This is a genomic window from Pseudomonas sp. YuFO8 (genome assembly GCF_035065025.1).
Lineage (GTDB): Bacteria > Pseudomonadota > Gammaproteobacteria > Pseudomonadales > Pseudomonadaceae > Aquipseudomonas > Aquipseudomonas putida_AE.
Genome location: NZ_JAXDEQ010000049.1, coordinates 1 through 41,839 on the forward strand (window position 1 = coordinate 1; position 41,839 = coordinate 41,839).

Genomic DNA, 41,839 nt, shown 5'->3' on the forward strand with positions numbered 1-41,839 from the left:
CCAGATAAACATAGAGCAGCATGGTGCGATTGGCCTCGCGCACCACGATGTTGGTGGCGGCTTCGATCCCGGCGTTGCCGGCGGCCAACAGGAACTGGCGATCGTCGCTGCTGTTTTCCCTGGCGAACTTGTCGGCAATCGCCACCACGGCGTCCAGGGTCTCGGCTTTGTGGTCCTTGAGAAAAGCGATCACCGGCATCAGCGAGCAGTCGGTGTTGAACAGCTCCGGTGCATTGACCGAGGCCTGTTGCGCGGCATAGTTCAGCACGTTCTGGTTGCGCTGGATGCTGTTGAGCTTGGGGTTGCCCTCAAAGGTACCGGCGGTGATCTGCCGTACCGCGTTGACCAGCGAAGCGGTCGCCTGCACGCCCGGAGACTGTTGCAGCTCCCAGGCCAGGCGGTCGGCGAGGATCAGGGTCTGGTAGTTCAGGCAGCCTTCCGCCGGAGTCTTGATCATCACCGCGAACAGGTCGCTCGACAGCGCGTAATGCTGGGTGATGTAGGCGTTGTCGCGGTTGTAGCGCGAGTCGGCCCGCAGTTCTGGTGCCCCGCTGTCGAGGTCGCCGATTTTCAGTTGCAGGCTGACCACGAAACCGCCGATGCCCAGCAACACGGCGACCAGCACCGTGCCGGTGGCCCACTTGCGCGTGGTGAAACGGTCGAGCAGGTCCCACAACTTGCCGAAGCCACGATGTTCGGCGGCACGGGTGTCGATCTTCAGTGCCCGCTCCGCGGCCTTGCGCCCGACGCCGATATAGGACAGCGCCACCGGCATCAGTAGCAAGGAAGTAAAAATCAGCACCGCCACACCGATGCTGGCAGTGATCGCCAGGTCCTGGATCACCGGGATATCGATCAGCATCAACACGGCGAAGCCCACGGCATCGGCCAGCAACGCGGTGACACCAGCGATGAACAGACGGCGAAACGTATAGCGCGCGGCGATCAGCTTATGCGTGCCACGGGCAATGTCCTGCATGATGCCGTTCATCTTCTGCGCCGCGTGGGATACGCCGATGGCGAAGATCAGGAACGGCACCAGCACCGAATACGGGTCGATGGCATAACCCAACCAGGCAACGATGCCCAGTTGCCAGACCACCGCGATCAGCGAGCAGCCGACCACCAGCAAGGTACTGCGCACGCAACGGGTATAGGCGTAGATAATGATCAACGAAGTGAACACGGCCAGGCCGAAGAACATCATCACCTGGATCAGGCCATCGATCAGGTCGCCCATCAGCTTGGCGAAACCGATGACCCGGACCTTGTACGGGCCCTTGCCCTCAGCACCGGCCTTACGCGTCGCGCTGTCCCCGGCGAACTCGATCTTGTCGCGCAGCCGCTCTTCGAGCATCTGCGAAAAGGCGTGGTAGTTGATGCCCTGGCCGGTGGCCGAGGCCTTGTCCAGCAGGGGTACGACCAACATGCTCGACTTGTAGTCGCTGGCCACCAGGCTGCCGACGATGCCGGCACGCCCGATGTTCTGGCGCAGCTGTTCGATCTGCTCGGGTTTGCCTTCATAGGTATCGGGCATCACCGGGCCACCCTGGAAGCCTTCCTCGGTGACTTCGGTCCAGCGCACCGCAGGCGTCCACAGCGATTTCATCCAGGCGCGATCAACACCTTCGGTGAGAAACAGCTCGTCGTTGACCTGCTTGAGGACCGTCAGGTAGTTCGGGTCGAAGATATCGCCCTGGGTGTTTTCCACCACCACCCGCACCGAGTTGCCCAGGCCGCGCAGCGAAGCGCGGTTCTCGAGGAAATTCTGGATGTACGGCTGGCTCTGCGGGATCATTTTTTCGAAGCTGGGGCGCAGTTCCAGACGCGTGGCGGCCATGTAGCCCAGGACCACGGTGGCCAGGGCCATGAGCAGCATGAACAGCGGGCGATGGTTGAACACCAGCCGTTCGAGCAGATTGCCGGAGCGTCGATCGAAGTCGCGCAGATCGCGGATCACCGGCATGTTGTCTTGCTTGGTAGGGGCCATGTGTGAGTACTCGCTCTATTATTCTGGCTCTTGTTCTTCGAGAAGCGTGCGGGCACCACGGCTGCCGACCACGACCAGCGCACCCTCGCCAACCGCTGTCGCGCCAGCCACCGGGGACGGGGATTGCTGCGCCACCCACTGCAAGCGGACGCTGTCGTCCTTGGCCAGCAACATGTGACCGGCCTGGGTGAAAAACCGGTAGTGACCTTGAGCATCGACGGCGACGGCGGTGATGCTCACTTGCAATCCGCTTTCCAACGGGGTCCAGCTCAGCCCGCCGTCGGTGCTGCGCAATACGTTGCCGCGCAGGCCGTAGACCACCACTTCGCCAGGCTTGCCGACCACGCCGAAAAAGCTGCCTTGATACGGTGTTTGCAACGCAGCGAAACGCTGCTGCGAGCTATCCCACTTGAGCAGCAACCCCTGCTCTCCCGCGATGTACAAGGCATCGCCGGTCGAGTTGATCGCGTTCAAATGGAAGTTCTGCGGGTTGTCGGTGCGATCCTGAAAAGGCGTCCAGCTTTGGCCGCCATCCTCGGTACGCAGGATCAGGTTGAACACGCCGACCGCGTAACCGAGCTTGTCGTCGGCGAACCAGACGTCGAGCAAGGGTTTGTCGGCGCCCTCTTCCTCCAGCCGCTGACCTTCAGCGACCAGCAGCGGCCACTGTTCGTTGGCCGGCTCGGCATCGGCCAGCTTCGAGTAATGCTTGACCAGCAATGCGCCGATCTCACGACCGTCCAGTTGCTTTTTCCAGGTCACGCCAGCGTCACTGCTGTGCAGGATGACGCCATCGTTGCCCACGGCCCAGCCTTGTTCCCGGGAAGAAAAGTAAACGGCATTCAGGTCGCTGCTGACCGGAACGCTGGCCTGCGACCATTTCTTGCCGGCGTCGTCGGAATAAAGAATATGGCCGCGCTGGCCAACGGCGACCAGGCGCGGCCCCGCATTCGCAACGTCGAGCATGGGACTGCGGACCGCCAAGGCACTGAGCCTGGCGGGCAGGTCCAGCACATCGACATAGGCACTCGCCTGGGCACCCGTCTGCCACAGCGCCAACAGCATCACCAGCGCCTGCAACCTGCGCTTGTTCAATGAACCCATAGTGCGTCCTCCTGGCAAAACCGGGCCGTGCTGCACACGAGATGCAGCCGGCCTGCTGGTGTAACGCGCTTAGCGAATACCGTTACCGGCCAGTGCGTCCGGTGACCACTGCGCCTTGGTGAGGGGTGCGATGTACTTGATGCCGCCGTAGGCGCCGGACAAACCGTTGATGTTGTAGGTCCCGCCCACCAGGTCATAGATCACGTGTGGCGTAGTGTTGGGGGTGGTCACGTCGTAGCTTTGCGAGAGGAAGCTGAAAGAGCCACGGTACAGTTGGCCGCGCGCATCGTATTGATCGGAGGCCAGGGCCACCCAGCTGTCCTCGTCCAGATAGAAGCGACGCTTGGCATAGACGTGACGGGCACCGGCCTTGAGCGTGCCTTCCACCACCCACACACGATGCTTCTCCCAACGCACGAATTGCGGCGCCAGGTGGTTGGGTGTGGTCAAGGCTTTCGGGTCCTTGATGTAGCTCAGCGCGTAGGTGTTGTACGGCACGATCATTTCCTGCTTGCCCACCAGTTTCCAGTCATAGCGATCCAGCGCACCGTTGAAGACATACACGTCGTCATAGGTGCCCGAGCCTGCCGTGCCCGGGTTCGGTGTGTCATAGGCCAGGGTCGGCGCCAGCTTCACCCGGCGTTGCCCCGGCAGGTACTGCCAGGCACGACGTGCCTGGGCGAGCGGGTTGGCGGCGTCCTTGAGCATGATCGCCTCGCCCGCCCGGCGCGCGGGACCTGTGTAGAACAGACGGGTCTGGAAGTAGGTGTCCTTGCCATCGATGACCTTGCCCGGGTCTTCGAAGATCGGAAACGAGTTGACGATCTCGCCGCTGGTGGCAAGGATTTGCGCGCCTGAGGCATCGACGTTCCAGGAGTCATACTTGGTCGAATACGCCACCCCCTGATAGCGCAGCAGGTGGTTCCACATGGCTTCGGCACCTGACTGCGGAATCGGGAAAGGCACACCCGGCAGGACGTTCTCGATGGCGTTGCCACCCTCCAGGGACTTGGCGCCGGTGGCGTTCTTCAAGCTGTTGTCCAGTACGCTCTTTGGCAGGGCCACGCTGCGATGAGTCGGATAGACCTCGACGCGGAAGCTCGGAAAACGCGTGGCCAGTTCGACCGTGACGGCCGTCAGCTGGTTCTTGTACTGCGCGACATTCTTGCCATCGATCACCAGCAGCGGCTTCTCGCTGGCGTAAGGGTCGGGACGCAGGGTATCGCCCGATTTGAAACCTGCTGGCGCGGTCGTCAGGCCGCCGGTATAGGCCGGAATGGAGCCGTCGGCGTTGCCGGCTTTTTCGGCGCCCACGGCGGTGAGGTTGCTGCCCAGCTTGCTCGCGTCGGCGGCGGGCACGGCGGCCTGGACCAGGCCGGCGAAGGCCAGCGCGACGGAGGCGGTTAACAGATTGTGCATGCATTTCATGGTGTCGTTCTCCTGATTGCTTTTAAGCAATCGCGAATCAGAAAGTTGTCTTGAAGGTGGCCGTTACCATGCCGCGATCCTTGAGCTGAGCCGGTGTACCGCCAAAGGCGGTGGTTTGCCCGGGCGTGCAGTTGTACTGCCCGTTGGCACCCGGCGCAGCGCCGTCTCCCTGGCTGCCAGCGCTGCCTGGCGAACTGCAAGTGTCGAATGGACCGAAGTTGTCCACGTATTTCAGGTCGAAGCGATATTGGTTGTGCACGTCGAAGCCGACGCCGACCGAGTAGCTGCCGGAATCTTCGTTGCCCCCCAACTGGACGGCGGAATTGCCGTTGAGGCCGACGTTGTAGGTCATCGGCAGGTACATATCGATGCCCGGGAAGACCTGGTACCAGGTCGGGTTGAAGTTGACCCCAATGATGTAGTTGTCCTTGGTCACCTTGTCGGTGCCGCGGTACCAGTCCTCGCCCTTGAACAGCTGCTTGTTGTCGGTCACCTTCAGCCAGCGGCTGTAGCCGAGCTCGACCAGCAATGAAGAACTGTCCCACAGCGGTGTGTCGCCAAATGTGGTCAGGCCGTTGAGCACCGCATGCACGGTGTTGCCGCGGGCCACGCCGTCTTCGCCATCGAAGCCGCCAATGAAGCCTGGCCGGCCGGCAGCTGCCGCGGCCGGGCTGACGGTACCGGCGACGCTGGCCAGGGGCATGTTTTCCCGGTAGTTGAGGTCGAAGCCGACGCTGACGTCGCCGACGCTTTTCGACAGGCTGATGCCATAGATATCGATGTCGTCGACGTAGAACTGGTTGTAGCTGCCGATGTTGCCGGAGATCAGTTGGGCCGGGCCGACAGCGGTCGGCTGCAGCACCAGGTTGGGCAGGATGTCGGACGTGTTGCGGTAGTAGATGCCGAGCGTGCCGTCGAGCCATTCCGGGCTCCACTTGGCCATCAGGCCGAAGTCGCCGCGCTTGTCCGGTTCGAAGGTATGGCCATTGCTCAGGCGCAGGAACTGGTTGGCACCGATCGCGCCTGAGGCTCCAAAGAACGGATTCTGCCCACCGATCAGCGACAGGTTGTGCCCGCCGTTCTGGATGCCGTCGTTGAAGCCCAGGTAGGTACCGGACTCCGGCAGGCGCGAAGCGTCCCAATCGAGGAAGTACTGCGCGCCGAGGGTCAGTTCCGGGTTGACCGTGAAGCTGACTGACAACTGATTGCGCGGGATGAACAGTTCCTTGGCTTCGGTGCCGGGCACCGCCAGCGCCTTGGTAATGTCCAGGCCAGACTGGCCGTAGCTGTTGCCATGGGCAAAGGCCAGGACACTTTCGCCCCAGTACTGGGTGTGCTTGCCGAGCTTGGCGCTGAGGATCGAGTCTTCGCCGATTTCTGTGCTGCCGAAGACGAAGGCATCGAGGATCTCGGCCGATGGGCCGTTGTAGTAACGATCGACATAACCGCTGACGTGGCGCGAATCCGGCCGGCCATCGTTGAGCTGGTTGGTCGCCGCGTTGTCACTGCCGACATTGTCGTAGGCATGGTCGTACCAGCTGTTGGCGCTGATGCGAAAACCGGCTTTCTTCTGGTACGTCACGTCCAGTTCGGACAGCACATCCAGGCGCTGGGACACCGCACTGCCCGAGGAGAAGTTGCGGTTGCCGTCGTTGTTGTTCCATGAATTGGCCAACTTGCTGTTAGCACTTTCGACCCGCTGGGCGTAGTTGAACTTCAAGGTGTTATCGAAGCGCACGGTCCAGTCTTCGCTGCCGGTGTTCAATTCAAAAGCCTGTGCCGCCGGCAACATGGCGATGAACAGCGCCGAGGCCAGCAGCGTTGGCTCGAACACGCCAGCACCATGAGTCTTGATTACCCGCATCGGTTGTCTCTGTGGTTTTTGTTGTTGTTTTGCGTTCATGGAAATACACCTGGCTATTCAAAATTCGGGCATGACAGTGCCCACCACTCATAACCCCGTCAGGGGAGCGTTCAATTCATTCAACGAGATCCAGTCAATAGCGCCGGTGTCAGTACATCCGCGTTATTGAACGACCAGACTCAACTTCAGAGTCGTATCATCATCAACACCAACCCCAGCAAGAACACCGTTTCACCGACCATCAACAGGATGGGTTTGAACCCCACCGTGGCCAGTTCCTTCAACTGGATTTTCATCCCCAGCGCACTGATGGCCACGACCAGGCACCAGCTGGACAATTGATTGCCCAGGCCCTGCACCACCGGTGGCAACCAACCCAGGCTGGTCACCGTCGCCAGCACCACGAATGCCACGGCGAACCAGGGCAACAACGGTGGCCGCTCACCCGTGCCCTGCCCGCCCTGGACGCGGGTGATCAACACCGCGCAGACGATCACCGGCAGCAGCATGGCGATACGCATCAACTTGACCACCGTGGCGGTATCGCCGATGTCATGGGACATGCTGTACCCGGCACCGACCACCTGGGCGACGTCATGGATGGTGGCGCCGAGAAACACCCCGGCTTGCAGCGGGTCCAGGTCCAGTGCCCGGGCAATCAGCGGATAGACGATCATCGCCAGGGTCGACAGGCTGGACACGCCAATGACCGTGAACAGTGTCGCCCGTTCCTTGGCCTGGTGGCCCGGCAACGCCGCCGCCAGGGCCAGTGCCGCCGACGCGCCGCAGATCGCGGTGGCGCCGCCGGACAACAGGCCGAACAGTGCATTGAAGCCCAGGGCACGCGCCGCCAGCATCGACACCACGATGGTGACCACCACCGACACGACCACGATCAGCACCGGATGCCAGCCCAGCGCCACGATCTGCTCCAGCGAGATACGCAAGCCCAGCAAGGCCACGCCCACGCGCAGGATTTCCCGGGCGCTGAAGTCGATACCGGCTCTGCTCGGCCCCGCCGCCAGAAAGTTCATGGCCATGCCGAGCAAGAGTGCCAACAGCATCACCGGCGCGTGATACTGGTCAGCCAGGAAACGCGCGGCAATGGCGACCACGATGCTCGCCAGCACACCCGGTAGATACAGGCTGGTAACCGACTGCAATTGAAGGACCGCGGACCTGGCCATAAGCTAAACCTTGATACCCATTGTCGGCATCGCACACGCGCTTCCACGCTTGATACGCGCCGCCACATAAAAGAAAAACCCACCCAGTACCAGGGCGAGAATGTCGCTGACCAGCAGCACATGGGTCAGCGGCGAGTCCGCTCCGGCACCTGTCAAGGCGTCGCTGACCCAGCCGACGACAAAGGTGCCCAGTGCTACCGAAAACAGGTTGAGCAGCAGCATCGAGAAGCCCATGACCGTCGAACGCATGCGCACCGGGACCGCGCCCTGAATGGCAGTGGTCGCAGAACCGTAGAGCGACATCAGCATGAAGATGCCGACCGCCATTCCCACGTAGAACAGCGGTGAATCCACCGGTACCAGGCGATAAGCGATCATGAACGGCGCGCACACCAACATCAGCAACGCCAGCACACTGCCGTGGCCGCCCTTGAAACGAGGGGCTAGGCGGTCGCTCAGAATGCCGCCGGCCAAGGCGCCCAACGAGCCGAATACGATTTGCATCGCGCCCAGGGTCATGGCAATCGAGGCCGGGTCCAGTCCCCTCTCCCGGGTCATCCACAGTTGCGCGAATGAAATGCCCGGATAGGCCAGGTGGGCCAGCACGAACCCGGTCACGGTGTAGCGCACGACGCGGTTGCTGCGCAGTTCACTGAACACGGCGGCCATCTGTGCGGCGAGGAGTTCGCCCCGCTCCTGCACCGTGCAATGGCTGCGTTTGTCGCTCATCAGCATCAACGGCAAGCCAATGATCACCCCGGCGATGCCGAGGAAATGGAACGTGGTGCGCCAACCGTGGGCAGCGCCGAGCGTGCCCGCCAGCAGAAAGCTGCAGCCAATGCCCAACGGAATGCCGAGGTAAAACAGTCCCACCGCGGTGCCCCGGCGCTTTTCCGAGAACAGCTCCATCAACAGGGCCGTGGCGGCGGGCACCAGCGCAGCCTCTCCGGTGGCCACCAGAAAACGTGCCGCGACCATTTGCTCGAAGTTCTGGACGTAACCGGAGGCCACCGTACAGACGCTCCAGACCAGCATGCCCGCGCCAATCACCCGTGGTCGACTGTGACGATCGGCCAGGGCGCCGAGAAACACCGCCATCACGCCATAACTCAGCACCCACACCGCGCCGACCAGAAAACCGTACTGCGCATTGTTGATCGCCAGCTCACCGGTGATCTGCGGGGCGAAACCCAGCAGGATATTGCGGTCCACCTGGGCCAGCAGGTGGATCACCATCAGCGTCGCAAGGACGGCACAGGGACTCTTTTTCCAGAACATTCGTCAGTACCTTTGAGTTGTTTTTATGAAGGTAAGGCGCGATGCCACCCGTCCCAGGGGGACTAGCGCATGGTCCGCCGCTTCGGCCCAAGGGAAAGCGCGGTGATGCGATACGCGTCACCCACCCAGTTGCACAGCAGCGGACGGGTACTGTCCGGCTCGATGATGTCGATCACGCCAAAGCGCTCGGCCGTGCGCAGCGGTGAAGCCAGGGCCTGGTAATGGGCCTCCAGTTCCTTGCGCCGCACCAGCGGATCATCCGCTGCAGCGATTTCCTGCTTGTAGGCAGCGGCGACACCACCCTCGATCGGGATCGAACCCCACTGCGCCGACGGCCAGGCAAACCGGTGCGGCAATGCCGTGCCCGTGGGGCCATGCCAGGGGCTGACCATGGCACCGGCGAGCCCGACGCAGCGGCGCAGGACAATGGTGATGACCGGTACGCTCGCCTGTTCGATCGCATGCACGGCCTGCATGGCCGCAATCAACGTGCCCTGCATTTCCGCCTCCTGACCGGTCATGACGCCCGGCTGGTCCACCAGGTAGATCAGCGGCAGGTGAAAGGTGTCGCACAGATCGATGAAGCGGGTCTGCTTGAGCGCCGCCGCCCGGGTCAGCGCACCGCCGCCGACGCGCGGGTTGTTGCAGATGATCCCCACCGAATAGCCGTTGAGGCGGGCGAACGCAGTGATGGTCGACGCACCGAAATCCGGCGACATCTCGAACAGACTGTCCTTGTCGACCAGCGACTTGAGGATCTTGTGCGGGTTGAAGATCTTTCGCCGGTCATGGGGAATGGCGTCGTTGAGCCAGGCGTCACGGCGACCGGGCGCGTCGGTCGAGGCCACACGCGGCGGTTGCTCCCAGACATTGCCCGGCAGGTAGGACAGGAAACGCTTGGCCAGGTCCAGCGCCTCGGCATCGCTGTTGGCGGCCAGGTTGATCATGCCGCTGTGACGATGCACCTGGTCGTAACCACCGAGGTCATTCTTGTCGATATCGATGCCGAACGCCTGCTTCACCACCGGCGGGCCGGCCGCGAACACCTGGCTCTGGCCACGCACCATGATCGACAGGTGCGAGGCGGCAACCCGCAGCGCACCCAGGCCAGCACAGGCGCCATGGGCAATGCCGACCACCGGCACCGCGCCCAGCAGGTTGGTGATCGGCAACAAGGCATAGCCCGGGATCTTGGTGTGACCGAGCTTGTCGAGCAGCTTCACACTGCCGCCGGCGCTGTCGATCATGCGGATGATCGGCAACTTGTATTCCCAGGCGTAGCGATCGGCATAGATCCACTTTTCAGCGACCGCCGCCTCCGACGAACCACCACGAATGGTGAAATCATCGGCCGCCACCACGGTGCGCCGCCGCTCGATCTGGCCGACACCCACCACTGCCGTGCTCGGCGTGGCCGAGGCCATCTTGCCTTCCGGGGTGTACTTCACCGCACCTGCAAGAATGCCGAACTCCTCGAAGCTTTCGCCATCGAGCAGATGCCCGATGCGCTCACGGGCCGTGAGTTTGCCTTGGGCGTGGTGTTTCTCCACCGCTTCGGGGCCACCCAATGCGTAGGCGATTTCACGGCGAGCGCGGATGTCCGCAAGTTCCAGCGACCATTCAGGGGCAACAGGCGTGCTCATGATGATGTCCTCTGCAGGCGCGCGAGATAGTCATCGCGCAGAATGTTCTTCACCACCTTGCCGGCGTTGTTGCGCGGCAGGGCCTCGACGAATTCGATCAGGCGCGGCTTCTTGTAGCCGGCGATCAGGGCCGCGCAATGGCTGCCCAGGGTCTCGCTGTCGAGCGTGGCGCCTTCGCGCCGCACCACAAACGCGGCGATACGCTCGCCCCACTCCGGGTCGGGCAGGCCCAGGACCGCCACCTCGAGTACATGCGGATGGCTTTCCAGGGCATCCTCGACTTCCCGCGCATACACGTTGAAGCCACCGGAAATGATCATGTCCTTGTTGCGCCCGACGATATAAAGAAAGCCCTGGGCATCGAGGTAACCGAGATCACCGGAGTAGTACCAGCCATCTCGAATGGCTTCGGCTTCAAGATCCGGCCGGCGCCAGAAAGCCACTTCGCCGATGCCGTCGGTAGCGATGGCGATCTCGCCAATCTCGCCCACCGCCAGTTCTGCGCCGTGAATATCGCGCACGCTGATCTGCACATTGGCCGTCGGTTTGCCGCAGGAGCGCAGCACGCCGTCTTCGGCGTGTTCGTGCGGATACAGCACCGCCAGCGGCTGGACCGCCTCGGTCATTCCGTACTGCTGGCGCATCACCGGGCCGAAGCGCGCGATGGCGCGCTGGATCAGGTCGACCGAGGTCGGTGCCGTCCCGTAATGGATGCACTTGAGCGACGAGTGATCCGCTTCGGCGCCGCTGTCGAGGGCGTCGAGCAACCGGGTGAGCATGGTCGGCACGCACATCATCTGCGTGATCCGGTGCCGCTGGATCTGTTGCAGCGTGTCCAGTGGCTCGAACTTCTCGAGAATCACATTGCGCGCCCCGCGCAAGTAACAGGGCAACAGATGCACGCCGGCGGCATGGGTCAAGGGACCGACATGCAACATCGCATCCTCCACGCCCAGGCTGTATTCCATGGCGTAGAAATGGTTGGTCAGGCGTTCATACCAGCGCTTGACCGTGTAGGTGACGCCCTTGGGCTTGCCGGTGGTGCCCGAGGTATAGGCAATGCGCAGCAAGGCATCGGGAGACACCTGGACATTCGGCGCCTGCGCTGGCATCGAGGCGAGCAACTGGCGGTAATCCAGTACCTGCGGTGCCTGCCAATCGAGCGCTATCACCTGGCGCAAACCGGCGACGCGATCACGCACGCCTTCGCCGATCTCGCGAAATTCAGGCCCCACCACCAGCAGGCTGGCGCCGGCGTCGTCGAGGATCGCGATCTGCTCGGCCAAGGTGTGCCGGGCATTGAGCGCCACGTAAACCAGGCCGGCCTTCTCGACCGCGAAAACGCTCTCGATCGCCTCGGGCGAGTTGTTGAGCAGCACGGCGACGCGCTCCCCAACCTGCAGCCCAAGGGCAATCAAGGCATGGGCAAGACGGTTGCTGCCCGTCTCGACCTGGTCATAGGTCAGGCCGTTCTCGCCGAAGATCAGGGCGGTGCGGCCCCGGTGTTGCTTGGCTGCCCAACTGAGCATGAGTCCTGCGGTGCGTTTTTTTGTCATGATTTTTTGTCTTATTGTCGACAACCTGACACAGCACTCGGGAGTGTTGTGCCCCCGTGTGGATTATTCCAGGTGATTCAATGCGGCTTGATGGGAAGCGTTGATCAGCTCGACCATCATGTTCGCGGCAACCGAACTGCTGTTTTGCTTGAGCGCTTCGACCAGTTGGCGCCAATGGTTGGCGGAAGCCTGGCGACGCTCCGCTGAACGCAAGCCCAACCGCGTGTAGCGTGCGGTCTGGATACCCAGCGCCCCCATCAGTTCTGCCAGCTGCTTGTTGCCGCAGGACTGGAACAGCAGGGTGCTCAGGCGATAACTGCCTTGGGCATACTCGTCCAGGGCATCCGCTTGCGAGGCAATCAGTTCGAGCCGGGTAACGATGGCGTCCATTTGATTGACGATCGACCCATCCAGGTCGACCAGGTATTTGGCCAGCAAACCGGCCAGAACCGCGCGGATCTCGAACAGATTGTCGATCTCTTGCCTGCTCAATGAGGTCACATGCGCGCCGCGCTGCGGCACGATGGTCACCACGCCGACCTTCTCGAGAATGCGCAGGGCCTCGCGAATCGGACCGCGGCTGACCTGGAAGTGGTCGGCCAGTTCCTGTTCACGCACCGAATCGCCCGGCCCGTATTCACCTCGCAGAATCGCAAGCGTAATGCTTTCGGCAATCTGCTCCGGCATCGTCAGGACGCGCTGGCGACCCGCACGCATGATACCTATTGCACTACCGCCCTTGGCGGCCGACGCCGAACCTGCATTCATTGACATAGACTTCAATCGCACTCCATAAGCAAGACATCCTGGCCGTCTTTCACCACGTCGCCCTCGGCAACTAGAACGCTGACAACGCGCCCCGGCTCGACAGCCATCAATGGAATTTCCATTTTCATGGATTCCATGACGATGAGTATCTGATCTTCTTCAACGACATCGCCCACGCCGACATGGATCTGCCAGACCGTTCCGGCGACATCTGATTTAACCGCGATTGTACTCATTCTCGCCCCCTCCAAAACACTACTGATTTCTTTAATGACCGAGCCCTTGGCCGCCGCGCGCTACGCTTTTTGATGAAGGCCTGCGCAAACGCCCTGGATCACGATCAGCAAATTACATGATTGTCTGATTGTTGACAATCCTACGTATCGATGTTCATATCCGTCAAGGCAATTCGAACAACAAGAGGCCAGAAGGCATGTCGCTCACTCATAAAGAAGCACGAAGAATCCTGGAAATACTGGATCACACGAGGCATCTGGACTTTCTGGAAGTCCGCGTCGGTGACACCACCCTGACTGCCAGCAAGTCGGGAACGATCGAGCGGTCCCAGGCGCCTGCGCAAGGTGTAAAACCCGCAAAATCAGCGCAGCCGGCCACTGTGGCGGCCACCCGCGAACCCGAAATCGCCGCCGGTCAGATCGCCGTACGCGCCACCATGATGGGCACCTTCTATCGCAAACCCAGCCCTGACCAACCGTCCTTCGTCGAAGAGAACACGCTGGTGGAGGCAGGCACGCCGCTGTGCCTGGTCGAAGCCATGAAACTCTTCAACACCCTCGCGTCGCCGCTGAAAGGCCGCGTCGTGCGCATCGTCGCCCAGGACCTGCAGATGGTGCAGCGCGACCAGATTTTGATGATTCTTGAACCGGAGGCACGTTGATGAGCAGCATTCCCGTGGCAACCCGCGACATTCGCCGGGTCTTGATCGCCAACCGTGGCGAAATCGCGGTGCGCATCGTGCGCGCCTGCAAAACCCTGGGCATCGAATCGGTTGCCGCCGTCTCCGAAGCGGACCAGTACAGCCTGGCCGCGCGCCTGGCCGATGAGTACGTGGTCATCGGCCCCGCGCCGGCCGCGCAAAGCTACCTGTGCGCCGACCTGCTGGTGCGCACGGCACTGGAACAGCGCTGCGACGCCATCCACCCGGGTTACGGCTTCCTTTCCGAGCGCTCGCACTTCGCCCAGGCTTGCGAAGATGCCGGCATTGCGTTCATTGGTCCATCGGCCGAAATCATTGATTCGATGGGCGACAAGATCACCGCCGTCGGTCTGGCGGAAAAAGCCGAAGTACCGCGGGTGCCGGGCTCTGACGCCGTGGCCGATGCAGAAACTGCCCGCGCCATCGCCAGCGACATCGGCTACCCGGTGCTGTTCAAGGCCACCGCCGGGGGCGGCGGGCGCGGCATGCGCATCGTGCGCAGCGACGATGAGGCCGAAGCCGCCTTCCGTTCCGCTTCCTCGGAAGCACAAGCGGCCTTTGGCGATCCGACCTTGTATGTCGAGAAGTTCATCGAACTGGCGCGTCACATCGAAATCCAGATCATGGGCGACCGGCAAGGCAATGTTGTGCACCTGGGCGAGCGCGAATGCTCGACCCAACGCCGGCACCAGAAACTGATCGAGGAAGCACCCTCCCCCAGCCTCGCGCCGCACACCCGCGAACAAATGGGCGAGTGCGCCGTACGCCTGGCGCGCAATGTCGGTTATTTCGGTGCGGGCACCATCGAGTTCGTGGTCGATGACCGCGATGGCAAATTCTATTTCCTGGAAATGAACACCCGCATCCAGGTCGAGCATCCGGTGACGGAGATGATCACCGGCCTGGACCTGGTGGCCGAGCAGATTCGCATCGCCGCAGGCCTGCCGCTGTCGTTCAGCCAGGCCGACGTCAAGCTGGTCGGCCATGCCATCGAGTGCCGGATCAACGCCGAAGACCCGGACCGCCATTTCCTCCCAAGCCCGGGCCTGGTGAGCGAATGGCTGCCACCCAAGGGCCCGGGCGTACGGGTCGATACCCACTGCTACAGCGGCGCCACCGTGCCACCGTTCTATGACTCCCTGCTGGCCAAGCTGATCGTGCATGCACCGACCCGCAACGAGGCCATCGTGCTGATGCGCAAGGCGCTGGAGGACATGAAAGTCGTAGGCCTGTCGACCACCGCCCGCTTCCACCATGCCGTGCTCGATCACCCCGACTTCGTCGCGGGCCTGGTCACCACGCGCTGGGTCGAAGACGTCTTCGTACCTGCCCGCAAACAGGCTTTGAAACAAGCCAAGGAGCGCGCATGAGCATGACAACATTGGTCGATGTCAGCCTGAGCGACGGCCAGACCGCCGCCTGGGGCGGCGCCCTCGGCACGGCGATGCTGCTCGGCACCATGAGTTCACTGGGGCACGCCCGGCTGGCGGCGATCGAGGTATTGAGTCCCGCCGTGATCGCGCAATGTCTGGGCCGCGGTGAAAATCCGCTGCAACGCCTCACGGCACTGCGCGAACGCGCCAATGGCACGCCCCTGCGCGCCACGGTGAACCTGCTGCCCGCCCATGGCCGTATTGATGTGCTCGCTGGCGAAACGCTGGACGGCTGGCTGCGGGTGCTCGCCCGGTCCGGCATCAGCGAGGTGGTGTTGATCGATCCGCAGCTGGATTTCGAGCGCCTGGGCAACGCGGTGCAGTTGGCACTGGCGAACGGCCTGAGCGCCATCGCCGCCCTGCCCTATGTCGACGATCATCAACATGGCAACGCCCACTATTCGGCCTGCGCGGCGCGGCTGGCCCAGGCCGGTGCGCAGCGCATCATGCTGCGCGACGAAGCCGGCCTGCTGCATGTCGATCGCCTGCCCGGCTTGCTCGCGGCGCTGCGTAGCGGCGCTGATGGAACCCCTCTGGACCTGCACACCCGCTGCCACACCGGTCTCGGCCCGCAGGTGGCGCTGGAGGCGATTCGACTTGGCATCGACCGCCTCGATGCGGCGCTGCCCTGTGTCGCCAACGGTGCCTCGGTACCGTCACTGGCACGGTTGATCAGTTCGGCGGCGCTGCTGCAATTGCCGCTGCAAACCCCGGATCAGGATCGTCTGAAAGAAGCCCAGGCTCAGTTCGCTGCAGTGGCGGATCAGGAAGGCTTTGCCGAAAGTGTGCCCTGGGCCTTCGACCTGGCTCCATACGAGCACCAGTTGCCGGGCGAAATCGCCACTGAGGCCATGCAAGCGTTGCGTGAGCGCGGACGCCTGGCCGATCTGTTCGAGTTTGCCCGCGAGTGCACGCGCATTCGCCAGGAGCTGGGCCAGCCGCCGATGTTGCAACCTTTCGCCCGGGCCATTGCGCGACAGGCGCTCGAGCATCTGGACGGCGGCCCACGCTACGCCACGTTGCAGCCAACCTTGCGTCGCTGGCTGCAAGGCTGCTACGGCCCGATCGACACGTCGCTGAACAGCCTGCAACAACGCATCGGCGCGGTTGCACATTCTTGCCGTGCGAGCGCTGTGCCCGCCGGCGATGAGGCGCTGGCGGCACTGGTCTGCGGCTGCTCGGCGCTGCCGCCGCTGCACAGTCTTCACTACGAAGTGCGCACACCCGAGCAGGCCCTGACGCAGGGGCTGCTGCAACGCTGGCCCGACTACACCGTATTGAGTGTCACAGGCCCCGGCCTGTCCATCCATCTCGAACACAGCAAGGGGTGACATGTGCTGAACCAACTACGCGAAAAAGTGCACGCGGAATTTGTCCGCACCGGCAAACGGCGGCGCATCCAGCTGGTCGATGCCACCCTGCGCGATGCGCACCAGTGCCTGTGGGCCACGCGCATGCGCACCGAGCACATGCTGCCGATGGCCGAGCGCCTGGATGCCCTGGGTTTCGATGCGATAGAAGGCGTTGCCCTGGTGCAGTTCGACGCCAGCGTGCTGTTCCTCAACCAGAACCCGCTGGAGCGCCTGCGCCTGTTGTCCGAGCGCATCCGCCGTACGCCGTTGCGCGGCATCGTGCGCAGCAACATGCTGCGCAGCTTCTACCCGGAGCCGGACGACCTCAGCGAGCTGTACGTCGAGCGCCTGGTCGCCAACGGTGCCCGCGACATCGGTTTCCTCGACTCACTGCATTGCTGGGATAACCTGGTGCCGGCGATAGCCACCGCCAAGCGCCTCGGCGCCACCACCAACCTCGCCATGATCTACAACCTGGCCCCTGGCTACGACGCGCCGTTCTACGCCGCCAAGGCGCGCGAAGCCATCGAGCGCTTCGACATCGACGCCTTTACCTTCGGCGATGCCGGCGGCAGCATGACCGTGGAACAGGTGCGCAGCATCGTGCCGGCGATCAAGGCGATGATCGGTGATCGACCGCTCGAAGTGCTCACCCACTGCCTGAACGCGACCGGTTCGCTGGTGGCCATCGAAGCCGCGGTGCACGGCGCCGACCGTCTGCTGTGTTCGATCGATCCGCTGGCCCACGGCAATGCCGGGCCCTCGGCCCAGATGCTCGCTCGCAACCTGCGCGAGATCGGTTTCGAGGTCGACTTCGATGACCGCGCCGCTGACGAGATCGGCGAGTACCTCGCCGGTGTGGCCGAAGAGAACGGTTTTCCCCTGGGTATCCCGGCGGAATACGACCCGGCGCACTTCGTCACCCAATATGCCGGCGGCGCCATGTCGAATCTACAGTCGCAACTGCAGCTGGCGGGGATCGCCGACAAGCTGCCGGTGGTCCTCGAAGAGATCGCGCGCGTGCGCGTGGAACTGGGCTCGCCCGTGATGGCCACGCCCTTCCCCGCCATGATTGCCGCGCAAGCGGTGATGAACGTACTGAGCGGCGAGCGCTACAAGGTGGTACCCGACGAAGTGAAGAAGTACGTGTGCGGCTACTTCGGCGCACTGCCATTGCCGGTCGATCACGACGTCAAGGCTCTTGTGCTCGCCAACGGTTCCCGCGAGGTGGCGACCACACCGCCGGTGCTGTTGCCAAGGGTTCCCGAACTGCGTAGCCGCTACCCCGGCCTGTCGGACGATGAACTGCTGCTGCGCGCCATGTACGGCGACGAAAAAATCACCGGGCTGGTCCCTGTTATGGTCGACGATACCTTCAACGTGCGTCGTCCGCTGCATGAACTGATCGCCGGGCTGGCCAAACTCCCGGAGCAACGCCATGTGCATATCGCCATGGCCGGTTTCGAACTGCGTACTCACTGAGGCTGCCATGTCGACTCCCCTCTCTGCTCGGCCCCTGCCGCAACCCACCGCCGAAACGGCCGCCTATTGGGCGGCCGCCCGGGAACAGCGACTGGTGATCCAGCGCTGCGCTGGCTGCGGGACCTGCCAGTTTTACCCTCGGGCCTTCTGCATCAGCTGCCTGTGCGAGCGCCTCGACTGGATCAACGCCAGCGGCCATGGGCGCATCTACACCTGGACGGTCTGCCGGATCGCGCCCTCGCCGGCCTTCGAATCCCGGCTGCCTTATGTGGTTGCGCTGATCGACCTCGATGAAGGTGTGCGCGTAGTCGCCAACATCCTCGATGCCGACCTGACCCGCGTCGCCATCGGCGCCCGCGTCAGCGTCTGCTTCGAGCCCGTCAGCGAAACCTGCACGCTGCCCCAGTTCACTCTTTTGGATTAGCCGTCACCATGCAAATGATCACCGACCACTTCGACGCGGGCGCCAATCGCCACCCGGACAATGTCTGCCTGCAAGGCCCCGGCTTGAGCCTCACCTACGCCGAGGTCCAGGCCGATTCCCATGCCATCGGCCATGCCTTGACGCTGCTGGGCCTGAGCTGCGCGCATGTCGGCGTGCTGGCGCCCAATCACCCGCTGAGCTTTGTCGCCATGCTGGGCGCCTTGCGCGCCGGGAGCACCTTCATTCCCTTGAATGCCAGGGACTCGATCGACAGCCTGATCTGGTTCATGAGTTTCACCAAGCTCTCGGTACTGGTGCTGCACTCCCAGTACGCCGAGCATGCCGAGCGCATTCGCGCCGGCGTGCCCAGCCTGAAAACCCTGATTGGACTGGACGAGCCGATCGACGGGCTGAGCATCGCCTCCTGGTGCCGCGATCATGCCGGCCAAGAGTGCACAGTGCGCCAGGGGCTCGACGACATTGCCCTGATCAAGTCATCGGGCGGCACCACGGGGCGGCCGAAGGCGATCATGCAAAGCCATCGCGCGTTGCTCGCCTGCTACCGCATCGGCAACCAGTTCATGCCACCGGCAAAAAGCCCCGCGCACCTGGTCGTGGCCCCGCTGACCCATGCGGCAGGCGCCACCGCCATGGCCCTGTCGAGTTTCGGCACGCGCAATGTGATTGCAGCGTCCGCCGACCCCGGCGTGGTACTGGAAACCATTGAACGGGAACGCATCACCCACCTGTTCCTGCCGCCGACCCTGATTTACCGGCTGCTCTCGCACCCGGACGCCAGGACCCGCGACTGCTCCTCGCTCGAATACGTGATCTACGGCGCCGCGCCCATGTCCGTGGACAAGCTGCGCGAGGGTATCGCCCTATGGGGGCCGGTGTTCGTGCAGTTCTACGGTCAATCCGAAGTGCCAGGGGTGATCACCGTACTGACCCGCGAAGACCACCTGCGTGACGGCAAGCACCTGGGTTCGGCCGGCCGTCCCACCGGCGCCTGCGAAGTGGCCCTGATGGATGATGACGGGCGGATCGTCGAGACCGGCGAACGCGGCGAGATCGTCGCCCGTGGCGAACTGGTCGCCCCCGGCTACTACGACAACCCGCAAGCCAACGAAGAGGCACGCCGGTTCGGCTGGCACCACACCGGTGACATCGGCGTGTTCGACGAAGGCGGTTACCTGTACATCGTCGACCGCACCAAGGACATGATCATCTCCGGCGGGTTCAACCTCTACCCGAGCGAGATCGAGCAAGTGATCTGGGCGCACCCGGCGGTGATGGATTGCGCGGTGGTCGGCATTCCCGATGCCGACTGGGGCGAGAAAGTCATCGCGGTCATCGAACTCAAGGCGGGTGCCTGTGCAACCGCGCAGGAATTCATCGCCACCTGCCGGGAAAAACTCGGCAGCCTGAAGACCCCCAAGCACGTACTGTTCTGGGACAGCCTGCCGCGCAGCCCGGTTGGCAAGGTGTTGAAGAAAGACGTGCGTGCACAGCTCATCGCGCAGGAGCCTCGACCATGACGCTCGACGCATCCCGCCTGGCCGGCCGCTATGCCATCGTCGGTGTCGGCGAAGCCGGCCTCGGCAAGGCCCAGCCAGGCGACACCGCGCTGTCGCTGCAATGCCGCTCGGCCCGCGCGGCCCTGCTGGAGGCCGGGCTTACCCTGGCCGATGTCGATGGAGTATTCGCCCACTGGGACGACCGCGCCAATGCGCTGCTGGTGAGCGAATACCTGGGCATCACCCCGCGCTATGTCGACAGCACGGTGGTGGGCGGCGGCTCGCCGCTCACCCACTTGATCCACGCCATGGCCGCCATCGACGCCGGCCTGTGCTCGGTGGCACTGGTCACCTACGGCAGCACCCAGCGCCTGGATCACAGTCGTCAGCGTGGCGGCGTGGTCACCGACCCGCGCTCCCCGTCCGGCCAGTTCGTGGCGCCCTACGGCGTGCTCAGCCCGATCAGTTGGTATGCGATGCTCGCCCAGCAGTATCTGCATCGCTATCAGGCGAGCCCGGAGGACCTCGGCGAGGTGGCGATCAACGCGCGGCGCTGGGCGCACCTCAATCCCCAGGCCACGCTGCGCCAACCACTGACGATGGAGGAGTACCTGGCTTCGCCGCTGATCTCGGACCCGCTACGCAAGGCCGATATCTGCCTGGTCAACGACGGCGCCGGTGCGTTGATCCTGACCAAGGCCGAATACGCCCGCACCCTGGCCAGGCCGCCGGTGTTCATCCGCGGTTTCGCCGATACCTATCGAGGCCATGTCACGCCGATCAATACGTTCGACTGGCTCGACGATGGCGTTACCAGCGCCTGCGTCGAGCGTGCACTGTGCATGTCCGGCATCGCGCGCAGCGAATTGAGCATGGTGCAGATCTATGACGCCTTCACCATCAATGTGCTGGTCGGGCTCGAATCCATGGGTGTGTGCGAACCCGGCCAGGCTGGCGCGCTCCTGCGCAGCGGCATTGCCGCGCCCGGCGGAGCGTTGCCGGTGAATACCTCGGGCGGTGGCCTGGCGTTCAACCACTCCGGCCAGTTCGGCATGCAACTGATGATCGAATCCGTGCGCCAGCTGCGCGGCGAATGCGACGCACGCCAGGTCGCCAATGCCAGCAGCTGCCTGGTCCAGACCGGCGGACTCGTCATGTCGGCATTCATGTACATGGTGCTGGCGAACGAAGCCGGTGATTGAGGTCCTGCTGCCAATGCGTCGCGGCGAAATCGTCGGACGTGCCGTCATGGTTCCCAATGAGACTTCACGATGACCCGCGAACACACTTCACCCGAACAAGAGCTGCACTTCCGTCGCGCCACCGCCTTGAACATGGGCGGCGAAGCCAGGCTCCAGGCGCGCCGCGATGCCGGCGTGCTCAACGCCCGTGAGCGGCTGGAGGGTCTGCTCGACCCGCAGTCGTTCAGCGAGATCGGCATGCTGGCCCACTCCGCCCGCCCCGAGGATCGCGACAGCACCCCCGCCGACGGCAAGATCACCGGCTTTGGCCGCATCGACTCGCGCCGTGTCGCCGTGGTGTCCAACGACATGACGGTCAAAGGCGCGTCGTCCTCGTGGATCAATGCGCGCAAGATCGCCTACATGAAGGAATGCGCCACCCGCAACGGCATGCCGCTGATCTTCCTCGGCGAATCGTCGGGCCAGCGCATGCAGGATGCGATGGGTGCGGGCAGCATGGCCGGTGGCGGCCAGGATGCCCAGCAGTACTGCCGGCGGCGCGAGACGCCGTGGGTCAGCGCAGTGCTCGGGCCTTGCTTCGGTTCGGCGAGCTGGTATTCGTGCCTGGCGGATTTCACCGTGATGCGCAAAGGCGCAATGCTCGCTGTTTCCAGCCCAAAAGTCACCTCGGTGGCCATCGGCGAGAGTTCGGATACCGAAGAACTCGGTGGCTGGCGCATGCATGCCGAAATCACCGGGCTGGCCGACATGGTTGTGAACAATGACCAGGAAGCGCTGAGCGCCATCCGGCGCTTTCTCGGCTACTTGCCCTCTCATTCGAATGAGCTGCCGCCCGAGCTGCCCTGCACGCCCGAGGACCGCCCGGACTCGTCGGGGCCTGAACGCATCGTCCCGGCAGAACGCAGCAAGACCTACGACATGCGCAAGCTGCTCGCCACCCTGGTCGATCGCGCCAGCCTGTTTCCACTCAAGGATCGTTTCGGTCGCTCGGTCGTCACCGCCCTGGCTCGGCTCGAAGGTGCCAGCATCGGCATTGTCGCTTCCAACCCGTTATTCAAAGGCGGGGCTCTGGACGCCGATGCCTGCCGCAAGGCCACCGGCTTCATCGCCCTGTGCGACTCGTTCAATATCCCGCTGGTATTTCTGGTCGATACCCCCGGTTTCCTGGTGGGTATCGAAGGCGAGAAACGCAGCGCACCGGCGCACATCATGAACATGATTCACGCGGTGCAACTCTGTTCGGTGCCCAAGCTTTCGGTGATCGTGCGCAAGAGTTTCGGTCAGGCGTACCTGAATTTCGGCGGTGGCCGCAACAGCGACCAGTCGGCCGCCTGGTGCATGGCCGACGTCAGCTTCGTCGACCCCGGCGTTGCGGTCAGCGTGGTGCATGGCGTGACACGCGAGAGCGACCCGGAACGCTACGAGCGCCTGCATGCCGAGTTCGCAAAAGACACCTCGGCCTTTGCCCTGGCCGGCGCCATGGGCACCCACGAGGTGATTGCCCCGGGAGAAACCCGGCGCTTTCTGGTCGAGGCACTGGCGGCGCAACGGCGCGGCTTCAATAACGGTATAGGACGCCACGAAATGCGTACCTGGCCGACCTACTTTTGATCTCTCCTTCCAAGGATTCGCCATGAATGTTTTGATCGTGCATGCCCACCCCGAGCCAAAATCCTTTACCGCTGCGCTGCGCGACCAGGCGGTCGAAACCTTGCAAGCCCAAGGGCATGAGGTGCGGGTATCGGACCTGTACGCGATGAGCTGGAACCCGGTGGCCAGTGCCGAGGACTTCTGCATCAGGGAAAATCCCGAATACCTGGTCTACGCCCTCGAACAACGACGCAACAGCAAGGAGCAGACCCTCGCCGCCGATATCCAGCAGGAGCTGGACAAGCTGTTGTGGGCGGACCTGCTGATCCTCAACTTCCCGATCTACTGGTTCTCGACACCGGCCATTCTCAAGGGCTGGATTGACCGGGTGCTGGTGTCCGGCATCTGCTACGGCGGCAAGCGCTTCTATGATCAAGGCGGCCTGAGCGGCAAGAAAGGCCTGGTGACCGTGACCCTGGGCGGGCGTGAGCACATGTTCGGCGGCAACGCGATCCATGGCCCCCTGGAAGACATGTTGCGTCCGCTGTTGCGTGGGACCTTGGCCTATGTCGGGCTGGAGGTGCTACCACCTTTTGTCGGTTGGCATGTGCCGTACATCAGCGCTGAGGACCGACAGGCGTTTTTGCTCAGCTATCGCCAGCGCCTTGAAAACATCGATGCGGATGAGGCCATCGAGTACCCGCGCCTGAGTCAATTCGATGATCGGCTCTTTCCCCTGGGTCTGGGTGACACCCCGCTGTAGGAGCCAGCGAATTCATTGCGCAGTCAGGGTGTAGTGGTAGTGCACTGCGCCCGTCTGTGGATCTACCAGCCAGTAGTCGTCCTTGTCCTTTTTCAGCCGATAGCATTCCTTGTTGATCTTGGGTGAGGTGAAACAGATCACCCCATCCTTGACGGTCCAATGTTCCGTTTCGGGTGGATTGCCTGACATCTTGAATATCTCGGTGCCGTCGGCATTGAAGCTCAAGGAATACGGCAAGCCCGACTCCCCTACGTTGTTAAGTTTGTTGCCAATCAGGGTACTGCGAACCTGATCATCATCCAGCGCAACCGCCGAAGGCGAAACCGGTTTTATCGTATGGCTACCAGACGAAGCGCAACCGGACAAGACAAGGGCCAGGAATATACAACTCCAGTATTCTTTGCTCATGCCGCACCTCGCACATCAACCTTTATTGAACTGTAAACTTGTTGTTGGTTTTATTTTTCACGCTATCGACAAACCAGATCGTGACCCCGTCACTGAGTACTCTATTGCATTCCTTTCCATACTTCTGATAAGTGACGCAAATGACGTCTTCGGTAATCACCCAGGCGCCGGTTTGCATGGGCTCGCTGGAAATCTTGATGGTTGCGGTGCCGTCAGGATTCAATGTTTCAGAGAAAGGATATCCGGTGGACGTTACGCTGGAGTGCTTGCGACCTATTACCGTCGAATTTATCTCGCTTGCGTTTAACTGTTTCGCAGTCGGTGGGGCATCAGCATGCGCATCCATGGCAGCTTGATGACCAGAGGATGAGCAACCCGCCAGCAACAGTACAACTATTGAGCAGGCCATTATCTTATTCATCTCTTTCACCTCTGTTATGACGCAGCGGATCCAATCTATAAATAGTAGTCACGCAATACCCCGTGAATATAATCATTCACGATAAACTGGCATCAGTTCATCGCGGCCAGCTTGTTGCCGCCACTGTCCCACCCTCCCCCCAGCGCCTTGTAGATCGCCACGATCCCCCGGTACTGATCCACTTCACCCTGGGCCTGGGCATCCTGAGCATTCAAGCGCTCGCGCTCGGCATCGAGCAGCACCAGGTAATCCACCGACCCTTCCTTGTACTGGATCGCCGCCAGACTGGCCGCCGCGCGGCTCGACTCGCTCTGCTTGATCAACGACAACAACCGCTGCTGGCGTTTGCCATAGTCGCTGAAGGCGTTCTCCGACTCTTCCAGCGCCAGCAGCACTTGCTGTTCATACGTGGCCAGGGCGCCTTCGGCGTCGGCGTTGGCGCCGCGAATGCGGGCGCGCACGCTGCCCAGGTCAAAGGTGGCCCAGGTAATGCTCGGGCCCAGGCTCCAGGCGCGGGCGGCGCTGGAGCCGATCTGCGAACCGCGCCCGGCGGTGAAGCCAAGGAAGCCGCTGAGGCTGACACGGGGAAACAGGTCGGCAGTGGCCACGCCGACATCCGCCGTCGCCGACGCCAGCCTGCGTTCGGCCGCCAGCACATCGGGACGCCGCTGCAACAACTCGCCGGGATCACCGATCGGCAGCGCCTTGGCGATGGCCGGCAGGTCCGCCGGGCTCAAGGACACGCTCAGTTGCTCCGGGCGTTCACCGAGCAAGGTGGCGATGCGGTTTTTCTCCCGGACCTGCTCCGCTTGCAGCTGCGGTACGCTCGCCTCCACCGCGGCCAGGCGCGCGTCGGCGCGCACCACATCGAGTTCGTTGCCGACCCCGGCATCGCGCAGGCTCACGGTGACGCTGCGCGAATCGCTCTGGTTCTTCAAGTTGGCCAGGGCGATTTTCTCCCGCAGTTGAGCGCCACGCAGTTGACCGTAGGCATCCACCAGCTCGGCGATCATCGACACCCGCAGCTGGTAGAGATCCGCCGCGGCGGCGTCTTCCCGCGCATCGCTCGATTCGAGCTGACGCAGGATGCGCCCGAACAGGTCGACCTCCCAGGCCATGTCCAGCCCCAGGTCGTAGCGCTCCAGGTTGACCCGGTGCTCGGTCTGCCCTGGCACCTGCGCACGCCCTTGCTCACTGCTGACGCGGCTGGTGACCACGGGCAGATTGTCGTTGCTGACATCGTCACGAATAGCCCGGGCGGCTTTCCAGCGGGCAAACGCCACCCGCAGGTCGCGGTTGCCTTCCAGGGACTTGCTCACCAACTGGTTCAGCGTGGGGTCGTCGAACTGCTGCCACCACAGGCGCTCGAAACGCGCCTGATCGTAGTTGGCCGCCTTGGCATAAACGCTGACCGCTCGCGGGGTGTCGGGGGTCTTGTAGTCTGGCCCGACCGTGCACGCCGCCAGTGCCGTCACCAGGAGACTCGGCAAAAACAACTTCAGGGCTTTCATGGCTGCACCTCCAGGTTCAGTGCATTGGCGTGTTTGCGCGCTTGCTTGCGTTCGATGTAGCGGCGAATCAGGACAAAGAACACCGGCGTCAGCAGCAGGCCGAAGAAGGTCACCCCGAGCATTCCGGAGAACACCGCTACCCCCATGGCCCGGCGCATTTCCGAGCCGGCGCCGGTGGACGTCACCAGCGGCACCACGCCCATGATGAAGGCGAACGAGGTCATGAGGATCGGCCGCAGCCGCATGCGGCAGGCGTCGAGCACGGCGTCCAGCGGCGACAGGCCCTGGGCCTGTCGGTCCTTGGCGAACTCGACGATCAGGATCGCGTTCTTGCACGCCAGGCCCACCAGGACGATCAGGCCGATCTGGGTGAAGATGTTGTTGTCGCCCTTGGAAATGATCACCCCGGCAATCGCCGACAGCAGGGTCATCGGCACGATCAGGATCACCGCCAGCGGCAGGCTCCAGCTTTCATACAGTGCGGCCAGCACCAGGAACGCCAGCAGCACGCAGAGCGGGAACACCAGCAGCGCCGTGTTGCCGGACAGGATCTGTTGGTAGGTCAGGTCGGTCCACTCGTAGGTCATGCCGTTGGGCAGTTCTTCCTTGAGCAGTTTCTCGATGGCTTTCTGGGCCTGGCCGGAGCTGTAGCCGGGGGCTGCACTGCCATTGATCTCCGCAGTGACGAAACCGTTGTAGTGCGAGACCCGGTCCGGCCCCGACGTCGGGCTGACCTTGACGAAGGTCGCCAGCGGAACCATCTCGCCGCGATCGTTGCGCACCTTCAACTGGCCGATCTGCTCCGGCTCCTGGCGGAACTGTTGCTCGGCCTGCACATTGACCTGGTAGGTGCGGCCAAAACGGTTGAAGTCGTTGGCGTACAGCGAGCCCAGGTACACCTGCAAGGTGTCGAAAATGTCGTTGATCTTCACGCCGTGGGTCTTGGCCTTTTCCCGGTCGATGGCCGCTTCCACTTGCGGCACGTTGACCGTGTAGCTGGTGAACAGGTTGGCCAGTTCCGGAACGCTGCGGCTCTTGGCGATGATGTTCATGGTTTCTTTGTACAGCTCTTCGTAGCCGAGGTTGCCGCGGTCCTCGATCTGCAGGCGGAAACCGCCGATGGTGCCCAGGCCTTGGACGGGTGGTGGCGGGAACACGGCGATGTAGGCGTCCTGGATGTCGCCGAACTTGCCGTTGAGCGACGCGGAAATCGCCCCGGCGGACAAGCTCGGGTCTTTGCGCTCATCGAACGGGCGCAAGCCGATGAAGGCGATGCCGGCGTTCGGGCTGTTGGTGAAACCGTTGATCGACAGCCCGGGAAATGCCACGGCACTGTCGAACCCCGGCTCGTTCATCGCGATGGTGCTCATGCGGCGGATCACCGATTCGGTGCGATCCAGGCTCGCCGCGTCCGGCAGCTGGGCGAAGGTCACCAGGTACTTCTTGTCCTGGGTCGGCACGAATCCGGTCGGCGTGGTGCTGAAGCCCATATAGGTCATGCCGATCAGGCCGGCGTACACCAGCAAGGCGACGCTGCTGCCACGAATGATCTTGGCCACGGCAACCACGTAGCCATGGCTGGCCTTGTCGAAAAAGCGGTTGAAGGGTTTGAACAGCCAACCGCCGAGCAAGCGATCCAGCACTTTCGAGAAGCGGTCTTTCGGCGCGCCGTGGGCCTTGAGCAGCACCGCTGCCAGCGCTGGCGACAAGGTCAGGGAGTTGAAGGCCGAGATCACCGTGGAGATGGCGATGGTCAGGGCGAACTGTTTATAGAACTGCCCGGTGAGCCCGGAAATGAACGCCGCCGGCACAAACACCGCGCACAACACCAGCGCCGTGGCGATGATCGGGCCGGTCACCTCGCCCATGGCCTTCTTGGTGGCCTCGACCGGCTCCAGGCCCGATTCGATATTGCGCTCGACGTTCTCCACCACCACGATCGCATCATCCACCACGATGCCGATGGCCAGCACCAGGCCGAACAGCGACAGTGCATTGAGGGAGAAACCGAGCAGGTGCATCACGGCAAAGGTGCCGATCAGTGACACCGGCACCGCCACCAGCGGAATGATCGAGGCGCGCCAGGTCTGCAGGAACAGGATCACTACCAGCACCACCAGGATCAGCGCTTCGAACAGGGTGTGAACCACCGCTTCGATCGAACTGCGCACGAAGATGGTCGGGTCGTAGACGATCTCGTAGTCCATGCCTTGGGGGAAGTTTTTCTTCAGCTCGGCCATCTTCGCCCGCACCTGGTCGGAGATGTCGATGGCGTTGGACCCCGGGCGCTGGAAGATCGGCATGGCCACCGCTTCCTGGTTGTTGAGCAGCGCCCGCAGTGCGTACTGGTTGGATCCCAGCTCGACCCGGGCAATGTCCTTGAGACGGGTGATCTCGCCGTTCGGGCCACTGCGGATGATCACATTTTCGAACTCTTGCTCGGTGACCAGCCGGCCTTGGGAATTGATCGACATCTGGAAGTGGGTGGCATTCGGCGCCGGTGGCGAACCCAGTGCCCCGGCCGCGACCTGGCGGTTCTGCTCGCGCACCGCGTTGACCACGTCGGTGGCGGTCAGGTTGCGCGAGGCGGTCTTGTCCGGATCGAGCCAGATACGCAGGGAGTAGTCACCGATACCGAACATCTTCACATCGCCGATGCCGTCCAGGCGCGACAGCTCATCCTTGACGTTGAGGATCGCGTAGTTGGACAGGTACAGCATGTCGTAGCGCTTGTCCGACGACACCAGGTGCACCAGCAAGGTCAATTCCGGTGAGGCCTTGTCCACGGTGATACCGATGCGCGTCACTTCTTCCGGCAATTTCGGCTCGGTGCGGGTCACGCGGTTCTGCACCTGGACCTGGGCGTTATCCAGGTCGGTGCCCAGGGCGAAGGTCACGGTCAGCGTCAAACGCCCGTCCGCCGTGGACTGCGAGGACATGTACAGCATGTTCTCGACGCCGGTGATGGCTTGCTCCAACGGCGCCGCCACGGTTTCGCCGATGACCTTGGGGTTGGCCCCCGGGTAATTGGCGTGAACCACCACGGTCGGCGGCACCACTTCGGGGTATTCGCTGATCGGCAGCTGGAACAGCGAGATGGCGCCCGCGATCAGGATCAGCAGCGACAGCACCGCGGCGAAGATCGGCCGCGTGATGAAGAACTGTGAGAATTTCATGTCGGTGCTCCCTTATCCGCGAGGGCTGGCAGGCGCATCCGTTTTCACCAGGGCTGGTGATTTGACGGAGGCGGAGGATGGGCTTGCGGGTTGATTGCCTGCCTCAACGGCCTGGCGTTGGCGGGCCAGTGTCGCCACCGTTTCCGGGTCGGCCATGGGCGCGTCCTGCGGGGCGACCACGGCACCGGGACGGACCCGCTGCAGGCCGTTGATGACGATGCGGTCGTCCTTCTGCAATCCGCTGCGCACGATGCGCAGGCCTTCAAGCTTGGGGCCCAGGTCGACGCTGCGGTACACCGCCTTGTTGTCCTGATCGATGACCAGCACGAACCTCTTGCCAAGGTCGGTGCCCACTGCCTCGTCCTTGATCAGCAGGCCGGCATAGGCGGCGCTGCCCACCAGTTTCAGCCGGGCGTACAACCCGGGGGTGTATTGGCCGTCGGCGTTGTCGAACACCGCACGACCACGGATGGTCCCGGTCTTGGGATTGACCTGGTTGTCGACGAAGTTCATCTGCCCCAGGTGACTGTTGCCCTCTTCGTTCGAAAGGCCCATGTACACCGGCGTGCTCTGGCCGCGCTGGCCCTGGCGGGAGAGCTGGCCGTACTTGAGGAACAGGCGCTCGTCGGCATCGAAGTAGGCGTACACCTTGTCGGTGGAGACCACGCTGGTGAGCGGCGTGGTATCGGCGGTGACGATGTTGCCGGCGGTGATTTCCGCGCGGCTGACACGGCCGCTGATCGGCGCGGTGACGCGGGTGAAGCTCAGGTTCAGCCGGGCAAGGTCGAGCTGCGCCTGGATCGCATCGACACCGGCCTTGGCCTCTTGTGCGGTGGTGGTGCGGGTGTCGGCCAGTTCCGCGGAAATCGCATTGCTGCCGAGCAAGCGCTGCCCGCGCTGCGCTTCATTGGCGGTGCGCAGCAGCGTCGCCCGGGCTTGTTGCAACTGGGCCTGGAAACGCTCGACCTCGTGCTCGAAGGGCCGCGGATCGATCTGGAACAACAGGTCCCCCTTCTTCACCAACGCACCGTCGGTAAAGGCGACCCGTTCAATCTGCCCTGATACCCGTGGACGGACCTCGACGGTTTCCGGGGCTTCCAGTCGTGCGGTCACCTCGTCCCATTCGGTAATAGGCTGCTCGATCACCTTGGCCACCGTGACGTGCGGCGCCCCCGGTGCATTGGCGGCGACAGGCGCACGATCGCAAGCGGCAAGCATCGTGAGTGCCAATGCGGCAAGTGGATAACGCAGAGGTTTGAGGGACTGTTCCATGGAGTATCCGCCTTGAGCATTGTTTTTGATGATAGCCATCATGTATAAGGGCAAAAAAAAGAGATTTGGCCGTCACACATTTGCGCCAACAATATATGACGACTATCATAATTACTAGCCTCTCAGCGACGACTTGCCAAGGGCCATGCCCACCGGCCACAGGAGCACCCCATGAAAGTGACGAAAGACAAGGCTGCGGCCAACAAGGAAGCGATCCTCACGGCCGCCTCCCGGCTGTACCGCGAGAAAGGCATCGACGGGATCGGCATCGGCGAACTGTCCCGTTCGGTCGGGCTGACCCACGGCGGGTTCTACGGGCAGTTTCCAGGCGGCAAGGAGCAGCTGGCTTGCGAGGCCGTCAGCAGGACGTTCGAGACCAACATTCAACATTGGCAGGACGCCAAATCGATTCCGGAGCTGGTCAAGGGTTACCTGACCCAGAAGCACCTGGACAACTGGACCGAGGGCTGCCCGATTCCTGCCCTGGCGACCGATGTGGCGCGTACCGGCGGCGCGGTCAGCCAGTCCTTCACCAAGGGCATCGAGCGCTTGATCGAGATACTGATGCCATTGGTGGAGGGCGAAAACCCGGAGGAAAAACACCAGGAAGCGTTGCGGGTCATTGCCTCGATTGCCGGTGCCATGCTCGTTGCCAGGGCCTTGGATAAGCCGGAGCTGTCCCAGCAATTCCTGACCTCGGTGATCAATGCATGGCCAGGCTCCTTGTAGGAGCGAGCTCGCTCGCGATGGTCGCCAACGATAACGCGTGCTGCCTGAAAGGACGCGTTATCGTTGGCGACCATCGTCGGAACGCCGCCCGGAGCAAGCTCGCTCCTACAGGGGTCAGACCGTGGGTTGCACCGCCACCTTCTCTCGTCCCTTGAACGCCAGGGAAAAACAGAAAAAGATCGCCAGGGCAAACCCTGCCGGGAACAGCCAGATGCTTTTCCAGTCATGGCTACCCGCCGTCGCGGCGTAGTGGTCGGTCACCTGCCCCGCCACCCAGAAACCGATCAGCATGCCCAGGCCGTAGGTCGCCAGGGTGATCAAGCCCTGGGCGGAACTCCTGAAACGTTCCGAAGCCTTGGCGTCGGTGTAGATCTGTCCGGAAACGAAGAAGAAGTCATAGCAGATGCCGTGCAAGGCGATGCCGGTAAACAGCATGAAAGCCAGGTCGCCGTTGTTGCCATAGGCGAACAACAGGTAGCGCAAGGCCCAGGCCAGCATCCCCACCAGCAGCGCAAGCTTGATCCCGAAGCGATGAATGAACAGTGGCAGAAGCAGCATGAACAGTACTTCGGAGACTTGCCCGATGGCCATTTTTGCCGTGGGGTTGGTCACGCCAATTTCCGCCAGGAACGGGTTGGCGTTCTGGTAGTAGAACGCCAGCGGAATGCAGATCAGGATGGACGCGATGAAGAACACCAGATAACTGCGATCCTTGAGCAACCCCAGGGCATCCAGCCCGAGCATCTGCTTGAGGCCGCCGTTCGCTTCGCCTTTGAGCGGTGCGGTGCGCGGCAAGGTGAAGCTGTAGAGGCCCAGCAGCAGTGACGCAATCGCCGACATCAGGAAGGTGTTGCGCAACCCGCCTGACGAAATTGCCGCTTGTGAATCCCAGGCAAACACGAAGCTGATCACCACGCCGGCGACGATCCAGCCGATGGTGCCCCACACGCGGATGCGCGAGAACTCCAGCGCCGGGTCGCTCATCTGGCGGAACGCGACGGAATTGACCAGGGCCAGGGTCGGCATGTAGATCATCATGTAGGCCAGCACGAACGGATAGAAGGCGCTGAAGTCCGGTGCGCGATACAGCTGATACAGCAACACCGCGCCCACCAGGTGCAACACGGCGAGAATGCGCTCGGCATTGAAGAAGCGATCGGCAATCAGACCTATCACGAACGGCGCGATGATCGCCCCCCATGACTGGGTCGAGAACGCCATGCCGATCTGCCCGCCAGTGGCGCCCAGATTGCTGGCGAGAAAAGTGCCGAGGGTGACGAACCAGCCACCCCAAATAAAGAACTGCAGGAACATCATTGCGCTTAATCGCGCGGTCATCGTGGTCATGACAGTCACCGTCTTATTGTTGTTTTTGTGCGAGAGAAATGTGTTCAGGCGTCAGATAGCCCCAACAATCGTCGATTGAAAGCGGCGTCTGACGACACGCTGGCGAAATCGTCGAAAGCCTTTCGGGTCTTGCTGATCATGTGTCGCTCGATGAACGCCGCCCCTTCTGCGGCGCCCTGCGCAGAGTCCTTCAGGCAGCATTCCCACTCCAGCACGGCCCACCCGGCGAAGTCGTATTGGGTCAGTTTGCTGAAGATCGATTTGAAATCGATCTGGCCATCGCCCAATGAGCGGAAACGCCCCGGCCGCTCGACCCAACCCTGATAACCGCCGTAGACCCCGGAACGGGCATCGGGCCGGAACTCGGCGTCCTTGACGTGGAACATGCGGATGCGTTCGTGGTAGCGGTCGATGAAGCCCAGGTAGTCCATTTGCTGCAGCAGCAGGTGGCTGGGGTCATACAGGATCGCCGCGCGGGGATGGTGATCGACCGCCTCCAGGAAGCGCTCGAAAGAAGCGCCGTCGTGCAGGTCTTCGCCGGGGTGAATCTCGTAGCACAGGTCGACGCCGGCCTCTTCGAAACAATCGAGGATCGGCAACCAGCGCTTGGCCAGTTCGGCGAAACCCTGCTCGACCAGGCCACTCGGGCGCTGCGGCCATGGGTAGATGTAGGGCCAGAGCAACGCCCCGGAAAAGGTCGCGTGGGCCTTCAAGCCCAAGCGCTGACTGGCGCGTGCCGCCAGCTTCAATTGGTCGATGGCCCAGTCGGTGCGCGCCTGGGGTTGGCCGCGCAGATGTGCCGGTGCGAAGTCATCGAACAGCGTGTCGAACGCCGGATGCACCGCCACCAGTTGGCCTTGCAAATGGGTCGACAGCTCACTGATTTCGACGCCTGCCTGGGCGCAGACCGCTTTCAGTCCATCGCAGTAATCCTGATCTTCGGCGGCGCGCGCAAGGTCGATGAACTGCGTGCCCAGGGTCGGCAATTGAATGGCCTTGTAACCCTGGGAGGCCGCCCAGTGGGCGATGTTGGCCAGGGTATCGAAAGGTGCTTCGGCGGACATGAACTGCGCGAGGAAAATCCCCGGGCCACGCATGCCGGTTTGAGTAAGGTCGGTCATGGGAGTCTCCAGAGTCATGGGGTGCAGACCAGTTCGGTCCACTTGGCGTCGCCACGATGGTTGGCGATCACGGTCTCGATGAACGCCATGCCGCGCAGGCCGACGTCGATACCGGGCACCCCGGGAGCATCGTGCCCCGCGACATTGCCACGGATGGCGCGGGCAAAATCGCCGTAGAGATTGGCCATGGCTTCGAGATAGCCTTCGGGATGCCCGGCCGGCAAACGCATGCGCTCGCTGGCGGCTGCGCACAGCCACGGCTGGCCGACGCCGGAGCGCAGGATGCGCATGGGTTGATCGAGGGCACGGTGGATCAGGCTGGCAGGTTCTTCCTGCCGCCATTCCAGCCCGCCCTTGTCGCCATAAACGCGGATTTTGAGCGGGTTTTCTTCGCCGGCGCAGACCTGGCTGGCAATCAACACGCCGCTGGCGCCGCCGGCCATCTTGAACAGCATCGAGGCGTCATCGTCCAGCTGACGGCCAGCGATATGAACGCCCAACATTGCGCACAGGTGCTGGATCGGTTGATCCGCGACGAACTCGGCCAGGGAGAAGGCATGGGTGCCGATGTCACCAATGCAGCCGCCCAAACCGGACTGTTCAGGGCTGTCACGCCATTGCGCCTGCTTGTTGCCTTGCCCGGCCACATCCTGGCTGAGCCAGCCCTGGGGGTACTCGACAATGACCTTGCGCACCGCACCAATTACGCCGCTGCGCACCATGTCGCGCGCCTGCCAGACCATGGGGTAACCCAGGTACGTATGGGCCAGGCCGTATAGTTGGCCGCTGCGTTCGACCACGTCCTTGAGTGCGAGCAATTCGGCCAGGTTCAGCGCCGCGGGTTTTTCACTGAACACATGAAAACCCGCGCTCAGCGCCTGGCTGGCGATCGGCGCGTGCAAGTGGTTGGGGGTGACGATCACCAGCAGCTCCATGCGCTGCTCAGCGGGCAATCCACGCTCGGCCTCGAGCATCTGCTGCCAGTCGCTGTAGCAGCGCGAGGCCGGCAAGCCCAATGCTGCGCCAGTGTTCCGATTGTTCTGTGCATCGCGACTGAACGCGCCGCACACCAGTTCAAAACGGCCATCGAGGCCGGCGGCCTGGCGGTGGGCTTGAGCAATGAATGCGCCCTCGCCGCCCCCGACAAAGCCCATTCTTATTTTTGGTATTGCAGCGTTCATCGCAATGTTCTCTGTTGGAAGCGGCTTTTCAAACTTGAATCCCGACTATGATGTAACCGGTTACATCGTGGCGGAAATTTAGGCTCAGTTTCGTTGCCTGTCAAACCCCGGATTAGGATCCATTAACATTTCAGCCCAAGGCTAACTGCGTTAAGCTCGCCGCCCGCGCGGTTCGATAACGAGGTGATCTTGTCCAATATCCGTGAAGTAGCCCGGCTGGCCGGCGTCTCGGTGGCCACGGTGTCCAGAACCCTGAAATCGCCTGAGCGTGTGCTTCCCGAGACACGGGACAAGGTCAACGCGGCCGTGGAACAGGCCGGCTACAGGCCGAACCTGATGGCAGTGCAGTTTCGCTCGCGCCGCACCGGCAACCTGGTGATCCTGGTGCCCGCCATCGCCAACACTTTTTTTGCCCGGGTCATCAGCGGCGCGCAACAGGCGGCGCAGGCGGCCAACTATCGGCTGCTGCTGTGCGACACCCAGGGCCGCGAAGAGATCGAACGGGAATTCGCCGAGCTGGTGTACAACCATCAGGCTGACGGTGTGATCCAGTTGCGTGCCTTCGATCCGTTCGAGGCGCCCTTCCCCAACGTCGAGTTGCCGCCCATCGTCAACGCCTGCGAGGTGATTCAAGGCGGCCGTCATCCGACCATCAGCCTGGACAATCGCGCGGCCGCCAAGGCCATGACCGAACACCTGATCGAACTGGGCCACCGCCGGATCGGCCTGATCAAGGGCCCGAAAAGCAGCCCGCTGACCCGCGATCGTGTGGCTGGTTATCAGGATGCCTTGCGTCAGGCCGGCATCGATTGCGACCCGGCGCTGATCTGCCATGGAGATTTCAGCCTGAAGGCCGGTGATGACGGCGCAGCCGCCATGCTGGACCTGCCCGAGCGTCCCACTGCACTGTTCTGCGAAAACGATGAAATGGCCATCGGCGCGTTGAAACGCATCAAGCAACAGGGTTTAAGGGTACCCGAGGACATTTCGCTGGTAGGCTTTGACGACATTCCCTTTGCAAAGTACTGCGACCCACCGCTGACGACCATCGCGCAACCCGCCGAAGTCTTCGGCCAGAAAGCCGTCGAGATGTTGATTGCGCTGATCGAAAAGAAACCGCTGGTACAGCGGCATGTGGTGTTGCCGTTCGAACTGACGTTGCGCGGCAGCACGGCGGTGGTGCAACAGACAACTTAGAAGACCACTGGCACCGCTTTCGCCAGCAGGCCGCTCCCACAATGGATCTGTATCGTGCCTGTTTTTTGAATTCACTGAGGATCAAGTGTGGGAGCGAGCTTGCTCGCGATTGCGGTGGCTCAGTCGACATCCATGCTCAATGTGCCGGCCTCTTCGCGAGCAAGCTCGCTCCCACAGTGGATCTGCTTCGTGCCTGGTTTTTGAGTTCACTGTGGATCAGTGTGGGAGCGAGCTTGCTCGCGATGGCGGTGGGTCAGTCGACTTCCATGCTGAATGTACCGGCCTTATCGCGAGCAAGCTCGCATACAGTGGATTTGCTTTGTGCCTGGTTTTTGAGTTCACTGAGGATCAATGGAGGGGGCCTGCGGAGGCTTTGTTAAAGGCATTCCTGGGCAGCACGTTCAAGCCGCGATGGCCCGAACGTCGAGGCCAGCAACGTGCGTTCGTACAGGAACACCTTGCCGCCATTCGAGGCCTTGTAGGCTTCGAGCACATCGTCGGCGGCGACCTTGCTCGAAACGACGATTCGATAGCTGCGCTGGGTCTGCGAAATCGTTGCGCTCAGTGCGTCTTCCTGCAATTTCGGCAAGACACACTGGGCGTAGTCCGCCGGTGCCTTTTTCGTCTGCAGGGTCAGTGTCGGGTTATTGGGTGCAGAAGCACACCCGGACAGCAGCAAGGGGGCGATCAGCGCCAGTCGAGTCAGCATCTTCATCACAGGGTTCCGCAAGGCTTTTTTGATGCACGGCATGTTCCCTGTTTGCCGGCAGCAACAGAACTTGTGATGGATGATTGTGACTATCAGTGCAACGAATAGTCGCCGTCTTCACTCGGCGGATTTGACCACCGACCCGCGCTTGAATGCCTCCCGTCGTTCCTGGCGCTCCAGGGCATAGGCCGCGCTCGGCTCGCTGCTCAACTCATCACGGCGCAACAGTTCACCACAATGCTCGCACAACGGCCCGAGCCCCGCGGGCTGGCCGCAAGTCTGGTGGGTGTAGCGCACGGCCAGGCCCTCTTGCGGCGACTTACACCAGGTTTCGCCCCAGGCCCGCAACGCCAGCACCACAGAATAAAACGCCTGCCCCTTGGCCGTGAGGTGGTACTCGTAGCGCGGCGGCCGCTCGTTGTAGGCGCGGCGCTCGACCATGCCGTCCGCCTCCAGGCTTTTCAGGCGGGTCGCGACCATCTGCGGGGTGCCGCCGGTCTGCGCCTGGATCTCATCGTAGCGGTGATTGCGCATGAACAACTCGCGCAACACCAGCACGGTCCAGCGATCACCAACCACGTCTTCGGCCCGGGCAATCGGACACAGGGTTTCAGGGCTAGTCTTTTTTAACGCCATACGGGCTTGCCTCTTTCCAAGTAACTATGATTATCATATCTACACGATGCCACGGCAAGCCCATGGCAGCGATCCGTCCATTTCCTGGAGCATTGGTCATGTCCAACACCCCCTACCCGCTGGATCGAACCGCCTACCTGCTGGTCGATCCCTACAACGACTTCCTGTCCGAAGGCGGCAAGATCTTCCCGCTGCTCGAGCCGATCGCCCGGCAAGTCGGCCTGCTGGACAACCTGCGCACCCTCGACCGTACCGTCCGCGCCCTGGACATACCGGTATTCATCGTACCGCACCGGCGCTGGGAACAAGGCGACTACGAGAATTGGGATCACCCAAGCCCCACCCAATGCAAGATCCAGCACATGCACCACTTCGCTCGCGGCGAATGGGGCGGCGAATGGCATCCCGATTTCGCGCCCCAGCCTGGCGACGTCGTCATCCAGGAGCATTGGGGTTCGAGCGGCTTTGCCAACACCGACCTGGATTTTCGCCTCAAGCAGAAAGGCATCACCCACGTGATCATCGTCGGCCTGCTGGCCAACACCTGCATCGAGGCCACCGCCCGCTACGCCCAGGAACTGGGCTACCACGTCACCCTGGTGCGCGACGCCACCGCCGCTTTCAAGCCGGAAATGATGCACGCCGCCCATGAACTGAACGGTCCGACCTTCGCCCATTCGATTGTCACCACCGAGCAACTGATCGCCACCCTCAAGCCGTGAGCACACCATGAAACTGACTGGAAACCTGTTGATCGGCGCCAACGAAGTCGCCGCCAGCGCAGGGACGATGAAGGCGCTGAACCCCGCCAACAATCAGCTGATCGAGCCGGAATTCGCCTTCGGTGGCGCCGCCGAAGTGGACCTGGCGGCGAACCTCGCCGACGCCGCGTTCGACCACTACAGCCACACCTCGCTCGCCGAGCGATCGGCCTTGCTCGAACGCATCGCCGACAATCTGGACGCCGTCGCCCAGCCGCTGGCCGCAAGGGCCGCCCTGGAAACCGGCCTGCCCGAAGCCCAACTGCTGGGCGAAGTGGCCAAGGCCGCGACGCAGTTTCGGCAATTCGCCGAGGTGGTGCGCCGGGGACGCTTCCTCCAGGTGGCCATCGATCCGGCCCAGCCCGAGCGCCAGCCACGCCCGCGCATGGATCATCGCCTGCAGAAAATCGCCCTCGGCCCGGTGGCGGTGTTTGGCGCCAGCAACTTCCCCATCAGCTACTCGGTGGCCGGCGGCGACACCGCCGCGGCGCTGGCGGCGGGCGCGACGGTAGTCGTCAAATCCCACAACGCTCACCCTGGGGCCTCGGAAATCCAGGCCCGGGCCATCCGCAAGGCCGTGCAGGACAGCGGCTTGCCTGAAGGCGTGTTCTCGATGGTGCGCGGCGCCGGCAACGCGATCGGCGAAGCCCTGGTCGACCATCCGTTGATCAAGGCGATGACCTTCACCGGTTCCGAACAGGGCGGGATGGCCCTGTATCGCCGGGCGCAGCTACGCCCCGAGCCGATCCCGGTCTTCACCGAGATGGCCAGCGTCAACCCCACCTTCATCCTGCCCCAGGCACTGGCAGAGCGTGGCGCGCAGATCGGCGACGGTTTTATCGAGCGCATGCTGGTCAATGTCGGGCAAGCCTGTCTCAAGCCGGCGATCCTGATTGCCATCGCCGGGGCCGGTTTCGAGGCCATGCGTGACGCCATGATTAGCCGCGTGACGACGGCACCGGCGCGGCCAATGCTGACGCCGGGCATCCATGGGGCGTACTTGAGCGGGCTCGACAGGTTGCACGGTGCTGGCGCCAGGCTGGCTGCCGAAGGCCTAGCCGCCAACGTGGCGCTGGACGGCCAGTCGGCCTTGCTAGAGGTCGACGGCCAACGCTTTCTCAGCGAAACAACCCTTACCGAGGAAGTGTTCGGGCCGGCAGCCCTGCTGGTGAAGGTCGAGGATGAGGCGCAAATGCTTGCGGTCGCCCGTGCACTTCGCGGACAGCTCAGTGCTGCCATGCACATGGAAGCCGAGGACTTGGCGCTGGCCCGTCGTTTGCTGCCGATCCTGGAGCGGCGCACCGGGCGGATCGTCGTCAACGCCTTTGCCCATCCGCAAGAGGTGTCTTTCGCCAGTGTGCACGGCGGGCTGTTTCCGGCGTCGTCGGACAGCCGCTTCACTTCGGTGGGCATGAGTTCCATCGAGCGTTTTCTGCGGCCGGTGTGCTACCAGGGTTTTCCCGATGAGTTACTGCCCGAGGCACTGCGTGAGGGCAATCCGCTCGGTGTGCCGCGCAGCGTCGACGGTCAATAAGCAGTTTTCGCGCCAGGCAAATTCTAAATGTGGGAGCGGGCTTGCTCCGGGCGGCGTTCCGAGGGAGTGTCAGTCGACATCAATTAACCTGACACGCCCTCTTAGCCATCAAGCCCGCTCCACGAGGTTCGATGGTGGATATATGATCTGTGTCGACGCAAGCCATCATTTAGAAGACACCGCTGGCACATTATCGGACTTGAAAAAACGCAATAACCTGAAACTCCGTCCAACGATCAAACCATTGATGAGCCCAGACCCCAATGACGACCAGGCCACTAACGAAACTTCATTGGCCAGTTCCGGATGCACAGCCTCCTGGTAACCGCTGTAGTAACGCCAGGCGAAGAAGCACCAATACACAATCAGCACTCTGATCGTGCCATCCAGCACCAGCCCCCCACCCTCATGTTTCACGTTGTGGTACGAGTAAAAGCGAAAGGCCAGCAACCACCCAACCAGCAACCCCAGCGCATAAACCGAAAGCGGAACCACAAATCCTTGGGAGATTTTCAGCGAGGCCACGGAAATAGCGACGAATATCGCCGGTGTCAGTAGTAACGATTTTTTCGTTTCATAACTCTTGAAGCAGGCAATGACGCCGTAATACGTCACGATAAAAAAAACTGCGTAAACCCATAGTGGTGTGCCACGCAAAATGTCGAGCATAAAAAACCCTTTGGCACTGCCTGTGCCCCCCATTCAATGAGTTATCAAATTATCCACGCTAGGCAACTAGCGCAAGTCGGGGAGATCCCACAAAATTGTAGGTAATGGACTAGGACACAGTAATATTGGTCTGAGGACAGGCAACTAATCGGAACGCATCCGCAGGCACCGATGGTAGAGAAGCATGTCTCTGGTTTCTACCCGAGCAAGCTCGTTCCCACAGGTAATCAGGGTCAGGTCAGGAAAAGGTCGTCGCCGCCCCTTCCTACAAGGCAAACACCTGATTCCTTCCATTGCGCTTGGCCTGATACAACCCGTCATCGGCGCGGGTCAGCAGACTTTCCTGGTTGTCGCCGGGCTGTACGAAGGCGACGCCGAACGACGCGGTCACGGTGTCCAGCACGGTGTCGGTGCTGCGCGCCTTGATCCGCAAGGACTGGACCTTCAGGCGCAGGTGCTCGGCGAAGGCACAGGCACTGCCCAGGTCGGCGCAATCGGGCAGGACCACACAGAACTCTTCACCGCCGTAACGCGCCGCGAACGCATTGGCTGGCAACGCCCCGCGCAGCACCTGGGCAACATGCTGCAGCACCCGGTCGCCCAGCGGGTGACCGTACTGATCATTGAATTGCTTGAAGTGGTCGATATCCAGCATCAACAGGGCCACTCCACGGGAAGCCTTGCCCAGCGCCTGTTCCAGCAGGCGGGTGAACGCGGTGCGGTTGAACAGTTCGGTCAGGCCGTCGAGGGTCGCGGCCAGTTGCGCGCGCTGCAGTTTGTCGCGCAGGGTCTTGATTTCGTCCTGTGCCGAGTGCAACTGGGTGAGGAAGTGTTCCTGTTGGCTCTGCATCAGCCGAGTGCTCTGCTGCAGCTCGCTCAAGATGCCCGGCAGGCGGTCATTGGCCGGTTCGTCGAGCATTTCCAGGCACTGCCCCAGGCGGTTCTGGAAGTTGAGGCTGCCTTCCACGCTTTGCGAGACGTCGCGCTCCATGCCATCCACCAGGCTGATGACCTGATGCTGTTCGGCGCGGGCATCTTCCAGCTCGTCACGGATGATGTACTGGCGAAACAGGCGAGTCGCCGACTCTGGCGGGCAACCGTCGAAGTCCCGGACCACGCGGTCCAGGTGACGATTGAGCTCCGGGTCCTGGCCCTGGCTGTAGGTGTACCAGAGGGCGTAGTGCACGGGATTGGGCGGGATGTTATGGCGAACCATCAGCGGCACGGCCTGCTTGAGCAGGGCCGCCGCTTCGCGGGAGTCTTCCGGATACAGCGCTAGGACATTCGCACGCGTTTCTGATGAGCTCATAACGTCACTGTGGTTGTTTATCATGGGCATTTCGGCTGTGCGCTGAGCATACCGATACGCCTGATAAACGGCTATCCCCGCAATGATCCTTGAAACTGCAGGAGCCCGGCTTGCCGGCGAAGGCGTCCTCGAATATTGCAGCGGGCTTTGGGGCCTCTTCGCTGGCAAGCCAGCTCCTACAAAGGTGCGCGGGGCGTTGCGTTGTGGTCGACGGGACTTGTAGGAGCCCGGCTTGCCGGCGAAGGCGTCCTCGAATATTGCAGCGGGCTTTCGGGCCTCTTCGCTGGCAAGCCAGCTCCTACAAAGGTGCGCGGTGCGTTGCGTTGTGGTCGACGCGGAC

The 41,839-nt window shown here is 62.5% G+C and carries 35 protein-coding genes; 13 read left to right on the forward strand and 22 right to left on the reverse strand.

Annotated elements, in window-relative coordinates; all coding sequences use genetic code 11:
- The 10 genes from SOP95_RS27710 to SOP95_RS27755 all read right to left on the reverse strand — a co-directional run.
- A partial coding sequence (locus SOP95_RS27710; protein ID WP_323609016.1) for an efflux RND transporter permease subunit occupies positions 1-1,990 on the reverse strand: 1,990 nt, incomplete at its 3' end.
- A gap of 18 nt (positions 1,991-2,008) precedes the next feature.
- A complete protein-coding gene (locus SOP95_RS27715) occupies positions 2,009-3,094 on the reverse strand; it encodes a WD40/YVTN/BNR-like repeat-containing protein (protein ID WP_323609017.1) in 1,086 nt (361 codons plus the stop codon).
- A 69-nt stretch (positions 3,095-3,163) separates the two neighbouring features.
- On the reverse strand, positions 3,164-4,522 hold the full coding sequence (locus tag SOP95_RS27720; protein WP_323609018.1) for a DUF1329 domain-containing protein: 1,359 nt from the start codon (positions 4,520-4,522) through the stop codon (positions 3,164-3,166).
- A gap of 37 nt (positions 4,523-4,559) precedes the next feature.
- Complete coding sequence (locus SOP95_RS27725; RefSeq protein ID WP_323609042.1) at positions 4,560-6,386, reverse strand: DUF1302 domain-containing protein; 1,827 nt, start codon at positions 6,384-6,386, stop codon at positions 4,560-4,562.
- 185 nt (positions 6,387-6,571) lie between these two features.
- Entirely contained in the window at positions 6,572-7,573 is a 1,002-nt protein-coding gene (locus tag SOP95_RS27730; protein WP_274077631.1) for a YeiH family protein, read from the reverse strand.
- Positions 7,574-7,576: 3 nt separating this feature from the next.
- Positions 7,577-8,851, reverse strand: coding sequence for a spinster family MFS transporter (locus tag SOP95_RS27735; RefSeq protein ID WP_323609019.1), 1,275 nt, complete (start codon positions 8,849-8,851; stop codon positions 7,577-7,579).
- A gap of 62 nt (positions 8,852-8,913) precedes the next feature.
- Positions 8,914-10,494 carry an acyl-CoA carboxylase subunit beta gene (locus SOP95_RS27740; protein ID WP_323609020.1) on the reverse strand — a complete coding sequence of 527 codons (1,581 nt, stop codon included), beginning with the start codon at positions 10,492-10,494 and terminating at the stop codon, positions 8,914-8,916.
- The gene (locus SOP95_RS27745) at positions 10,491-12,050 is read right to left on the reverse strand and encodes a class I adenylate-forming enzyme family protein (RefSeq protein ID WP_274077628.1); all 1,560 of its coding nucleotides are present in this window, start codon (positions 12,048-12,050) and stop codon (positions 10,491-10,493) included. Before SOP95_RS27745 ends, SOP95_RS27740 begins: the two co-directional genes overlap by 4 nt.
- Before the next feature lie 63 nt (positions 12,051-12,113).
- Complete coding sequence (locus SOP95_RS27750; RefSeq protein WP_274077627.1) at positions 12,114-12,824, reverse strand: GntR family transcriptional regulator; 711 nt, start codon at positions 12,822-12,824, stop codon at positions 12,114-12,116.
- 5 nt (positions 12,825-12,829) lie between these two features.
- On the reverse strand, positions 12,830-13,054 hold the full coding sequence (locus SOP95_RS27755; protein WP_274077626.1) for an acetyl-CoA carboxylase biotin carboxyl carrier protein subunit: 225 nt from the start codon (positions 13,052-13,054) through the stop codon (positions 12,830-12,832).
- A gap of 197 nt (positions 13,055-13,251) precedes the next feature.
- Here SOP95_RS27755 and SOP95_RS27760 point away from each other — a divergent pair, with 197 nt between their 5' ends.
- From SOP95_RS27760 to SOP95_RS27800, 9 genes are all read left to right on the forward strand, one after another.
- The gene (locus tag SOP95_RS27760) at positions 13,252-13,716 is read left to right on the forward strand and encodes an acetyl-CoA carboxylase biotin carboxyl carrier protein (RefSeq protein WP_323609021.1); all 465 of its coding nucleotides are present in this window, start codon (positions 13,252-13,254) and stop codon (positions 13,714-13,716) included.
- On the forward strand, positions 13,716-15,125 hold the full coding sequence (gene accC, locus SOP95_RS27765) for an acetyl-CoA carboxylase biotin carboxylase subunit (protein ID WP_323609022.1): 1,410 nt from the start codon (positions 13,716-13,718) through the stop codon (positions 15,123-15,125). The genes SOP95_RS27760 and accC overlap by 1 nt, the downstream gene beginning before the upstream one ends.
- Positions 15,122-16,519: a hypothetical protein gene (locus SOP95_RS27770; protein WP_323609023.1), complete on the forward strand. Its 1,398-nt coding sequence runs from the start codon at positions 15,122-15,124 to the stop codon at positions 16,517-16,519. The genes accC and SOP95_RS27770 overlap by 4 nt, the downstream gene beginning before the upstream one ends.
- Positions 16,520-16,522: 3 nt before the next feature.
- Positions 16,523-18,022 carry a hypothetical protein gene (locus SOP95_RS27775; RefSeq protein WP_323609024.1) on the forward strand — a complete coding sequence of 500 codons (1,500 nt, stop codon included), beginning with the start codon at positions 16,523-16,525 and terminating at the stop codon, positions 18,020-18,022.
- A gap of 7 nt (positions 18,023-18,029) precedes the next feature.
- Entirely contained in the window at positions 18,030-18,446 is a 417-nt protein-coding gene (locus SOP95_RS27780; protein WP_323609025.1) for a Zn-ribbon domain-containing OB-fold protein, read from the forward strand.
- A gap of 8 nt (positions 18,447-18,454) precedes the next feature.
- Entirely contained in the window at positions 18,455-19,984 is a 1,530-nt protein-coding gene (locus SOP95_RS27785) for an AMP-binding protein (protein ID WP_274077620.1), read from the forward strand.
- Positions 19,981-21,165 carry a thiolase C-terminal domain-containing protein gene (locus SOP95_RS27790; protein WP_323609026.1) on the forward strand — a complete coding sequence of 395 codons (1,185 nt, stop codon included), beginning with the start codon at positions 19,981-19,983 and terminating at the stop codon, positions 21,163-21,165. Before SOP95_RS27785 ends, SOP95_RS27790 begins: the two co-directional genes overlap by 4 nt.
- A 69-nt stretch (positions 21,166-21,234) precedes the next feature.
- A complete protein-coding gene (locus SOP95_RS27795) occupies positions 21,235-22,776 on the forward strand; it encodes an acyl-CoA carboxylase subunit beta (RefSeq protein ID WP_323609027.1) in 1,542 nt (513 codons plus the stop codon).
- Between the two features lie 22 nt (positions 22,777-22,798).
- The gene (locus SOP95_RS27800; protein WP_323609028.1) at positions 22,799-23,518 is read left to right on the forward strand and encodes an NAD(P)H-dependent oxidoreductase; all 720 of its coding nucleotides are present in this window, start codon (positions 22,799-22,801) and stop codon (positions 23,516-23,518) included.
- 12 nt (positions 23,519-23,530) lie between these two features.
- On the opposite strand, the gene SOP95_RS27805 is transcribed toward SOP95_RS27800, so the two are convergent.
- The 5 genes from SOP95_RS27805 to mexE all read right to left on the reverse strand — a co-directional run bounded on the left by SOP95_RS27805 (position 23,531) and on the right by mexE (position 30,306).
- Positions 23,531-23,926 carry a hypothetical protein gene (locus tag SOP95_RS27805; protein WP_323609029.1) on the reverse strand — a complete coding sequence of 132 codons (396 nt, stop codon included), beginning with the start codon at positions 23,924-23,926 and terminating at the stop codon, positions 23,531-23,533.
- Positions 23,927-23,948: 22 nt separating this feature from the next.
- Positions 23,949-24,347, reverse strand: coding sequence for a hypothetical protein (locus tag SOP95_RS27810; protein ID WP_323609030.1), 399 nt, complete (start codon positions 24,345-24,347; stop codon positions 23,949-23,951).
- A gap of 92 nt (positions 24,348-24,439) precedes the next feature.
- On the reverse strand, positions 24,440-25,858 hold the full coding sequence (locus SOP95_RS27815; RefSeq protein ID WP_323609031.1) for a TolC family protein: 1,419 nt from the start codon (positions 25,856-25,858) through the stop codon (positions 24,440-24,442).
- Complete coding sequence (locus tag SOP95_RS27820; protein WP_323609032.1) at positions 25,855-29,034, reverse strand: efflux RND transporter permease subunit; 3,180 nt, start codon at positions 29,032-29,034, stop codon at positions 25,855-25,857. The genes SOP95_RS27815 and SOP95_RS27820 overlap by 4 nt, the downstream gene beginning before the upstream one ends.
- Before the next feature lie 12 nt (positions 29,035-29,046).
- Positions 29,047-30,306: a multidrug efflux RND transporter periplasmic adaptor subunit MexE gene (gene mexE / locus SOP95_RS27825; protein ID WP_323609033.1), complete on the reverse strand. Its 1,260-nt coding sequence runs from the start codon at positions 30,304-30,306 to the stop codon at positions 29,047-29,049.
- 171 nt (positions 30,307-30,477) lie between these two features.
- On the opposite strand from mexE, the gene SOP95_RS27830 reads away from it, so the two are divergent.
- Positions 30,478-31,035, forward strand: coding sequence for a TetR/AcrR family transcriptional regulator (locus SOP95_RS27830; RefSeq protein WP_323609034.1), 558 nt, complete (start codon positions 30,478-30,480; stop codon positions 31,033-31,035).
- Between the two features lie 114 nt (positions 31,036-31,149).
- Here SOP95_RS27830 and SOP95_RS27835 read toward each other — a convergent pair whose 3' ends face one another.
- The 3 genes from SOP95_RS27835 to SOP95_RS27845 are packed head-to-tail and all read right to left on the reverse strand — an operon-like array spanning position 31,150 to position 34,684.
- Positions 31,150-32,382: a nucleoside permease gene (locus tag SOP95_RS27835; protein ID WP_323609035.1), complete on the reverse strand. Its 1,233-nt coding sequence runs from the start codon at positions 32,380-32,382 to the stop codon at positions 31,150-31,152.
- A 44-nt stretch (positions 32,383-32,426) separates the two neighbouring features.
- A complete protein-coding gene (locus tag SOP95_RS27840; RefSeq protein ID WP_323609043.1) occupies positions 32,427-33,479 on the reverse strand; it encodes a sugar phosphate isomerase/epimerase family protein in 1,053 nt (350 codons plus the stop codon).
- Between the two features lie 38 nt (positions 33,480-33,517).
- The gene (locus SOP95_RS27845; RefSeq protein WP_323609036.1) at positions 33,518-34,684 is read right to left on the reverse strand and encodes a Gfo/Idh/MocA family protein; all 1,167 of its coding nucleotides are present in this window, start codon (positions 34,682-34,684) and stop codon (positions 33,518-33,520) included.
- Between the two features lie 189 nt (positions 34,685-34,873).
- On the opposite strand from SOP95_RS27845, the gene SOP95_RS27850 reads away from it, so the two are divergent.
- On the forward strand, positions 34,874-35,881 hold the full coding sequence (locus SOP95_RS27850) for a LacI family DNA-binding transcriptional regulator (RefSeq protein WP_323609037.1): 1,008 nt from the start codon (positions 34,874-34,876) through the stop codon (positions 35,879-35,881).
- A gap of 376 nt (positions 35,882-36,257) precedes the next feature.
- On the opposite strand, the gene SOP95_RS27855 is transcribed toward SOP95_RS27850, so the two are convergent.
- Both SOP95_RS27855 and SOP95_RS27860 read right to left on the reverse strand, forming a co-directional pair.
- On the reverse strand, positions 36,258-36,596 hold the full coding sequence (locus tag SOP95_RS27855; protein WP_274077607.1) for a hypothetical protein: 339 nt from the start codon (positions 36,594-36,596) through the stop codon (positions 36,258-36,260).
- A gap of 111 nt (positions 36,597-36,707) precedes the next feature.
- Complete coding sequence (locus tag SOP95_RS27860; RefSeq protein ID WP_323609038.1) at positions 36,708-37,226, reverse strand: winged helix-turn-helix transcriptional regulator; 519 nt, start codon at positions 37,224-37,226, stop codon at positions 36,708-36,710.
- A 98-nt stretch (positions 37,227-37,324) separates the two neighbouring features.
- Between SOP95_RS27860 and SOP95_RS27865 the strand changes: the two genes are divergently transcribed.
- Together SOP95_RS27865 and SOP95_RS27870 are read left to right on the forward strand one after the other, a co-directional pair.
- Complete coding sequence (locus SOP95_RS27865; RefSeq protein ID WP_274077605.1) at positions 37,325-37,948, forward strand: isochorismatase family cysteine hydrolase; 624 nt, start codon at positions 37,325-37,327, stop codon at positions 37,946-37,948.
- A gap of 7 nt (positions 37,949-37,955) precedes the next feature.
- Positions 37,956-39,521, forward strand: a complete 1,566-nt coding sequence (locus tag SOP95_RS27870) for an aldehyde dehydrogenase (NADP(+)) (protein ID WP_323609039.1) — start codon at positions 37,956-37,958, stop codon at positions 39,519-39,521.
- A 165-nt stretch (positions 39,522-39,686) separates the two neighbouring features.
- Here SOP95_RS27870 and SOP95_RS27875 read toward each other — a convergent pair whose 3' ends face one another.
- Both SOP95_RS27875 and SOP95_RS27880 read right to left on the reverse strand, forming a co-directional pair.
- Positions 39,687-40,190 (reverse strand): hypothetical protein, encoded by a 504-nt coding sequence (locus SOP95_RS27875; RefSeq protein ID WP_323609040.1) that lies wholly within the window; start codon positions 40,188-40,190, stop codon positions 39,687-39,689.
- A gap of 265 nt (positions 40,191-40,455) precedes the next feature.
- Positions 40,456-41,499, reverse strand: coding sequence for a GGDEF domain-containing protein (locus SOP95_RS27880; protein ID WP_323609041.1), 1,044 nt, complete (start codon positions 41,497-41,499; stop codon positions 40,456-40,458).
- Between the last annotated feature and the right edge of the window lie 340 nt (positions 41,500-41,839).

What these genes read in the sequence shown, in the direction of transcription:
- SOP95_RS27715 (WP_323609017.1), bottom strand. Translation starts at nt 3,094, where the DNA reads ATGGGTTCATTGAACAAGCGCAGGTTGCAGGCGCTGGTGATGCTGTTG.
- SOP95_RS27720 (WP_323609018.1), bottom strand. Translation starts at nt 4,522, where the DNA reads ATGAAATGCATGCACAATCTGTTAACCGCCTCCGTCGCGCTGGCCTTC.
- SOP95_RS27725 (WP_323609042.1), bottom strand. Translation starts at nt 6,386, where the DNA reads ATGCGGGTAATCAAGACTCATGGTGCTGGCGTGTTCGAGCCAACGCTG.
- SOP95_RS27730 (WP_274077631.1), bottom strand. Translation starts at nt 7,573, where the DNA reads ATGGCCAGGTCCGCGGTCCTTCAATTGCAGTCGGTTACCAGCCTGTAT.
- SOP95_RS27735 (WP_323609019.1), bottom strand. Translation starts at nt 8,851, where the DNA reads ATGTTCTGGAAAAAGAGTCCCTGTGCCGTCCTTGCGACGCTGATGGTG.
- SOP95_RS27740 (WP_323609020.1), bottom strand. Translation starts at nt 10,494, where the DNA reads ATGAGCACGCCTGTTGCCCCTGAATGGTCGCTGGAACTTGCGGACATC.
- SOP95_RS27745 (WP_274077628.1), bottom strand. Translation starts at nt 12,050, where the DNA reads ATGACAAAAAAACGCACCGCAGGACTCATGCTCAGTTGGGCAGCCAAG.
- SOP95_RS27750 (WP_274077627.1), bottom strand. Translation starts at nt 12,824, where the DNA reads ATGTCAATGAATGCAGGTTCGGCGTCGGCCGCCAAGGGCGGTAGTGCA.
- SOP95_RS27755 (WP_274077626.1), bottom strand. Translation starts at nt 13,054, where the DNA reads ATGAGTACAATCGCGGTTAAATCAGATGTCGCCGGAACGGTCTGGCAG.
- SOP95_RS27760 (WP_323609021.1), top strand. Translation starts at nt 13,252, where the DNA reads ATGTCGCTCACTCATAAAGAAGCACGAAGAATCCTGGAAATACTGGAT.
- accC (WP_323609022.1), top strand. Translation starts at nt 13,716, where the DNA reads ATGAGCAGCATTCCCGTGGCAACCCGCGACATTCGCCGGGTCTTGATC.
- SOP95_RS27770 (WP_323609023.1), top strand. Translation starts at nt 15,122, where the DNA reads ATGAGCATGACAACATTGGTCGATGTCAGCCTGAGCGACGGCCAGACC.
- SOP95_RS27780 (WP_323609025.1), top strand. Translation starts at nt 18,030, where the DNA reads ATGTCGACTCCCCTCTCTGCTCGGCCCCTGCCGCAACCCACCGCCGAA.
- SOP95_RS27785 (WP_274077620.1), top strand. Translation starts at nt 18,455, where the DNA reads ATGCAAATGATCACCGACCACTTCGACGCGGGCGCCAATCGCCACCCG.
- SOP95_RS27790 (WP_323609026.1), top strand. Translation starts at nt 19,981, where the DNA reads ATGACGCTCGACGCATCCCGCCTGGCCGGCCGCTATGCCATCGTCGGT.
- SOP95_RS27795 (WP_323609027.1), top strand. Translation starts at nt 21,235, where the DNA reads ATGACCCGCGAACACACTTCACCCGAACAAGAGCTGCACTTCCGTCGC.
- SOP95_RS27800 (WP_323609028.1), top strand. Translation starts at nt 22,799, where the DNA reads ATGAATGTTTTGATCGTGCATGCCCACCCCGAGCCAAAATCCTTTACC.
- SOP95_RS27805 (WP_323609029.1), bottom strand. Translation starts at nt 23,926, where the DNA reads ATGAGCAAAGAATACTGGAGTTGTATATTCCTGGCCCTTGTCTTGTCC.
- SOP95_RS27810 (WP_323609030.1), bottom strand. Translation starts at nt 24,347, where the DNA reads ATGAATAAGATAATGGCCTGCTCAATAGTTGTACTGTTGCTGGCGGGT.
- SOP95_RS27815 (WP_323609031.1), bottom strand. Translation starts at nt 25,858, where the DNA reads ATGAAAGCCCTGAAGTTGTTTTTGCCGAGTCTCCTGGTGACGGCACTG.
- SOP95_RS27820 (WP_323609032.1), bottom strand. Translation starts at nt 29,034, where the DNA reads ATGAAATTCTCACAGTTCTTCATCACGCGGCCGATCTTCGCCGCGGTG.
- mexE (WP_323609033.1), bottom strand. Translation starts at nt 30,306, where the DNA reads ATGGAACAGTCCCTCAAACCTCTGCGTTATCCACTTGCCGCATTGGCA.
- SOP95_RS27830 (WP_323609034.1), top strand. Translation starts at nt 30,478, where the DNA reads ATGAAAGTGACGAAAGACAAGGCTGCGGCCAACAAGGAAGCGATCCTC.
- SOP95_RS27835 (WP_323609035.1), bottom strand. Translation starts at nt 32,382, where the DNA reads ATGACCACGATGACCGCGCGATTAAGCGCAATGATGTTCCTGCAGTTC.
- SOP95_RS27840 (WP_323609043.1), bottom strand. Translation starts at nt 33,479, where the DNA reads ATGCGTGGCCCGGGGATTTTCCTCGCGCAGTTCATGTCCGCCGAAGCA.
- SOP95_RS27845 (WP_323609036.1), bottom strand. Translation starts at nt 34,684, where the DNA reads ATGAACGCTGCAATACCAAAAATAAGAATGGGCTTTGTCGGGGGCGGC.
- SOP95_RS27855 (WP_274077607.1), bottom strand. Translation starts at nt 36,596, where the DNA reads ATGAAGATGCTGACTCGACTGGCGCTGATCGCCCCCTTGCTGCTGTCC.
- SOP95_RS27860 (WP_323609038.1), bottom strand. Translation starts at nt 37,226, where the DNA reads ATGGCGTTAAAAAAGACTAGCCCTGAAACCCTGTGTCCGATTGCCCGG.
- SOP95_RS27865 (WP_274077605.1), top strand. Translation starts at nt 37,325, where the DNA reads ATGTCCAACACCCCCTACCCGCTGGATCGAACCGCCTACCTGCTGGTC.
- SOP95_RS27870 (WP_323609039.1), top strand. Translation starts at nt 37,956, where the DNA reads ATGAAACTGACTGGAAACCTGTTGATCGGCGCCAACGAAGTCGCCGCC.
- SOP95_RS27875 (WP_323609040.1), bottom strand. Translation starts at nt 40,190, where the DNA reads ATGCTCGACATTTTGCGTGGCACACCACTATGGGTTTACGCAGTTTTT.
- SOP95_RS27880 (WP_323609041.1), bottom strand. Translation starts at nt 41,499, where the DNA reads ATGAGCTCATCAGAAACGCGTGCGAATGTCCTAGCGCTGTATCCGGAA.